This is a genomic window from Nocardiopsis sp. FR4, assembly GCF_009830945.1.
Lineage (GTDB): Bacteria > Actinomycetota > Actinomycetes > Streptosporangiales > Streptosporangiaceae > Nocardiopsis.
The window spans coordinates 1-41,383 of record NZ_VWVV01000040.1 but is presented as its reverse complement, the minus strand read 5'-3'; the positions used below and the strand labels follow the sequence as shown (position 1 = coordinate 41,383).

The 41,383-nt window shown below is 68.5% G+C and carries 32 protein-coding genes, 1 tRNA gene and 2 pseudogenes; 19 read left to right on the top strand and 16 right to left on the bottom strand.

Annotated elements, in window-relative coordinates; all coding sequences use genetic code 11:
* Positions 1-87: 87 nt before the first annotated feature.
* From FYW95_RS27875 to FYW95_RS28675, 5 genes and pseudogenes are all read right to left on the bottom strand, one after another.
* On the bottom strand, positions 88-432 hold the full coding sequence (locus FYW95_RS27875; RefSeq protein ID WP_236572315.1) for a helix-turn-helix domain-containing protein: 345 nt from the start codon (positions 430-432) through the stop codon (positions 88-90).
* Positions 433-525: 93 nt separating this feature from the next.
* Positions 526-1,077 (bottom strand): flavoprotein, encoded by a 552-nt coding sequence (locus FYW95_RS25835; protein WP_160050939.1) that lies wholly within the window; start codon positions 1,075-1,077, stop codon positions 526-528.
* A 368-nt stretch (positions 1,078-1,445) separates the two neighbouring features.
* A complete protein-coding gene (locus FYW95_RS25830) occupies positions 1,446-2,336 on the bottom strand; it encodes a phosphotransferase enzyme family protein (RefSeq protein WP_160050938.1) in 891 nt (296 codons plus the stop codon).
* On the bottom strand, positions 2,333-3,118 hold the full coding sequence (locus FYW95_RS27870) for an NsdA family TPR-like regulatory protein (RefSeq protein WP_201295044.1): 786 nt from the start codon (positions 3,116-3,118) through the stop codon (positions 2,333-2,335). The genes FYW95_RS25830 and FYW95_RS27870 overlap by 4 nt, the downstream gene beginning before the upstream one ends.
* A 303-nt stretch (positions 3,119-3,421) precedes the next feature.
* Positions 3,422-3,700: pseudogene (locus FYW95_RS28675) on the bottom strand (helix-turn-helix domain-containing protein); the annotation flags it as partial.
* Positions 3,701-3,913: 213 nt separating this feature from the next.
* Between FYW95_RS28675 and FYW95_RS25820 the strand changes: the two are divergent.
* From FYW95_RS25820 to FYW95_RS25790, 7 genes are all read left to right on the top strand, one after another.
* Complete coding sequence (locus FYW95_RS25820) at positions 3,914-4,405, top strand: roadblock/LC7 domain-containing protein (RefSeq protein ID WP_160050937.1); 492 nt, start codon at positions 3,914-3,916, stop codon at positions 4,403-4,405.
* Positions 4,402-5,202, top strand: coding sequence for a DUF742 domain-containing protein (locus FYW95_RS25815; RefSeq protein ID WP_160050936.1), 801 nt, complete (start codon positions 4,402-4,404; stop codon positions 5,200-5,202). Before FYW95_RS25820 ends, FYW95_RS25815 begins: the two co-directional genes overlap by 4 nt.
* The gene (locus FYW95_RS25810) at positions 5,199-6,521 is read left to right on the top strand and encodes a hypothetical protein (protein ID WP_160050935.1); all 1,323 of its coding nucleotides are present in this window, start codon (positions 5,199-5,201) and stop codon (positions 6,519-6,521) included. The genes FYW95_RS25815 and FYW95_RS25810 overlap by 4 nt, the downstream gene beginning before the upstream one ends.
* 31 nt (positions 6,522-6,552) lie before the next feature.
* Positions 6,553-7,257, top strand: a complete 705-nt coding sequence (locus FYW95_RS25805) for a class I SAM-dependent methyltransferase (protein ID WP_236572308.1) — start codon at positions 6,553-6,555, stop codon at positions 7,255-7,257.
* Positions 7,254-10,148, top strand: coding sequence for a type I polyketide synthase (locus tag FYW95_RS25800; protein WP_160050934.1), 2,895 nt, complete (start codon positions 7,254-7,256; stop codon positions 10,146-10,148). Before FYW95_RS25805 ends, FYW95_RS25800 begins: the two co-directional genes overlap by 4 nt.
* 77 nt (positions 10,149-10,225) lie before the next feature.
* A complete protein-coding gene (locus FYW95_RS25795; RefSeq protein WP_160050933.1) occupies positions 10,226-10,504 on the top strand; it encodes a WhiB family transcriptional regulator in 279 nt (92 codons plus the stop codon).
* A 713-nt stretch (positions 10,505-11,217) separates the two neighbouring features.
* Entirely contained in the window at positions 11,218-13,083 is a 1,866-nt protein-coding gene (locus FYW95_RS25790; protein ID WP_236572307.1) for an ABC transporter ATP-binding protein, read from the top strand.
* Between the two features lie 171 nt (positions 13,084-13,254).
* On the opposite strand, the gene FYW95_RS25785 is transcribed toward FYW95_RS25790, so the two are convergent.
* Genes FYW95_RS25785 through FYW95_RS25775 form a run of 3 tightly spaced genes read right to left on the bottom strand, consistent with a single transcriptional unit; the run spans position 13,255 to position 19,854 of the window.
* Positions 13,255-14,790 carry a class I SAM-dependent DNA methyltransferase gene (locus FYW95_RS25785; RefSeq protein ID WP_160050931.1) on the bottom strand — a complete coding sequence of 512 codons (1,536 nt, stop codon included), beginning with the start codon at positions 14,788-14,790 and terminating at the stop codon, positions 13,255-13,257.
* A 4-nt stretch (positions 14,791-14,794) separates the two neighbouring features.
* Positions 14,795-16,294, bottom strand: coding sequence for a restriction endonuclease subunit S (locus tag FYW95_RS25780; protein ID WP_160050930.1), 1,500 nt, complete (start codon positions 16,292-16,294; stop codon positions 14,795-14,797).
* A complete protein-coding gene (locus FYW95_RS25775) occupies positions 16,291-19,854 on the bottom strand; it encodes a type I restriction endonuclease subunit R (RefSeq protein WP_160050929.1) in 3,564 nt (1,187 codons plus the stop codon). Before FYW95_RS25775 ends, FYW95_RS25780 begins: the two co-directional genes overlap by 4 nt.
* A 467-nt stretch (positions 19,855-20,321) precedes the next feature.
* Between FYW95_RS25775 and FYW95_RS25770 the strand changes: the two genes are divergently transcribed.
* On the top strand, positions 20,322-22,178 hold the full coding sequence (locus FYW95_RS25770; protein ID WP_160050928.1) for a DEAD/DEAH box helicase family protein: 1,857 nt from the start codon (positions 20,322-20,324) through the stop codon (positions 22,176-22,178).
* Positions 22,175-23,530 carry a hypothetical protein gene (locus FYW95_RS25765; protein ID WP_160050927.1) on the top strand — a complete coding sequence of 452 codons (1,356 nt, stop codon included), beginning with the start codon at positions 22,175-22,177 and terminating at the stop codon, positions 23,528-23,530. Before FYW95_RS25770 ends, FYW95_RS25765 begins: the two co-directional genes overlap by 4 nt.
* 274 nt (positions 23,531-23,804) lie before the next feature.
* Here the strand turns inward: FYW95_RS25765 and FYW95_RS25760 are convergent, their stop codons facing one another.
* Both FYW95_RS25760 and FYW95_RS25755 read right to left on the bottom strand, forming a co-directional pair.
* Positions 23,805-24,560, bottom strand: a complete 756-nt coding sequence (locus FYW95_RS25760) for a DUF2637 domain-containing protein (protein ID WP_160050926.1) — start codon at positions 24,558-24,560, stop codon at positions 23,805-23,807.
* Positions 24,561-24,896: 336 nt separating this feature from the next.
* Complete coding sequence (locus tag FYW95_RS25755; protein WP_236572316.1) at positions 24,897-25,610, bottom strand: DUF2637 domain-containing protein; 714 nt, start codon at positions 25,608-25,610, stop codon at positions 24,897-24,899.
* Positions 25,611-25,815: 205 nt separating this feature from the next.
* On the opposite strand from FYW95_RS25755, the gene FYW95_RS25750 reads away from it, so the two are divergent.
* Both FYW95_RS25750 and FYW95_RS25745 read left to right on the top strand, forming a co-directional pair.
* Positions 25,816-25,895: transfer RNA gene (locus FYW95_RS25750), tRNA-Arg, on the top strand.
* A gap of 322 nt (positions 25,896-26,217) precedes the next feature.
* Positions 26,218-26,457, top strand: coding sequence for a calcium-binding protein (locus FYW95_RS25745; protein ID WP_160050924.1), 240 nt, complete (start codon positions 26,218-26,220; stop codon positions 26,455-26,457).
* 41 nt (positions 26,458-26,498) lie between these two features.
* Here the strand turns inward: FYW95_RS25745 and FYW95_RS25740 are convergent, their stop codons facing one another.
* The 3 genes from FYW95_RS25740 to FYW95_RS25730 form a co-directional block, all read right to left on the bottom strand.
* A complete protein-coding gene (locus tag FYW95_RS25740) occupies positions 26,499-27,740 on the bottom strand; it encodes a phospholipase D-like domain-containing protein (protein WP_160050923.1) in 1,242 nt (413 codons plus the stop codon).
* Between the two features lie 143 nt (positions 27,741-27,883).
* A complete protein-coding gene (locus FYW95_RS25735; protein ID WP_159944030.1) occupies positions 27,884-28,666 on the bottom strand; it encodes a class I SAM-dependent methyltransferase in 783 nt (260 codons plus the stop codon).
* Positions 28,667-28,766: 100 nt separating this feature from the next.
* Positions 28,767-29,357 carry a class I SAM-dependent methyltransferase gene (locus FYW95_RS25730; RefSeq protein WP_159944031.1) on the bottom strand — a complete coding sequence of 197 codons (591 nt, stop codon included), beginning with the start codon at positions 29,355-29,357 and terminating at the stop codon, positions 28,767-28,769.
* Between the two features lie 58 nt (positions 29,358-29,415).
* Between FYW95_RS25730 and FYW95_RS25725 the strand changes: the two genes are divergently transcribed.
* The 3 genes from FYW95_RS25725 (at position 29,416) to FYW95_RS25715 (ending at position 31,341) form a co-directional block, all read left to right on the top strand.
* Complete coding sequence (locus FYW95_RS25725; RefSeq protein ID WP_159944032.1) at positions 29,416-29,880, top strand: MerR family transcriptional regulator; 465 nt, start codon at positions 29,416-29,418, stop codon at positions 29,878-29,880.
* A 33-nt stretch (positions 29,881-29,913) separates the two neighbouring features.
* Positions 29,914-30,732, top strand: coding sequence for an HAD-IIB family hydrolase (locus FYW95_RS25720; protein ID WP_159944033.1), 819 nt, complete (start codon positions 29,914-29,916; stop codon positions 30,730-30,732).
* Positions 30,733-30,831: 99 nt separating this feature from the next.
* Positions 30,832-31,341, top strand: coding sequence for a DUF2087 domain-containing protein (locus FYW95_RS25715; protein ID WP_159944034.1), 510 nt, complete (start codon positions 30,832-30,834; stop codon positions 31,339-31,341).
* 3 nt (positions 31,342-31,344) lie between these two features.
* Here FYW95_RS25715 and FYW95_RS25710 read toward each other — a convergent pair whose 3' ends face one another.
* Positions 31,345-32,031, bottom strand: coding sequence for a GntR family transcriptional regulator (locus FYW95_RS25710; protein WP_201295042.1), 687 nt, complete (start codon positions 32,029-32,031; stop codon positions 31,345-31,347).
* Positions 32,032-32,259: 228 nt separating this feature from the next.
* On the opposite strand from FYW95_RS25710, the gene FYW95_RS25705 reads away from it, so the two are divergent.
* From FYW95_RS25705 to fdhD, 5 genes are all read left to right on the top strand, one after another.
* Positions 32,260-33,246, top strand: a complete 987-nt coding sequence (locus FYW95_RS25705; protein ID WP_159944035.1) for a 2-dehydropantoate 2-reductase — start codon at positions 32,260-32,262, stop codon at positions 33,244-33,246.
* A 148-nt stretch (positions 33,247-33,394) separates the two neighbouring features.
* The gene (locus FYW95_RS25700; RefSeq protein WP_159944050.1) at positions 33,395-35,344 is read left to right on the top strand and encodes a molybdopterin oxidoreductase family protein; all 1,950 of its coding nucleotides are present in this window, start codon (positions 33,395-33,397) and stop codon (positions 35,342-35,344) included.
* Between the two features lie 182 nt (positions 35,345-35,526).
* Complete coding sequence (locus tag FYW95_RS25695; RefSeq protein WP_159944036.1) at positions 35,527-37,575, top strand: NAD(P)H-dependent oxidoreductase subunit E; 2,049 nt, start codon at positions 35,527-35,529, stop codon at positions 37,573-37,575.
* Positions 37,572-38,522 (top strand): 2Fe-2S iron-sulfur cluster-binding protein, encoded by a 951-nt coding sequence (locus FYW95_RS25690; RefSeq protein ID WP_159944037.1) that lies wholly within the window; start codon positions 37,572-37,574, stop codon positions 38,520-38,522. Before FYW95_RS25695 ends, FYW95_RS25690 begins: the two co-directional genes overlap by 4 nt.
* A 128-nt stretch (positions 38,523-38,650) precedes the next feature.
* Entirely contained in the window at positions 38,651-39,532 is an 882-nt protein-coding gene (fdhD, locus tag FYW95_RS25685) for a formate dehydrogenase accessory sulfurtransferase FdhD (RefSeq protein WP_159944038.1), read from the top strand.
* Between the two features lie 161 nt (positions 39,533-39,693).
* Here the strand turns inward: fdhD and FYW95_RS25680 are convergent, their stop codons facing one another.
* The gene (locus FYW95_RS25680; RefSeq protein ID WP_159944039.1) at positions 39,694-41,229 is read right to left on the bottom strand and encodes an aldehyde dehydrogenase family protein; all 1,536 of its coding nucleotides are present in this window, start codon (positions 41,227-41,229) and stop codon (positions 39,694-39,696) included.
* A pseudogene (locus FYW95_RS25675) lies at positions 41,229-41,383 on the bottom strand (succinate--CoA ligase subunit alpha); the annotation flags it as partial. The pseudogene FYW95_RS25675 and the gene FYW95_RS25680, both read right to left, overlap by 1 nt.

Below are 41,383 nucleotides of genomic sequence, written 5' to 3'. Positions count from 1 at the left end.
GATCCCGGTGCAGATACGATGGCTCAAGGCCGTGCGGGCCCATTTTGACGTCACAATCATGATCGTCCCGCACGGCCGTTCGCATGCTCAGGCCGGGATGTCAGCTATCGCGCACCACGTCGTTACCAGGCGACGGATGGTCTCCGCGGCAGACCCCTGTACGTCGACACCACGTGGTTGTCCCGCCAAGGACGTATTCGCGGCCTGCTCTGGATCTCGGATGTCCTCAGCAGCGTCAAGGGCCCCGAGTCCCCGCAGGGCTTCCATGGCCTTGCGCCGATCGGTGAGCCCGCGCCCGGCCTCGGCCCGCGTGATGGTGCTCTGCGCCACCCCGCACATCCGCGCCAACGCCTCCTGCGACAGCGAACGCACCCGACGACGAAGGAAACGGACCACCGCCTGGGCATCGCGCTCCCGGACCGCGCCGATCATCTCCGGATCCTGCCACACCCACGCCGGAATGCAGCCGCACGCTCCACGACCACCATGACGAGGGCGCCCGCAGTTCCCGCAGATCATCGGCCACTACTCCGCTCGCTCGGGAAGGAGTTCCTCCACCGCGGCAAGAGCCTGCCGCCACGGGAACCGGTCAAAGGCCCCACCGCCCTGCCCCGGGGGATGCGGCACGAACGCTCCCTCTCCGAGGAGCACGCGTACGCCCTCCTGGCGCAGGGAAGTGACACTGCGTTGGAAGGGCTGGCGTCGGGTGTAGGCCGCGTTCACGAACGGGAGGACCACCACCGGCAGGCCGAGTCCGATCCCCTCGTTGAGCACGTCTAAGGCGTAGTTGTCGGCGATACCGTTGGCGAGTTTGTTAACCGTGTTGAAGCTCGCGGGAGCGACAACGACCGCGTCGGCCTTCGGAGAACGCGGCTCTCCTGGAGCGCGGTGCCGGCTTCGCACCGCACGTCCGGTGAGTTCCTCCACGGCCTGAGGATCGAAGAAGCCCAGAGCGGTGGGTGTGGCGATCACCTGGACCTGCCATCCCCGGGTCAAAGCCGGAGAGACCAACCTGTCCACGTGTTCGGCCGGTCCCGCAGCGCATACGACGACGTACAGGGTCCTGACAGCGCTCATTGGACCACCCCACCCGATTCGCCAGCTGGGTGAGTCCACGCTTGAGACGTCCGGTCGAACGCGTGCGCAGCTCCTCGGTAAGATTGTGCACCGCGGGCCGCTCGTCGAACTCTTCGAGCGCCAGGTTCTCCACCACCGCCAGTTCGGTGCAGGTCTCGCGCAGTCCGCGTGTCGCGTTCACGGACCGCAGCCCTCGCCTCCGAGGCTCGCCGCCCCCAGGCCGGGATACAGCCACACACTCCACATCCATTGTGGCGAGTGCGTCCGTGGTTAGTGCAGGTCATCGGCTGCTACTCCGTTACTTCGGTGGCGTGCTCCTCGGAGGGCTGGTCGTCTGGATGGCACCGGTTCGTTCGACCGCTGCCTTCTCACGTATCCGGTGTCCAGGGCCAGGGCCTGTTACCACGGCGTCCTCGCAAGCAGTCGATGCGTAGCTGTGCCTGGTCCCGCATCGACGGTCTGGCTGCGTGCTGAGCAAAGTAGAGCGTCATCCGCAGTTCTCGGATGTCACGCATCACCGTGAATCCGGGCCATCGGACCACGTCATATCCGCCGTAGGACTCGACGAACCGGGTGTAGTCCGCTTGGTCGAGCCACGTCACTGTGCTGGTCTTCATGGCTGTGGAGACCAGGTCCCACTCCGGAGGACCGACCGAGCAGCGTTCAAGGTCCAGTAGGACCGCTGTCCCGTCGGTGCAGCGTGCGACGTTTCCGGTCCACGCATCACCGTGGACCACGCTCTGCGGCTGCCCTTCAGGCAGTCGGTCCCATGCCTGTTCGAGATGGTCTAGCCGGCAGCTGAGCCAGTTCAGGTCTTCCGTGGAGAAGAAACCCGACGCGTCCGCGATGCGATCGCGTAGACGGACGAACGGGTCCAGTGTTCCCAGCTCCAGGTGCTCAGGGAGTGGAAGCGAGTGCAGGCGTCGAAGCAGGCGGGCGACATCGGTCACGGTGCCGGGAGTGTGCTCGGGCAACAACTCCCAGAAGGTGACCGCGCGGTCTTCGACCAGTATCGGTTGCTCGACGGACAGGGGGCGTACAGCCGGGACACCTGCGCTGGCCAACCACCGGGCCACGTCCACCTCACGCTGGGCAGCCTTGACTTGTCCTGGCCTTGAAATGCGCACGATGGTGTCGGCGAATTGGAAGATCGCGTTCTCCCCAAGCCGTACCGGGCGGGCTTGATTTGCCTCAAAGGAGAGCTGTGCCGCCTTCAGCGCTGGAGAGAGGAGGTGTTCGTAGAAGGTTCCAGTCGTCATACCTGTCCTTGTGTGGCGCTCGCCGTGTACTCGCTGAGCTCGTGTGCCTGATGGCGGGCAGCCGTGGTGCTCAGCTCACGCAGGTCATCCTGGGCGCGCTTGGACTGCACCTGCCCCATGTCCTCCAAGGCGGCGAGAGCGGTGGTCTGGGCCTGGTCGGGGTCGCTGAACCGCATCTGGAGGGAGGCCAGTTTGATCCCGGATATTGCCCGGGATCTCCGATAAGCATCCGTGTGGCCGTTCACAGCCGTCGCGAGCCGGCTCTCCGCTTCCTCGGCAGGGCCTGCTCCGACCACTGCCAGATCCCACAGGGCGTGTCCCGTGTCGCCGTGGTGCTGGGCCTCGTCGTAATAGGCCATCCACGGAGGAGGGGCGACACCAGTCGTACGGGAGAAGGCTTCGTCAGCGGCACCGATCGCCGCCAGGCATGCCTGCGTGTCCTGAAGTTTGGCGTACGCTCGCGCTCTGGCGGTGTGCAGCATGGCCTGCTCGGGAGCGGAAAGGCGATCGGCCCGGACCAAACCCAGTTCAGCGAAGGTGAGTCCTTCTTCTGGGCGTTGGCACCAGATTTCCTGCCGGGCCCGGTTGGAGAGGATCTTGGCGCGCAGTCGCCAGTCGTCTGCTTCCTCCGCGGCCTGGGCCGCGAATGCGAACATCCTTCGGGCGTCACTGTGCGCGTAGGCATCGAATGCCATGAACCCGCTGACCATGGACAACTGAGCCACTGCTGAGAAAGTGGCGGCACGTAACTGCACGGGAATCGAACGGTCAAGAAGTTCCACAGCCCACCGCAGGTGAGCCGTCACTGCGGCCCGAACCCCCGCTCCTCCGTAACCGTGGTCCCAACTGGCGAAAACGGTCGCTGCTTGGTGAACCTGGTCCAGATCAGCGGGGCTGACAGCGGACGGCATGGTCTGTACGTCACCGGCAAGTCCCAGTAGAGGCGCTGCTGCCACGCTTGTTCCGGCTGTACGAAGGAAATGTCGTCTCTCCACGTCCTCCAGCTTCGCCGGAACCACGCCTGGTTGGCCACTGCGGACAGCCTCCGGGGGAGTGAGGGGCCGCACCTTCTCTGTTCTGTCGAGAGGCGCTCCGAGCCCTTGGAGGGCTTCTATGGCCTTGCGCCGGTCGGTGAGTCCTCGCCCCGACTCGGCTCGGGTGATGGTGCTCTGCGCGACTCCGCACATCCGCGCCAGCGCCTCCTGTGACAGTGAACGCACCCGGCGCCGGAGGAATCGCACCACCCTCTGGGCATCGCGTTCGCGGACCGCATCGACCACTTCCGGGTCCTGCCACACCCACGCCGGAATGCAGTCACACGCTCCACGGCCGTCGTGGCGCGGGCGTCCGCAGTTCCCACACATCGGAGCCTCCTCCGTCACCTGGGGGTGTAACGAGACGACCTCACAGTAGCGGTGAATCCGGCCTCTGTTCAGTCCCTTCTGAATCTGTCCAGTTGGATCCAAGGAGGTTTGCCCTCGTCATGTTCTGTGAATCGAACAGCACGCATAATTCGAACACCGTGCTTAACCGCACTCGCATAGGTTTGTCCGCTGAACACCACAACACTGCCGTGCATGAGCACAACAGCAATAGAGCCGGAGCTTCGGCCTCCCCAGCGCAGGACCGATGCTGCGGCTTTCCCTGATTCTGCGCCCCACATCCACGCTCTGGTCCAGGTACTGGCCCAGCTGGTGAACGACAACGGAGCACAGGCCGGTGTGGTCTTCGGGCGCGACGGTCTGTACCTGGCCCGGGCTGGAATGGACCAGGTCCGCGCGGAGCGGACTGCCGCGGCCCTCAGTTCCCTTCGACAGCTCGCTTCGGGGATCGCACGGCAGCAGAGGCGCGGGACTGTGGAGACCGTACTGGTGCGCTACCAGCACGGCGCCGTCGTCGTCACGCCGATCACGGATGGCGCCGCAGCGGCGCTCGTGGTGGGGGAAGCGGTGTCGGTTCAGGAGGCGGCCCGTGCCCTGTCCCTGTTCGCAGAAGCCGCCGAAGGGCTTCTACCGCCGCCGCAGAGTCCGTTCGTGAGCCGAACCGCCGAAACGGGAGCGCGGGTATGACCTCGGTCGCCCCCACCCCGTTGACGGTTCGCCCCCGTACCCGGATCCTCATGGACACCCTGGTGCAGGCCACTCCGTCGGTACCGGCTTCCTATCGCCCGGACCTTCCCGAGTTGGCCGCCTCGGTGTGGCGGTATTGCCGTGGCTCGGGTTACCCGGTGACAGTCGCCGAAATCGCGGCACGGCTGGGGGTCTCCCCCGCTCTGGCCGGGGTCGTGGTCTGTGACCTGGCCCAGCTGGACCTGGTCCGTGTCGTGCGCTTTCCGGCTCTGGCCGCGCGGCTGCGTTCATGGGCCTGCGGCGGGCGTGTGGATCCTCCCGTTCCCCAGGTGGCCAAGCTCCTCGTCGTGGGAGGCCCCGACGGTGACGTGCGCAGGTGCCTGGAACATCTTGCCGACACCGGCATCCTCTCCCTGCACGAATCGCCCCGCGTGGACCTGGCGGTGAACCGCATCACGCAGGACCTGCACCTGGTGGGGTTCGGCGTGGTGGTGCACGCGCAAGCGCAGGTGTGGGCCGACCTGTGCCGCGATGCCTTCGGCGCTCTGGTGGTCGCCGATCCCACCACGCCGGAGCACACCGCAGACCTGGTCAAGGCCCTACGGGAGTTCGGCGTCGCGCTGGTGGTCGTGGTCCCGGTGCGCGAGGACGCCGAGTTCTCCCCGGAACAGATCCGTGCCACGGCGGGCCTGACCGAGGACGTTCCGGTGGTGGCAGCCGACCTGGACTCGCCCACCTCCAGCGCCGGAGGGCTGATGGACCTGTGCACCTACCTGCAGAGCGGAGGCCAGCGATGAGGCAACCCCGTGCGGTGGTGTTCGGCTCCGGGCATTCGGGGATGACCCTGGCCACCGGACTGCTGGCGGACGGGTGGCGCGTGGATGTGTTCACCCGCCACTCCACACCCGAACTCCTGGGCGGCCCCGCCGGACTCACCCAGATCACCCTGCCGTCGGTACGCGCCGCCGAGCGCTCCCTGGGTCTGGACCTGTGGGCCACCACCGCCCCCGAAGCCCGCAGCCTGCGCATGGCGATGGTCCCCGACCATCAGGAGCCGTGGAGCTTCACCGCCACGTTGGACGCCGCGGCCACCGCCGTCGACCACCGGTTGAAGACGGCGTACTGGCTCCAGCGCTTCGAGTCTCTGGGCGGCGGAGTCCACGTCAAGACCTGCACCGTCGCCGACGTGGCCTCATTCGCCTCATCGGGAATGTATGACCTGGTCGTCGCCGCCCCCGGGGTGGACAGCGACCTGGGCCGCCTCTTCGCCCCGGATCAGCTCCGCATCGGTGGCGCCACCGACCGTGTGGCGGTGCAGGCGCACCTGGACGGCTTCGCCCGCGCCCCCGAGGACACCGACATCCAGGTGACCACCCACCCTCACGGTGAGATCCTGATCTACCCGGTCCTCGCCCACGACGTGCTCAGCCCCGCCCAGGTCCGCGAGCTGTCCGGCAAGGACGACGCCCAGATCGACGTCGCTCCGTACTGGGCCACCTGCGTGCAGGTGCTGGCGCGCCCGGGCAGCACCCTGGACCCCGATCCCGCCGTGAACGCCACCTCGGGGCCCACAACGAAGGCCGGTCTTCCCTCCCGGCACGGCCAGCACGCCCAGGCCGCGTGGAACCACGTGCTGTCGCACCTGGCCGTGCTCGCCCCGGAGCTGGCCGAGCAGTGCGCCAAGGCCAACGTGATCCCCCACTCAGAGCTGGTGCGTCAGATCCGCCCCCAGGTACGCCACCCCGTCACCGTCCTCGACGGTGTACCGGTACTGGGTATCGGGGACGCCACGGTGACGGTCGAACACGCCTCCGGGCAGGGCGCCGGAGCCTCCACCCTGGTCGCCACCACCGTCCGCGACCAGATCCGGCAACAGCGTCACGTCAACGGGCCCTTGGACCGCGACTTCCTCACCGGTGCCTGGGAGGCGTACTGGGCCCGCCACGGCCAGTACACCAGCGGCTTCGGCGAGTTCGTCACCGGTTACTGGAATGGCGCCCTGTCGGAGGCCCTGCTGAAGGCCTTCGCCGAGGCCGTGGCCACTCCCGAAGGCGCCAACGCCTGGGCCGCCGGACTCGACGACCCCGCGCGCATGGCCCACTTCCTCGCGCGCTGAACCTCTCCCCCCGCACGAAGGGTCTTCTGCCGTGCCTGAGCACACCTCACCACCGCAATCCATCCCCAACCCGAAGCTGTACAGCCCTCGCAACCTCGCCCGCTACAACAAGCTCGTCATCGAGTTCTCACACACATGGGCGTGGAAGTTGGACAACGACGCCCTCCTGGACCTGTACCTGCGGCATGTCTCCGATCGCCATCTGGAGATCGGCCCGGCCGACGCTCACTTCCTGGACCGGACACCGGCCCCCGCGCTCGCTCACCAGTGGCACGTGGACGTACTCGACCTCAACCAGGCCGCGTTGGACATGGCCGTGGGAAAGCTCGCCGGTCGAGCCCAGGTCAGCCCGCACCGGCACGACATTCTCGTGAAACCCTGGCCGCTCACGGGCCGCTCCGTCGATTCGATCGCGTGCGGCAACGTGCTGCACTGCGTCCCGGGAGCTGGGTTCCGCGCCAAAGCGGTGGCCTTCTCCGAGATGGCCCGGGTCCTGTCCGACGACGGTGTGGCCTGGGGGTATACGCTGCTGGGCTCCCAGGATCCGGTGATCCGTCCCAATCTGCTGGCCCGTGGACTCATGTGGGTCTACAACCGCCCCAAGGCCAACACGTTCCACAACCGGGGCGACTTCTACGCCGACCTACAGGACGTGCTCGGCCTGTGCTTCTCCCAGGTGAAGGTGCACGTGATGGGGTGCGCGGCGGTGTGGGTGGTGCGGGGGCCGCGCCGATGACGACCACATCCACCGGCCGTGACCCGGTCGCGATCATCGGCATGGGCTGTCGCCTTCCCGGTGGCATCACCACTCCCGCCCAGCTGTGGCAGGCCCTGCTCCAGGGCCGGAACTGCGTCACCCGTATCCCCGAACAGCGGTGGAAGGCCATGGTCGGGCGGTTGCACCCAGACCAGGTGCCCGCCGAGCCGTTCCCCGCCGGGGTCGTGGACATCGACGCCTTCGACGCCGCCTTCTTCGGCATTCCCCCGGACGAGGCCGTGGAGATGGACCCCCAACAGAAGCTGCTGCTGGAAACCGTCTACGAAGCCCTCGCCAACGCCTCCCTGCGCCCCTCCCTCCTCGCGGGAACGCGCACCGGGGTCTACGTCGGGGCGGCCAGCACCGACCAGGCCGCGATCAACTTCGGTGCCGGGCACCGGGCCGGGGTCTACACCTCCTCCGGTGCGGGCATGGCGATCCTGGCCAACCGGATCTCCTACCTGCTGGACCTGTCCGGGCCCTCGTTGAGCATCGACACCGCGTGCTCCTCCTCGCTGACCGCGTTACACCAGGCTGTGCGCGCCCTGCGCTCGGGCGAGGTGGACCTGGCCCTGGTGGCCGGGGCGAACGTACTCACCGCACCGGTGATCACCTCCTCCTTCGTGGAGGCTGGAGTGCTCTCCCCCACCGGGCGGTGCGCTCCCTTCGACCAGGACGCGAACGGGTACGTGCGCTCAGAAGGCACGGTCGTGCTCGTGTTGAGGCGTGCCCTGGACGCGCACGAGGGCGGGCACCGGGTGTGGGCCCATGTGGCTGGCACCGCCATCGGCCATGGCGGGCACTCCACACACCTGCTCGCGCCCCGGATCGAGCGTCAGGCGGCGGTGATCCGTCAGGCGTTGGCCGACGCCGCTCTGAGCCCGGGCCAGGTGGGATGGGTCCAGGCCCATGGCACCGGTACCCGGGCTGGGGATCGGATCGAGGCCACCGCCCTCGCCCACGCCCTCCCACACCGACTTCCGATACCGGTGGGGTCGGTCAAGGGCAACCTCGGCCACCTCGAAGGCGCGGCCGGGGCGCTCGGGGTGATGGTTGCCGCGCTGGCCGTACACCACGGCACGGTTCCGCCCACCCTGCACCACCGCACCCTGCGCAAGGGCCTGGAGAAGCTGGTGCGCGTGCCCACCCATGTCGAGGAGTGGCCGAACACCGAGGAAGGTCACCCCAGGGTCGCCGGGGTGTCCTCGTTCGGGTTCGGCGGGGCCAACACCCACGCCCTCATCACCAGCGCTCCCACACCCGGGCGGCCCGCAGTGGAGGATCCGGTGCCTCTCCCCGAAACCGTGATGATCTCGGCGCACACCGGGCACGCGCTCACTGACGCCGCAGGTCGTCTGGCTGAACGCGTCCGCACCGGGGGGTCGGTGGGGGTGGTCGCGGACACCGCTCTCAGACACGGTGGCCACCACCGGTACCGGGCCGCGGTGGTCGCCCCCGACCTGGAAACCCTGGCCCAAGGACTGGGCAGCGTCCAGGGCCACACGCCGCATCCGGCCGTGATCGGTCCCGGCGTGGGTCCCGATTCCTGGCCGTGGGTGGTGTTCGTCTACACCGGGCACGGCGGCCACCAGCCCGACGCCGGGGCCGACCTGATGCGCCTGCCCGCCTTCGCCGATCCCGTCCAGCAGGCACGTGAGGCTCTCAGCGAGCACACCGGCTACCCGGTGTGGAGGCCGGGACAGGAGATCACCTCCTTCGCCGATGCCCAGCACTGCACGTTCCTCACTCAGGTCGGGCTCACGCACCTGCTGGCCCAGCGCGGCATCATCCCTGATGCCGTGCTGGGGCACTCAGTGGGTGAGATAGCCGCCGCCTCCACCGCGAGCGCCCTGCCCCTGGGGGAGGCAGCGCGGGTACTCGCCCACCGCAGCCGCCTGCTGAGCGGGCTCTCCCACGAGGGTGGGCTGTTGGCCGTCCGCGCGGGGGTCGACAGAACCACGGACTTGCTGGCCCCCTACGCCGGAAGCCTGTCCATCGCCTCCTACAGCGCGCCGCAGGTGCAGGTCGTGGCCGGACCCCACGCGGAACTGCTCCACCTGCACACCGCCCTCGACGCCGAGGGGATCTGGTCCCGGCCGGTGGCCAACGCCATCCCCGCCCACTCCCCCGCCGTCGACCCGCTCGTCCCCGAACTCGAAGACGCTCTGCATGGCTTGCGCACCACGGCTCCCCGCCTTCCCCTTCTCTCCACCGCCTACCCCGACGACGATGCGATGGGGCCACGGTTGTGGAGCCCGGCGTACTGGGCCGACCAAGCACGGCACCCAGTGCGCTTCACCGACGCTCTGCGCACCGCCGTCTCCAGTTCTCGCAGGAAGCCGGTGGTGTTCGTGGAAATCGGGCCCCGGGCGCTACTGGTGGAACACATCGTCCACACCCTCGGCGAAGACCACCCCGCGCTGGCCGCCACCACCGACCCGACCACCTTCGCCCGGACCATGGGTGAGCTGTACACCTCAGGTATTACCCCACTGGGCCCCATCCACCGCGCCCACCCCGACGTGGTCATTCCGCCCGGATGGGACCACACCGGCGCTGCCCCCACGCCGACCACCAGGACCGAGGAGGATCCCACGCCTCCCCCGGAGGGAGTGGCCGCTCACCTGAGCGAGGAGATCACTCGGCTGCTCCACCTGCCCGATGGTGTGGACATGTCCGCCTCCTGGGCCGAGCTGGGCATGGAGAGCTACCAGCTGCTTCAGCTCACCTCGCGGCTGCGCCGCGTTCGGGCCTGGAAGAGCGTGGACATCCGACTCTTCCTGCCCGAGCGGCGCATGTTCGACGTCGCCGCGGACCTTCAGGCCCTGCTCCAGACCCCACCGGAGGGGCGGTCGGCCGTTCTCCCCTGACCCCGGACCGACCACCCCGGGGTGTCCTCGCCCCCGCTGGGCCCGGGCGAGGACACCCCACTTTTCCAGGGACCGCCATGTCTGTTATCGACTACGCCCGCGCTGCGTGCCGCAGCACCAGCATCGACCCCGACGCCCTCTACGTCACCGGTAAAGCCCAACACGAGGTCACCCCGCTGTGCCGAAGTTGTCGGGTGCGCATCGCCTGCCTGAGTGAAGCGTTGGAGAACCGGATCGAGTTCGGCATCTGGGGTGGCATGACCGAACGCCAGCGCCGTGCTCTGCTGCGGCGCCACCCCCATGACTGGGACCTGGTGATCACCACCGGTCCGCTCACCACGACAGGAAAACGATGACCACCACTTCCCTCACACCGCCAGCTCTAACGCCACGACGCGCCCGCACCCTGCTCGCCGCAATCGTGCTCGTGGCCTACGCGCCCTCCTACATCCCCGTGCTGGCCCCGCAGGTCCCCCATGGGCCTGCAAGCGCTCCGACACCAACCACGTGAGCGGAGAACCCGGAGGGCTGAACCCACTACGCCCACAACCTCACCCTGGCCCTGATCCAGCTGTGTCCTGGCCACCCGGGTGGTGGGAACGAACATCCGCGACAGCCCGGGGCTGTTTTCCCGTCCGAGCGCGTTGCCGGTCACACCATCCGGCTGCGACCGTACCCGGGCGCGAAACCCCCTGCACGGTGAGCCATGACTTGAGGTCCGCAGGAGCGGGGTTTCGGCCCCTTGTCCGACAGGCGCAGGCACCTCCTCCGCCGGGTTTGTGCCGGGCCCGTTTCCCGCACCGATCCGGACACCACCCATCAACGCGATTTTCCCCCAGACCGCCCGGTCGCGCCTGCCCGCGAGGCCGGTGCCCGAGGCCGCCCGCGGGGAGAGCCGACCCGGATTGGGCCCCACCACAACCCTCACCCAGCGTTCAAATCCGTGGCGGACCGTCACCACCAGCAGGCAGGATCACCACCGCACCCCACCCTGTCGATGAGGAGTTCGATGCGTCGTTTCCGCAAACGCCCACCCGCCCCCACCACCGCGGCCCCAGCCGAACCGCAGATGAAACCCACCCGCTACTACCCCTGGGTCGACCAGCTCCAACGCCTGACGGTGTGGGTGATCCTGACCCGGCTGCCCCGGATGATCCTCCGCGTCCTGAAACTGGCCTGGCAGGCCAGCCGCATCGACACCCTCGCTACCCTGATCCTGAACGTCGCGGCCGGCGTAGCCGGTGCGATCAGCCTGATCGCCATCGCCCGCGTGCTGGAGTCCCTGCTGGCCCAAGGCCCCACCCCCGAACGGTTGCAAGCGGCCCTGCCCTCCCTGCTCGCGCTCGCCGCCCTGCTCACCCTGCGCGGAGCCCTGACCCTGGGGGCGGGGTGGGCGCAGGCACGGCTGGGCCCCCAGGTGGAGCGGGCCATGGAGATCGAGCTGTTCTCCCTGACCGCCCGCACCCGCCTGGAGTCCTACGACGACTCCGACTACAACGACGCCCTGGCCCGCGGGCGTGACCGGGGCATCTACGAGTCCTCGTCCCTGATCGCCAACGCCATCGACGTGCTCAGCGGCCTCATCGGGTTGCTGGCCGTGGCCGGGGTGCTGACCGTCCTGCACCCCGTCCTCGCCCCCCTGCTGGTGGTGGCGGTGCTGCCCACCGGGTGGGCGGCGATGCGGGCCGCGCGCATCCGCTACACCAGGCTGCGGGAGCTGACCACCACCGACCGCCACCGCTACGTGGTCGGCACCCTGCTCGCCGACCGCACCTCGGCCGCCGAGCTGCGCGCCTACAACATGGCCCCCGGGCTGCTGCGCGAGTACACCAGTATCGCCGACCAGGTGCGCGCGGTGATGCTGGACGTGGCCCGCCGCCAGACCCTGGTGCGCGGCACCGGCGAAGCCGTGGGAGCACTCGCCCTCCTCGGCGTCTACGCCGCCCTGGTACTGCTGCTGATGAGCGGGCAGATGCCGTTGGCCATCGCGGGGGCCGCGTTCGTGGCCATCCGGCAGGGCACCGGCGCCCTGGACCGGCTCACCCACGCCCTCACCAGCACCTACTCGTCCGGGTTGTACGTCGATGACGTGTACCAGGTGTGCGAACAGACCCGCCGCAACCTGCCCCGCCCGGGCCGGTGCGACCTGCCCGGCCCGCTACAGGCCCTGGCCGCCACCAACCTGCACTTCTCCTACCCCAACCAGGAACGCGAGGCCCTGAGCGGGGTGGACATCACCCTGCACCAGGGGGAGGTGGTGGCGTTGGTGGGCGAAAACGGCTCCGGCAAGTCCACGCTGGCCAAACTCATCGCGGGCCTGTACACCCCCGCCCAGGGACGCATCACCTGGAACGGCCAAGACCTCGCCGAGATCCGCATCGAACAGGTCCGGGACCGCATCGGGCTGATCAGCCAGGACTACACCCAATGGCCCTTCCCGGCCCTGCGCAACGTCACCATGGGCGGCCCCGACGAGGCCGTGGACCGCCAGCGACTGGAACGCGCCCTGGCACTCAGCGGCGCCGACGAGGTCATCGCCTCCCTGGACCAGGGCCTGGACACCGTGCTCGACAAACGCTTCGAGGGCGGCGCCGACCTGTCCGGGGGACAAAAACAGCGCATCGCCGCCGCTCGGGGCCTGTACCGGCGCGCGGACCTGGTCATCGCTGACGAGCCCACCGCCGCCTTGGACGCCCGCGCCGAGAAACGCCTGTTCGACACGTTGCAGGCCGCCGCCCAGGACGCCACCGTGCTACTCATCACCCACCGCCTGGCATCGGTACGCCAGGCCGATCGCATCTACGTGCTCCAGGAGGGCCGGGTCGCCGAGCACGGCACCCACGAGCAACTCATGGCCCAGGAAGGCCTGTACGCCGAACTGTTCAGCATCCAGGCCAACGCCTACCACGGGCTGACCACCCCAGAGGCGGGCTGACACCTCTTGGCGGAGCACCCTCGTGTTCTCATCCAAAAGCCAGTACACGAGGGTGCCCCACCGCCAGGCCCCCTTGGAGGTCACACACTCTCGGAGTCGTGGGAATCCGGGTCCGAAAAACGCAGGACACCGGCAGGCACCACCGCCATCGCGCATCGTCAGACTGCGGTGTCAGTCCGCGGGAAGCTCCTGTTCCTTCACCCCGCCGAGAGATTCGGCGATGGCCGCGAACTCGGTGAAGGCAGCCTGCAAGTCCTCCACGAGCTCGGCGGCGATGACCTCCGGCGGTGCCAGGGAGTCGGCGTCATCCAACCCGGGGTCGCGCATCCAGGTGATGTCCAGGTTGACCTTGTCGCGGGCCAAGAGCTCTTCGAGAGTGAATGCCTTGAACCGCTCCGTCTCAGCCCGGTTCGCGCGGTCCTCTCCCGGCTTGTAGCACGCAACGAAGTCGTCCAGGTGGGCTCGGGTCAGCGGGTTCTGCTTGAGGGTGAAGCGCTGTCCGGTGCGGAAGTCGTAGACCCACAGCTTTTCGGTCCACGGCTGGTTCGGCCTTGCTGGCTTCTTCTCGAAGAAGAGCACGTTCGCCATCACACCGCCCGCGTAGAAGATCCCCTTGGGCAGGCGCAGCATCGTGTGCAGGTCGAACTGCTGGAGCAGCCTCCTACGGATGGTCTCGCCCGCGCCGCCCTCGAAGAGCACGTTGTCAGGCACTACCACTGCGGCCCGGCCGTGGATTTCCAGCAGTGAGGCGATGTGCTGGAGGAAGTTGAGCTGCTTGTTGGTGGTGGTGACCCAGAAGTCCTGGCGGTTGTAGGAGATCTCCTCTCGGTTCGCCTTGCCATCGTCCCCGAAGACGGTGATGGAGGACTTGCGTCCGAACGGAGGGTTGGCCAGGACCAGGGAGGCGCGCTTGGCAGGGGGTTGTGCCAGGGAGTCCCCCACCGTGATGAGCTGGGGACCGCTGTGCTTGCCGATTCCGTGCAAGAGCAGGTTCATCGCGGCCAGGCGTGCGGTGCCGTCGACGAGCTCGTTGCCCCAGATGCCACCGCGCTGAATGTGCTTGCGCTGCTCAGGGGTGAGGGGAGTGGTCTCAGCTTGCTTCTGGATGTAGGCGTGGGCGGCGAGCAGGAAGCCACCGGTGCCGACGGACGGGTCGGTGATGGTGTCGTCGGGGGTCGGCTGGACGCAATCCACCATGGCGTCGATGAGCGGCCGAGGCGTGAAGTACTGCCCGGCGCCGGTCTTGGTGTCCTCCGCGCCGGCCTCAAGGAGGGCCTCGTAGGCGTCCCCGTTGACGTCGACGCCCTGGAGTGACCAGTTCTCCTTGTCGATGTAGTCCTGGATGAGGCGCTTGAGCTTGGCCGGGTCCTGGATCTTGTTCTGTGCCTTGCGGAAGATCAGGCCGAGGGTGCCGGGCTGGTTGCCGAGGTCTTCGAGCAGGTGACGGTAGGCGATCTCCAGTTCGTCGCCGTCGTTGTTGATCAGTTCCTGCCAGCCGCGATTCTTCCAGACAGGCCCGTCGGGGAGGATGCGCTCCGGGTTGAGGCGGCGGTTCTCCCGTTCGTGCGCCATCTTCAGGAAGAGCAGGAAGGTGAGTTGTTCGACGTAGTCAATGGTGGAGACGCCGTCATCGCGCATCACGTTGCGGAAGTTGATGAGCTTGCGGACGAGCCGCTGTGTCTCGGGGGCGCGGGCAGGATCGGTCACAGCTTCAGAACTCCAAGGCGGTCTGCTCACCGGCGTGCACCGGCTGAGGATCTTCGGGGGCGCGTACGTCAGCGGCGGAGGCCAACCGCGTAGAGGTTTTGATGGTAGATCGCCGCGCACGCTTGGGCTTGGGGACGGAGGCCCGCTCACTCCAGGCCCGTTCCAGCAAAGCAGCGGCGGCCTCGTCGGAAGGGTCCTGCGGAACGAGCTTTCCAGTGAACGCCGTGTTCAGGAGTGCTTTCCTGAGAGCAGTCGCCTTGGCTCTGGCTGACGCCAGTTGTTCGGCGGTCCTGTCGAACACCGCCATAGCATTTTCGAGCTTCTTGACGAGCTCAGCCTGTTCCTCCTCCGGGGGGACGGGGACAGGTAGGAGCCTGATCTTGGACAGGCTGATCGAGGCCAGGTTCACGCTCTGCTTGCCGTTGGCTTGGCACCAGCGTTGACCGAACTCGTTCGCATGCCAGGACAGCAGCTTCGGGTGGATCACCCCATCCCGTACTCGTGCTCTGAAGACATGGTTCTGATGGATGCACCCGGGGATCTGCCCCTCCCAGATCCAACCGCGTCCCAGTTTGTCGCGGTCACCTCCCTCGTTGAGGAGAACGTCTCCGGGCAGGAGCTCCAGCTGCGAAGCCTTCTCCGGGGGGACCCGAATTGTATTGACCTGGGTGAGGTCGAGTACACCCTTCTGGACGTTCGCCACCCGGAGGTAGGGGACTTCGGCGCAGTCAGGGTCACTCTGCTTCCGAGCGTCCTTCGTCACGCCGCCGACCACGTCGGCGATCTCCTGGAGGCGCTTCCACTCCCAGCCAGCGGGCAGGTTGGGGATCATGCCGTCATCAACAGCAGCGGGAGTGAGCTGCGCGGAAGTCTCAGCACCACCTCTACCTCGCCCCAAGCAGGTGTTCTCCACGAAGCGAGCGCGTAGGTGCACCAACCGTACTTGCGCTTGGGCCAGCTGCCGGTCAGCCATGTCCAACCGCGAAAGCTCAGTCTCCAAGGCACCAATAACCCGCCGCTGCTCAGCAAGCGGAGGAACGGGAAAAGAAATATCCATAAGGCGGGTGGTTTGAACCGAAGCAACGGTCGTCCCTGATTTACGACAGGAACGGAGAACGAACTGCTCCATCCAGCGAAGCCCCCAGGCAAGCCAACGAGCATCCACCGCCTCGTTCGGATGAATCGCTTTCATATCCTGGTTGAGCGTTACTTCTCCCACTGTCAGTGCAACAGGGAAACGCCTCTCAAGGACACCGGAGCGGACCACGAAAGCTACTGAATTCTCCGGCACCAAGCGCACAGGAGAAGATTCCAAAGCCTTCTGCGTAATCGTGTCCTGGACCTTGATCAGGACTTCTTGCCCCATGTCCTTCGGGGAAACCCAAGGTATGGTCCCGTTCTCCCAGAACTCAGGCTTAGCTTTGGAAGGCGTCGCGCCTCCATACCACTGGCCTAGCTCAGCCAGCCTGGCGGCCGTCCAGCCTGCAGGCAGGTCTTCGGTCACGCGCCCAGCTCCCGTCCCAGTTCATCCAACAATGCTTCCGCCCGATCCTGGCCGAAGGTGACGACGAATCCGTCCACGCCTCCGCGCTCCAGGAACGGGGGCTCGTCTAGGTGCTCGGGCTCGAAGGCGATGCTGGTGGAGATCACGTCGACGATTCTGCGAAGCCACCAGCCTTGTTCTTCGGTGAACTCAGCTCCGGCCTGCTCTTGGCGGGCGATCCATGCCGCGAAGCGCTCCTCGACCAGGCTGCGGTACGGCTTGACCTCGTCGTCCAGTCCCAGCTCGTATCGGAGGATACCGATCAGGTCGACCACTCCACGCGTGGTTCCGGGAAGGTTCGCGGCCTTGCCCATCTGCACGTAGGCGTTGTACAACCCCTCCGGGGTCCAGTTGTACTGCGGCCGGGAGATGGTCGCCGCCAGGGACTTGAGGTTGCGATACACCTCACGCGGTTCCCCGCCCTCGCGGAAGGCCAGCTCGAAGGGAGCGATCTTGTCCTGGTTGGCCTCCATCCACTCCCGGAAGGAGCCCACCCGGCGCGTGGCCAACTCCTCCGAGGAGATACCCGTGGCCTCGATCACCTGGTCGCGGCTGCCCTCGTCGTAAACGATGTCGTGGGCACGGCGGATATCCATCAAGAGGACACGCAGTTCCGGGTTGGCCGCCAGCGGCTTCCACGCGTCCATCAGCAGCTCACGCGGCCCATCATCCCCGTGCAGCCGCCGCGCCTTCTCCTGCTCATCGGGGTCCACCGCCCGCACCAGCCCACCAACGATCTCCCTCAGCGGCTGGCCCGCCACCTGCTCGATCTGGACCCGCTCACCGTCCCCGATCTGGGCGTTGAGCCGCGACAGGCGCCCGGCCAGCGTGGCGGTCTCGTCCTCGGTCAACGACATGGCCGCGGTCTTGTCCATCAGCCGCTTGAGGCTGATCTGCTTCTCGCTCGCCCGAACCAGCGGCTTGGCGTCCACGCGCGGGGAGTCGGTGACCCCGACCGCATCCACGATCACGAACCGGGTCTTGGCCACGGCGTCCGGGGTGACGGCCTGGAACTCGGTGGGGTCGACGGTGCGCGCGCCGCGGCCCTTCATCTGTTCGAAGTAGGCCCAGCTCTTGACGTCGCGCATGAAGAACACGCACTCCAGCGGGCGCACGTCGGTGCCGGTGGCGATCATGTCGACGGTCACGGCGATGCGCAGCTCAGGGCTGTTGCGGAAGGCCTGGATGAGCTGGTCGGGGTTCTTGGCGGCATGGGTGATCTTGACGCAGAAGTCGTCGCCGCGCCCGAACACCAGGCGGGCGAGGCGCACGATGTCCTCGGCGTGGTTGTCGTCGCGGGCGAAGATGAGCGTCTTGGGCACCTCGGTGCGCGGCTTGCCCTGCGCCTCGTCTCCCCCGGGGGGGAACACCTGCGTGAACAGGTTGTCGCGGAAGGTGGTCAGCACGGTGCGGATCTGGTCCTCGGCGATCACCGACTTGCCCAGGTCGGAGGACTTGTAGTCGTAGTCATCCTCCAGCTCCTGGTAGCGCTGGCGGCGGGTCTTGCGGTCCTTGACCGGCACCACGGTCTCCGCGGGGATGGACCCGCCCTGCTCCCCCAGTTCGGTGCGGATGCGGAATACGTCGAAGTCGACGTTGACGCCGTCGGCGACAGCCTGTTCGTAGGTGTACTCGCTGACCAGGTTCTGGTGGAAGAACCCGAAGGTCTGGGCGACCGGGGTCGCGGTCAGGCCGATCAGGTGCGCGTCGAAGTACTCCAGTACCGCGCGCCACTTGCCGTAGATGGAGCGGTGGCACTCGTCCACCACGATGAAGTCGAAGGCCTCCGGGGGCAGGTCGGGGTTGTAGGCGACCTCGGCCGGGCCGTCGATGAGGTCGTAGCGGTCCAGAGCGGAGTCGTCGGTCTCCGCTGCGGGGACCTCGCGTCCGGTCAGGGCCATCCACAGCCGCTGGATGGTGGAGATGACGACCTTGGAGGAGTCGAACATCTGCGCGCCCGAGAGCTGGTCCACCCCGTACAGCTCGGTGAACTTGCGGCCGTCGTCCGGCGGCCGGTAGTTGGAGAACTCGGTGCGCGCCTGTCTGCCGAGGTTGTTGCGGTCCACCAGGAACAAGATCCGCTTGGCGCGGGCGTGTTTGATGAGCCGGTAGCTCTCGGCGACGACGGTGTAGGTCTTACCGGCTCCGGTGGCCATCTGGATCAGGGCGCGCGGGTCGTCCTTGGCCAGGGAGGCCTCCAGACCTTTGATGGCGCGTTCTTGGGCCGGGCGCAGGGGCCCGTTGTCCAGGAAGGTGCTGGGCAGACGGCGCAGGCGAGCGCGCAACGTGGGCGCCTGGTGGTCCTCCTCGGCTTCGGTGATCCACCGTGCCAGGGTGGCGGGCTGGTGGATGGCGAACAGGCGGCGCGAGCGCGCGTCAGGGTCCAGGTCGTTGAAGAAGCGGGTCTCGTTGCCGTCGCACACGTACTGGAAGGGCAGGGTGGCCCGCCAGGCTGAGAGCATCTGGCTGTTGGTCAGCCCGCTGGCGTAGCGGGCGGCTTGGGCCTGGGCGGCGGTCAGGTCGGCGCCCTCGCGCTTGGCCTCGATGACACCGGCCAGGCGGTGGTCAACGTAGAGCAAGTAGTCGGCTCGGCCGACCGCGGTGGAGACCTCTCGCACCGCCACCCCCTGGGCCGCGGTCAGGTTCATCATGTTGACGTCCTGCACCTGCCAGCCGGCCTGGGTCAGCAGCTGGTCGATCTCAGCCCGTACCTGGGCCTCGTTCATGGGCGGGCGGGCGGCGCGCTGGGCGCGCTCGATGAACGCATCGCGCTGGGAAGGGCTGGCCTTGGCGAAGCCGGGGTGGGTGAGGCCGACGCGCAACTGCTCCAGCTCGTCGGCCTGAGCGGTGATGTACTCCCGCAGGGCATCGGAGTCGCGACGGGCCTGTTCGAGCTCGCGCTCGGCCTGCTCGCGGGCCAGCCGTTCGCGCTCCAAGCGGTCGGCGTTACCGTCATAGCGCTCGCGCGCCTGGGCGAGACGCCGCTCGTACTCGGTCAGGGTAGCGCGCAGCTTGGCCAGTTCGCGCTCGTCGGTAGCGGAGCCGGGGACCGGGCCAGTGGTGCCGGGTTGGGGAGCGAGGAAGACCCGGTGGGTGGCATCCCGGGTGATGGAGCGGTGAAGCCAGTCAGCGAGGCGGAAGCAGTTCTCAACCGCGGCCAGGGCGGAGCGGGCGCGACGGTAGTGGTCGTGCGCGGCCTTGTTACCGAGGCTGCGCACGGCCTCGAACCAGTTCTTGACCTCGGGAACGAGCACGCCCGAGCGGTACAGGGCGTTGATCCGGTCGACCTGCCGGTTCCCGTCCACCCGGCAGCTGGTCAGGCGCACGAGTAGCCGGGTGAGGAGCTCACCGAACAGGCGCGCCTTGTACATGGCGGCGTTGGGGTCGGTGTAGACGTAGGACTCGGCCTGGGCTCCCAGGAGCACCAGCTCGTGGTCGTGCTCCAGGAGGAAGCCGAAGTTGGGGGTGCGCTCGGCGATCTGCTTGATGCGCCGCTCGTCATCGGGGGTCAGCGAGGACACTGATGCAGCTCCAAACCACGCTCGGGGGTGAGCAAAGCCTTACAGGCTACACTCTCATTTACTTCCAAGCAAGAGAGCCAGGTGTCCTGCCTACCTAACTTTTCGGAGGCCGCGTGAGACAGAAAGCGGAACTTTGGCCCCATATAGACAGAAATGAGGACACAAGGTCTTCAAGGTCGGAGATGCGACCGTTGCCCGAACAGCGGCATCCACCTAGCGCGCGAAGGCTCCCGTTGGACGGCCAGCCTCAACCAACCTCAGCTACCAGCCGATAGGCAAGTTTCCGCAGCTCAACAAGGCCTTCCTCGAAGACGCCCTGGCCCTGACTCACTCCAAGAAGAGAAGTCTCTGCCGCTCCGGTTTGGAAGACAGCATGGTTTTTGTCGGTCCTTGCAGCTAACGTCAGGCCCATGACGGGAGTCTCTCCGGACCCACAGAAGCGGCGTAGGTTCAACAGCAGGGAGCGAGTGGCCCTGTTTCTGGCTGCCGATGGACAGTGCGCAGCATGCGGTCGCCAGCTCCAGCCAGGATGGCACAGCGACCACGTTGAGGCATGGTCTCACGGAGGCGTCACGGATGTGGTCAATGGACAGGCTCTCTGCCCCCAATGCAACCTGAAGAAGGGATCAGGCTCCATGGCTGATGCTTTTGACTTGCGTGATTGGCAGCAAGAAGCCAGGGAGCGCTACCACAGCCGCAATGGCGGTACTGAACAAAATTTCCTGGTTGTAGCTACGCCTGGTGCCGGAAAAACAACGTTCGCACTAACCATCGCCGAAGACCTAATTTCTCAAGGCACAATCGAACAGATCGTGGTTGTCGCACCAACGGCCCATCTTCGGATTCAGTGGTCACAGGCCTCCAGCAAAAGAGGAATACAACTCGATCATCGTTTTGTGAATGCAAACGGTGTAATCGGGAAAGATTTCGATGGTGTTGCCGTCACCTACCAGGCAGTTGCCTCAGAGCCTATGCTTTGGAGGAAACTGTGCTCAATGAAGCGCACCCTGGTCGTTTTCGATGAGATCCATCATGCCGGCGAGGGAGATGGACAAAAATGGGGACCAGCGCTCAAGCAAGCTTTTGAAGTAGCCAGGCGACGCCTCCTTCTTTCAGGAACCCCCTTCCGCACAGATGGATCTGCAATCCCTTTCGTGGAATACGAAGAAGGGCGCGCAGTTCCGGGGTATAACTATGATTACGGCATGGCCCTCACCGATGGAGGTGTGGTTCGGCCTGCTGTATTCCCAGCCATGGATGGCGAATCACAATGGCGCCGCTCTGGTGAGATCGCAGTGACCTCCTTAGCTCTTGCCGATACTGATGAAAAGACAGTTCCTCCAGCTCTCAAAGCCGCACTTGATCCCAATGGTCAGTGGATTCCCTCTGTTCTCCGCGAGGCGGACGCTGCGCTGACGCAAGCACGGATCGATACCCCAGATGCAGGCGGACTCATAGTTGCATTCGATCAGAGTGCTGCTCGCTCATATGCGCAAATTCTTCAGAATATAACAGGAGAAGAGCCTGCCGTCGCAGTCTCTGACGAGCCCGAAGCATCCCGAATCATCAAGGGTTTCGCAGATAGCGAAAGACGCTGGATCGTTGCCGTGCAGATGGTAGCTGAGGGAGTGGACATCCCCAGATTGGCCGTGGGAGTCTACGCTTCTCGAATTCGCACACAGATGTTCTTTATCCAGGTTGCGGGACGCTTCGTACGTTTGCGCGGGGAGGATGACGAGACCACGGCACGTCTTTTCATTCCGTCCATTCAGCCACTGCTGTCTTACGCCCAGGATATCGAGAAGACAGTGGATGCGGTCCTCGCCAGCGAGGAGAAGCGTGTACGCGAAATCCAAGAAAATGGTGACGGTGAGACTGAAGAGCCGCTATCTCTATTCCCGACTTTTGAGACAGTCGGTTCTTCTCAAGCGGTACATCACACAACCATCGCAAGCGGCGAATCCATCACCCCAGAAGAGATGAATTATGCCCAGAGCGTGATGAACAGAGCAGGATCAGCTCCCCGAGGAACTACTCCTGAATATGTCGCCCTAATCCTCAGAGCCGTCGGAGCCACCACTACCGTCCCTTCACAAAATCCTGTTGTTGAAACAGAGAAGACTCCGCTGGCGGATCAGAAGCATGATGTTAGGCGCCTACTTCGACGTAAGGTCGGCCGCTACGCCGTAGTGGCAAACAAGCCTCACGAGCACATCCACGCAGAGCTCAACAGACACTTCCGCGACACTGCTAAGACTGCCACCTTGGAAAATCTATTGCAGCGCGTCGCTCTTATCGATCGATGGCTGGAGGAGCAAAAATGAGCAACCCTGATGGCAACGCAGTCTTGATCAACTCTCTCAGCTCATCACTTCGGTCTACACTCAATGGGCTTGACACCGCACCTAACCTTATTCGTAGGGTTTTGAAAGAGGGCTCGTGGCAGAGTTTCACGACACCCCGTGGCGAACAGATCAAACATACGACATTCGAATCATTTATTACAACGGCCCCGACGGCTGGCCTTGGAAAGAGCCTCAGTGAAATCGTTCGCGTTATCGGGGATGACAAAGAAATTCTAGCTTTGCTCGCCGAAGAGCTTGGTACTACCACTGAATCCCTACTGAAAACCGGTAGACCTACTGGGCCAAACAGTCCGATCGAGCTGGATGCACGGGATTTTGGCTCTTACGCCCGTTCAGGTGGTTGGATATTCGGCCTCATGGTCGCACGCAGCGTTAAGCCAGGGAGTGGAAACGGTCACCAAAGTGATCTATCCAAGAATATTCCTGCAACCGACCTAAAGGTGTCCGCTAACCGATTTGCTCTACTATCAGGGACTACCGCAGCTCGGGTCATGCGTTTTTACCGCGCTTGGGAAAGGGCAGCAGAGGCTGGCCTTGTTCCTGAAGCCGCTTCTCTGAACCCGGGACAAGAAGTTGATCTTCCTGCCTCAGAAGAATGGGCTGAATACTTCACAAAGTACGAACAGTCCACCGGAAGGCGTGAGGGTATCGCCCAACAAGCGGAAGCAGCTGGAACTAGCTATACAGAAGCTATGAAGGTTGCCAAGAACCCTGCTGCCATGCGCACCGCTATCCTTGGCGACTCTAAAACTGCAGAAGCAGCGCATCGAGCACTCATGGACCGCATGGAAGATGACACCGATCTCCAGGCAACACTCGCTCACGCAATCGCCAAAACCCCTGAGCTACGTAATGCTGTCTCCGCAGAAAGCAAGAAAGCAGAGCGAATCGACTACATACGCAGGGTAGCGATTGAAGGTACAGTAAAGACACCCGCAGGAGAGACGCTAGAAATACCTCCGGCCCTCAGGTCTACAGCACAAGAGCATCTCTCCAGCTTTGAGACGAAAGAGGAGTATATTCCTGCGGAATCTACTATAGAAGCTTACGAGGCTGTAAAAAAGCTTGTCAGCGAATCAATCGAAGCTGACCCAGACCTTTCCCTAAGAGAGCGTCGAGCAAAATTGTACGGGCGCCTCCAGAGGGCTGCCAAGGTATTCGAGGATTTCAATCCCGATGACTTGTCCTCTTTGAACGAGCCAGACATCGTAGAGGTACTTCACAAACTTCATCAGGCCATCTCGGCCTGCCTTGAGAGCGCAAGCAGAGGTGCATCCCATACCCCCCTTCATGTTGTTAACGATATGTAAGTTAAAATTCAGAAAATCGCTACGTTGATGATCTATTATTAACACATGCAGCCACATCTGGAGCTGCTGCATTTTATTTTTTCCCGTACTCAGATTTCGAAAATACGGGACATATAAGATCCCCACCACGCCCAACACAAGGAAACCCTTTGTTTTCCGCGTGTTGACCTAGGTTTCCGGAAAGCTCCTGAGCCGATAATTAGAAGCGCTCAGGACAGCACGCCACCCTAACGTGAACAGCGTAGCCTTAACGCAGGTGATCAAGGTCCCGCACCTACCTTGACACGGTAGAAGTCACCGCAGGTGGTGGATCGAGACGTCCCTGCTGTCCCCACTGCTTGATCAACCGTCCCCAGCGCTCCTTCCGACCGAAGTGATCCGCGATCTGCCCACCGGTCGGCAACGAACCATCTGGTTGTCGATTCTCCAGCGCCCATTCCCAGGCGTCCCGCTGCAGCTTGGGAGGGAGCCGCCCCTCCTTCTCCTCGTCTGGCTCAACCGGCGCGGCCTCGGCACTCTTTTCTGCCCTGACGACGTGCAGATGCCGCCCTTCTTGCTGCTCTACCGAAGAAGTCTCCACCTCCTTGACCACGCCTTCTGCCTCATCTTCAGCGGGCGTACGCTCTGCGTCAGCACTGCGTACGCTCCGCGCCACCGTGCGAAACTCCCTCATCAGCAGCTCATAGGCGCCGATCAGCGCGAACGAGGGCCAGGCGTGGATGATCCGCGACCACACCGTGGGGTCGGCCACCGCGACGTTGGCCGCCAGCGAGGCACCGGAACCGATGATCAGCAGGGTCCAGGGCAGCAGCCCGCCCTTGCGGCCGTTGCGGGCGTCGCTGAGCAGCGTCATGGAGGAGGCGACGATCATGCCGTCGACCGAGAGCGGGAACAGGGCCGCGCGCCACTCGGGTTCACCGTGGCGCAGGGCGAGTTCGTACATGTGCGAGTAGGACACCACGGCCGCGATCACGGCCAGCATCAGCACGGCGGCGATGGTCGTCCAGCGGGACCAGCGGGAAGAATCCATTCCAGCTCACCGCACGTCCAGGGGCAGGTCGGCGCTCAGAACCAGAGGGCTCGAACCGTGTGGGGGAATGGTTCGAGTCCCCCCTCCGTCTCGAACTCCCACCCCCACCAACTGAGGACTCGGCCTCCTCCTACTGCACCCCTACGGCCAACGGCAACCGGCGGTAACGCATCATTGCCTGTTCCGACACCATGGTGCATTCGGCGGCAAGGACAGCTCTTCGTGCTCAGCAGCACATGGAGCCAGGCCAGCGAGGAGGCATGTTCGTCTGGGGAACTGCTCAGTACTTGGGTGTGGGAGTTCCAGGGTATGCCGTGGCCCCTTACCCGGGGCCCATCAAGCATCCATGAGCAAGCTTCCCGCCTTACTGTTCCTCGGGCTGCTCCCAACGAGATCAGGGTGAGCGCCCTGGTGTTGCCCCTGCTGCTTGACCAACCGGCCCCAGCGTTCCTTGCGACCGAAGCGTGCCGCGATCTCCTTTCCGCTAGGGAGCTCGCCCGTCTCTCGCTGCCGGTCCAGAGCCCATCGCCATGCCCGGGCCTGGAACGGTGACAGGGTCGGCTTCGCCATCGCCCCGGTGTCCCTGCCATGCACGACTTGGAAGTCCGTGGCCTTTGACGCGTCCGAAGTGGTGGGGTCCTGAGTTTCTCGGGTCTTCGCCCCGGAGGTCGGCTCTGGGGCTTGTTCATCGGCTGTGTGAGCCCTGCGTACGCTCCGCGCGGTCGCACGGAACTCGCGCATGAGTAGCTCATAAGCACCGATCAGCGCGAAGCTCGGCCAGGCGTGAATGATCCTGGACCACATCGTGGGGTCGGCCACCGCGACGTTGGCCGCCAAGGACGCGGCCGACCCGATGATCAACAGCGCCCAGGGCAGCAGCCCGCCCTTACGGCCGTGACGGGCATCGCTGAGCAGCGTCATGGACGCACCGACGATCATGCCGTCCACGGAGAGGGGGAACAAGGCAGCTCGCCACTCGGGTTCGCCGTGGTGCAGGGCGAGTTCGTACATGTGCGAGTAAGACACCACGGCCGCGATCACGGCCAGCATCAGCACGGCGGCGATGGTGGTCCACTTGGACCATCGAGAGGACTTCATTCCCGGCCACCACCCTCCCGGAACGGAAGCGGCCGGAGAGCTTCCCGAGCAGAGGCCTCACCCCTCGCGGGTCGTGTTCGGCCCTTGCCTGGTCTCAGTTCTGGTCTCAGTTCGCCCTCGATCGCGGGGGTACGGGGAAGTACGCCACCGCAGGTCAGGACCGTGGTGAACGCCCGCGAACCGCACTCGCCCGCTCTCCTAAAGCGGGTGTCGCAGGTTCGAATCCTGCCGGGGCCGCCCTGCTGACCTGGGGTTTCTCCTGCGGGAGGAACCCCAGGCCTATTTCCTGGCCCCAGTTCTGGCCCTGATCCCCGGGCCACCGCGGCGATCCGGACCCCGACACCCGGACCCTCCCGCGATGCCCGCCGGGCCTCCTCCGCGTCCCGGGGCCGCGGGCGACGCCGGTCCGGGTGCCTGACCCGCGTGCGCAGCGCGACGGGTCCGGACCGGTTCCGCCCTCTCCCACCGTGTCGCCATGACAACGCGCGGAAGTCGTCCGATCATGGACCCCGAGCACACGGGGCGCAGGGGCACCCGGGACGGAGACGGGGGAGGTTGGATGACGCGCGCGGAGGGCTCCCGCGACGAGCGGTCCGAGCCGTGCGAGGGGTCCGGGCAGGAGGACGGGGCACCCGTCCGGCAGAGGGGAGGGTCGCCGTCCGCGATCGCCGGAGCGCTCCACCGTACGCCGCACCCCGGCCCCCAGCACTGGGGCGGGCCCCGGCCGCGCAAGGTGGAGCCGGACCCGTTCTTCCCCAACCGTCTGGGCCCGCCGCCGCCCCGGCGCCACCGGGCCTGAACCGGTCGCGCGGCCGTCGGATCCGGGGACCGGCCGCGCGCTCAGAGGAACGGCCGCCAGGGCGCCAGCACGGACTCGCCGAACTTGGCGGCGAGCGGTCGACCGCTCCACTCCTCCCAGGTCAGCTCCCGGCAGTTGGCGAGGTCGTTGACGAAGACCTCCTCCAGGTGCTTGGCCACGCCCTCGTCGAAGATCTCGATGTTGACCTCGTAGTTGCCAGTCAGGCTGAGCCGGTCCACGTTGGCGGTGCCGATCGTGGACCAGCGCCCGTCCACGGTCGCCGTCTTGGCGTGCACCATGGCGTTCTGGTACAGCCACAGCCGCACCCCGCCGCGCAGCAGCACCGAGTACTGGCTGCGGGAGATCCAGTCGGCGATGACGTGGTTGGACTCCTCCGGCACGAGGATGTTGACCTCCACCCCCCGCTCCACGGCGTCCGCCAGCGCCTTCTGGAACTCGCGGTCGGGCATGAAGTAGGCCTGGGTGAACAGCACCCGCTCCTTGGCCCGGTCGATGGCCTCCAGGAACATGGCCCGGATGGGGTAGATCAGCTGCTCGGGCACGTTGCGGTGCACCCGGAAGTGGGCGTCCCAGTCGGGGGCGCCCAGGCCGGTCAGCTCGGGCTGGCGCGAGGAGCGGTTCATGTTCCAGAAGTCGCTGAAGGCGTTCTCCAGCTCCCACACCCCCGGACCGGTCACCCGCAGGTGGGTGTCACGCCAGTCGGTGGCGTACAGCGACCCCACGTTGTACCCGCCGACGAACCCCACCTCGCCGTCGACGGTGAGGATCTTGCGGTGGTCGCGGCCGGACTTGCGGATGTTCAGCAGCAGCACGCCGGGCCGGAACGCCGGGTAGCGCAGCACGTGGACGTTGGACGGGAAGCGGAAGAAGGACCGGGGCACCACGAGGTTGGCGAAGCCGTCGTAGATGACGTACACCTCGACGCCCCGGTCGGCGGCCGCGATCAGGGCCTTCTTGAACCGCTGGCCCACCCGGTCGTTCTTGACGATGTAGGACTCGAAGAGTACGCGGCGGCGGGCCCCGCTGATCGCGAAGAGCATGTCCTCGAAGACGTCCTCGCCGTAGGTGTACACGGTGGCGGTGGTTCCCGAGTCGCCCACCGGCAGCTCCACCGGCGCCGTACGGGGGAAGACCGCCCGGCGCGGGCGAACCTTCCGGCGCCAGTGGTTGATGCCCATGAGCGTGGCCGCGACCGCGACCTGGGTGCTCACCAGCCCCACGAGACCCCACTTGATCATCGACATGAGGGTGGAGCGTCGCACAGTCGCCTCCCGAGCAGGACGTCCGCGGTGCCGGAGGCCCCGTCCACGTCAGGCCGCGGCACAGGGTGGACATCAACCGTATCCCGGTACCCGTACGGAACGTCGGCACACCTGCCTGTGTCACCGCCCGCGGCACGGGCCCCTCAGCGCCGGCGCAGCACCAGCAGTTCCGTGGTGGGGCTCTCCCGGAGGCCCCGGACCAGGCGGCGCTCCAGCGGGTAGAGGGCGGCGCCCGCCAGCCAGCCGGTCGGCGCGGTCAGGGTGGCCGCCCGCAGCAGGCCGCCCCAGGCCTTGCGCCAGGGCGCGGGCGCGTCCACCTGGGCGTTCATCAGCACGAGCATGGGGACGCGGCGGACGAGGTCGAACCCGGCCCGGTCGGCGGTGCGCGCGATCCGCTCCAGGGTCCGGTTGACCTGGTGCTCACCGCGCTGCTCCGGGCGCTGGAGGCAGTTCTCGGAGACCACCAGGGACCCGCCGGGGCGCAGCACCCGGGCGAACTCCCCGAAGGCGCGCTCGTACCGCGCGTCGTCGGTGATGTGGAACAGGACGTCCACGCAGGAGACCGCGTCGAAGGAGTCGGTGTCGAAGGCGTCGAGGTCGGCGGCGTCCTGGCGGACGAACCGGTGGTCGGGGAACCTGCCGCGCAGGCGCCGCACGGCCGCGTCGGTCATGTCGCAGCCGGTGATGTCGCCGACGCCCGTGCGCGCCCACAGGCCGACGTAGAAGCCGGTGCCGCTGCCCACGTCCAGGACGCTGGCCCGGCCCGGCTCCAGCCGGGAGACCTCGCGCAGGAACACCTCCTCGCGCACGCGGTACATCCACGTGTTGAAGGGGCGGCCCAGGGCCCGGTAGCCGACCCCGCTCTCGGTCCAGTCACCGTCGAGCCGGCGCTCCCAGAAGTCTCGGAGTTCGCTGTGCGTAGCCATGGCACCACTGTCACACCACCTGCGGGCAAAGTCCCGTCGAAGCGCCGTCGAGGCGCCGAAGGACGCGGAAGGGCCGGAGGCCGGGGCCTCCGGCCCCCGCTCAGGCGCCCCGGTGGGCGGTCACCCGTTCGAGGAACCCCAGCGCGGTCCGGTCGTGGTGGTCGATCGTGAAGCCCGCCTCCACGGCCACGCTCCGGGGCAGGCGCCGGGGCCGCTCCTTGCGCGCCTCCCGCCGGGAGAGGGGCCAGCGGGTGTACTCGACGTGGTCCACCAGCAGCAGGAGCCCGCCGGGGCGGAGCACCCGGTGCATCTCGGACAGGGCCCGGTACTGGTCGGGGATGGTGCACAGGGCCAGCGCGCACAGGACGGTGTCGAACTCCCCGTCGCCGAAGGGCAGGTCCTGGGCGTCGCCCTCTCGCAGGTCGACCTCCCGGCCCAGCCCGGCGGCGCGCGCCCGGGCCCGCGCCAGCATGCCGGGGCTCAGGTCCACCCCGACCACCTCCACGTCCTCCGGGTAGTGGGGCAGGTCCTGTCCGGTGCCCACGGCGACCTCCAGGACACGCCCGCGGGCCTGCCGGCACAGCCGGGCCCGGGTGCCTCCCAGGAGCAGCCGCTGGACCCGCTCCCCCCGGTCGTAGCGCCGCGACATCTGGTCCCACTGGCCGCGCACGCGTTCGGTCTCCTCGTCCATGGCGTTGCTCCTCGCTCCGTTCCTTGACCGGAGCTCCAGTCTGGAAGTTAATGTCCACATGAGGTCAAGCGAGGCGGAACTGTCCATCGGGGAACTGGCCGAGACCTTCGGCCTGGCCCCGCACGTCCTGCGGCACTGGGAGTCGGTCGGGGTGCTGGAGCCGTCCCGGCGCTCGGGGGGCCAGCGCCGGTACACACCGGACCACCGCCTGCGGGTGGCGCTGGTGCTCCGCGCGCAGGCGGCCGGGTTCAGCCTGGCCCAGATCCGCGAGCTCATCGACGCCCCGGACTGCGAGGCCCAGCGCGGCCGGGTGGCCGAGCACCTGGCCCGGCTGGACGAGCGCATGGAACAGCTGCGCACCGCCCGCGAGATGGTCGCGCACGTCATGGCCTGCGAGGCCGACCACCTCCTGGAGTGCCCGAAGATGCGGGCGATCCTGGAGGAGGGCGTGGCCGCCCCGGGCTCGGCCGAGCCCGGGGGCCGCGTCCCCCTCGCCCTGGGCGCGCCCGGCCGGACCGGGTGAAAGCGCTTCAGTTCGCCACCGTCGGCAGACATAATGCGCACTATGGTCTTTCCCCTGGTTATCGCGACCGACCTCGACGGAACTCTCCTGGGAGCCGACGGCCTGCTCTCCGAACGCAACCGGCGGGCGCTGACCGCCGCGGCGGAGGCGGGCGTCAGGGTGGTGGTCGCCACCGCCCGCCCGCCCCGGACCACCCAACACATCGCCGAACAGCTCCCCTGCGCCGCCGTGGTCTGCGGCAACGGGGCCCTCGCCCACGCCCCCGACGCCGACCCGCTGGTGCGGGACATCGACCTGGAGACCAGCGCCATCGTGGTCGAGAGGCTGCGCACCGCCCTGTCCGGCCTCGGCTTCGGAGTCGAGACCGGGACCGACTTCTTCCACGACGCCGACTACCTCCTGGAACCGTGGGTGCCGAGTGAGTGGGTGCGCGAGGTCCTGGAGACCACCGAGGCGCTGCTCGCCCGGGCCACCCCGATCACCAAACTGCTCGTACGCGCCCAGGACACCCCGGTGGACCGCCTGCACGAGGCCGCGGTGGAGGCGGTCGGGCCGCTGGCGGAGGTCACGTACTCGGGCCGGTCCAGCCTGCTGGAGCTCAGCGCGCCGGGGGTCAACAAGGGCAGCACGCTCGCCATGGTCTGCGACCGGTGGGGCGTGCGCGCCGAGGAGGTCGTGGCCTTCGGCGACATGCCCAACGACCTGTCCGCTTTGACCTGGGCCGGTGCGGGGTACGCCATGGCCAGCGGGCACCCGGACCTGCTCGACCCGTCGCTGGGGCTGCGGGTGGCCCCGGCCAGCAACGACGACGGGGTGGCCCGGGTGGTCGAGCGCCTGCTCGCCGAGGGCTGACCGAGCGCTGGTCCGGGGCGGAAAACCGCTGGAAGCTAACGTGCGACCCCCCTAGGGTCCTGGGAGCGCGCGAACACACCGGACCACGAGGAGGACACCGTGCCCCATCCCGCCCAGATCGTCTCGGCCCTGGCCGACCCGGACCGGCTCGCGCTCTACGCCCGCGTGGTCGCGGCGGGCCCCGGGGGGCTGCCCCGCGAGCGGGCCGGATCCGGCGAGGGCGGTGGCGCCGGGGCCCGCAAGAGCCTGGCCCGGCTGGTGCGGGCGGGGCTGGTGCGCGAGGAGGGCGACCGCGTGGTGAGTGTGCCGGAGGTGTACGCCGCGGCGCTGGAGGAGCACAGGCCCGCGGTGCGGGATCCGGCCGACGCGCTGTTCCGCGACGGCCGGCTGAGCAGCCTGCCGGTCAGGCAGGAGCTGCGGGAGCGGGTGTTCGCCCGGATCACCGAGCGCTTCTTCGCCCCCGGCATGAAGTACACGGAGAAGCAGGTCAACGCGGCTCTGCGCTCGTGTTACGACGACCCGTCCTCGATGCGCCGCCACCTGGTGGACGAGGGCTACCTGACCCGCGACGCCGAGGGGAGCGAGTACCGGGTGGCCGAACGCGGTTAGCGGTCAGTCCGCCGCCGCGCCGTCCACCTGTTCGTGGTAGGTGCGCCGGGTGCGCTCGGTGTGCTCGCTCATGAGCCTCAGCGCCTCCTCCGGGCTCCGGGCCTCGATGGCGTCGACGAGCTGCTGGTGCTCGTCCCAGGAGGCGGAGCCCCGGATGCGGGCGACGGGGGCGTAGTACCAGCGGACCCGGCGGTCGACCTGTGCGGCCAGTTCGGCGAGCACCCGGTTGCCCGAGGCCTCGGTGACCGCGCGGTGGAAGTCGGCGTTGGCCTGGACCACGGACTCGGTGTCGCCCCGCTCCGCCGCGACGCGCCCCGCGGCGACGCGGTCGCGCAGCAGGGCGATCTGCTCCTCCGAGGCGTTGTCGGCGGCCAGGCGGGCCGACTCGGTCTCCAGCAGCGCGCGGACCGCCAGCAGCTGGTCGGCCTCACTCTCGGTGGGCGTGTGCACGAAGGCCCCGTAGCCGGGCCGCAGGTCCACCCAGCCCTCGTTGCTGAGCCGCTGCATGGCCTCGCGCACCGGCTGGCGCGAGACGCCCAGCTGCTGGGCGAGCTCGGTCTCGACCAGGTGCTGTCCGGGAGAGAGGGCCCGGGTGGTGATGAGGTCGAGGATGGCCTCGTACACGGCTTCGCGCAGCGGTACCGGACGCTGGATACGCCCTGCGACGGTACTCAGCCCCTGTGCGGACATAGGGAGTCTCCAGGATCCAGGGAAGGTGCTCTTTGTAGACAGTGTACAAACTCCGACGGCGGTGCACGCCGCCGCGGCCCGGTCGGAGACCCGCCGCGCCGACGAGGGAAGAAGCGAAGAAGTTTCCGAAGCGCCGGGGTCGGGCGTTCCTTCTCCCTTCAGCCGAGTGTGGGGAGGCGACGACTAAAGAATACTGTATACAGTATGGAAAGAGAAGGGAGCCTCTCCATGAGAATCGCCGTTCTGGGCGCCGGCGCGATCGGCGCCTACGCGGGCGCCGCACTGCACCGCGGCGGGGCCGACGTCCACCTCATCGCCCGCGGCGAGCACCTGCGGGCCATGCGCGAGCACGGCGTCAGGGTGCTCAGCCCCCGCGGCGACTTCACCGCGCACCCCCACGCCACGGACGATCCGGCCGAGGTGGGTCCCGTGGACGCCGTCCTGCTCGGCCTCAAGGCCCAGCACTACGCCGGGTGCGGCCCGCTGCTGCGCCCCCTGCTGGGCCCCGACACGGCGGTCGTGGCCGCCCAGAACGGCATCCCGTGGTGGTACTTCCACGGGGTGGACGGCCCGCTGGCGGGCAGGCGGATCGAGAGCGTGGACCCGGGCGGCGCGGTGAGCCGCACGATCCCGGTGGAGCGCGCGGTGGGGTGCGTGGTCTACGCGGCCACCGAGATCGCCGCGCCGGGGGTGGTCCGCCACATCGAGGGCACCCGCTTCTCCATCGGCGAACCCGACCGCTCGGACTCCGCGCGCTGCCGCGCCCTGTCGGCGGCGATGGAGGCCGGAGGGCTCAAGTGCCCGGTCGAGGCGGACCTGCGCGAGGACATCTGGGTCAAGCTGATGGGCAACATCGTCTTCAACCCGCTCAGCGCGCTGACCCGCTCCACGATGGCGCAGATCTGCCGCGACCGCTCCGCCCGGGACCTGGCCCGCACCATGATGGACGAGACCCTGGCGGTGGCGGCCGCGCTGGGGGTGCGCCCGAGCGTCTCGGTCGACCGGCGCCTGGCGGGCGCCGAGCGCGCCGGGGACCACCGCACCTCCACCCTGCACGACCTGGAGCGGGGCCGTCCCATGGAACTGGACGTCATCCTGTCCGCGGTGGTGGAGCTGGCCGACCTGACCGGGGTCGCGGTCCCGGCCCTGCGCACGGTGGACGCCGTGGCGGGGCTGCTGAACCAGCGGGTGTCCGAGCCGGTCGCCGTCTCCTGAGCCCTCCTCCCGTCATCCCCGGCCCTCCCCGCCCTTGACCACCGCCCCCGTCGCCGAAAATACTGTATGCAGTATCCTCCTCCGGATGCGCGGCACGAACCCTCCTCCGACGACCACCACGAAGGCCACGACGACCATGCGAGGCCACATGCGATCCGACGACTCCTCCACCCTCTACGACCGCCTGACCCAGCCGCTCGTGCGCGAGCACGGAGAGCTGCGCCCGGCCACCTGGCCGGAGGCCCTGGACCGCGCCGCGGCCGGGTTCCGGCAGGGCGTGGAGCGCCACGGGCCGAACTCCTTCGGCATGCTCTCCTGCGCCCGGGCCACCAACGAGATGAACTTCATGGCGCAGAAGTTCACCCGCGCCGTGATCGGCACCAACAACGTCGACTCGTGCAACCGCACCTGCCACGCGCCGAGCGTCGCGGGGCTGGCGGCCGCCTTCGGCTCCGGCGGCGGCACCTCCTCCTACGCGGAGATCGAGGACACCGACCTCATCGTGATCTGGGGCGGCAACCCGCGCTTCGCCCACCCGATCTTCTTCCAGCACGTGCTCAAGGGGGTCCGCCGGGGCGCCCGGCTCTTCGTGGTGGACCCCCGGCGCACCTCGACCGCCGAGTGGGCCGACCGCTGGCTCGGGCTCAACGTGGGCACCGACATCCCGCTGGCGCACGCCGTAGGACGGGAGATCCTGCACGCGGGCCTGGCCAACGAGACCTTCGTCGAGCGCGCCACCACCGGGCTGGAGGAGTACCGCGCGCTGGTCGAGCCGTGGACGCTCACGGCGGCCGAGGCGGAGACCGGCGTTCCGGCGGAGGCCATCCGCGAACTCGCGCACTCCTACGCCCGCGCGGAGCGCGCCCAGCTCTGCTGGACCCTGGGCATCACCGAGCACCACAACGCCACCGACAACGTGCGCGCGCTGATCAACCTGGCGCTGCTGACCGGCCACGTGGGGCGGCACGGCTCCGGACTCAACCCGCTGCGCGGACAGAACAACGTGCAGGGCGGCGGGGACATGGGCGCCATCCCGGACCGGCTGGCCGGTTTCCAGGACCTCCTGGACCCGGGGGTGCGCGCCAGGTTCGAGGAGGCGTGGGGGCGGCCGATCCAGGGCTCCAGGGGCAGGAACCTGACCCAGATGTTCGAGGCCATGGAGACCGGCGAGATCCGGACGCTGTACGTGATCGGAGAGAACCCGGTCCAGTCCGAGCCCGAGACGCACAAGACCACGAGCCGGCTGCGCGCCCTGGACCACCTGGTGGTGCAGGACATCTTCCTCACCCGCACCGCCGAACTCGCCGACGTCGTACTCCCGGCGAGCGCCTCCTGGTGCGAGTCGGACGGCACCTTCACCAACAGCGAGCGCCGGGTCCAGCTGGTCCGCAAGGCCCTGGATCCGCCCGAGGGCGCCCGGGACGACATCGAGATCATGTGCGAACTGGCGACCCGCCTGGGCCACGACTGGGAGCGGCCCTCCGCGGAGCGGATCTGGGACGAGGTGCGCTCGCTGTCCCCCATGCACCGGGGCATGAGCTACGCCCGCCTGGCCGAGCACAGCGGAATCCAGTGGCCCTGCTACTCGGAGGACACCCTGGAGCCGAGCTACCTGCACGCGCGGCTGTGGTCCACCGACCCGGGGGAGCGCGGTGAGCCCGCGCCCTTCGGCATCGTCGGCCACTCGCCGCCGGTGGACCTGCTGGACGAGGACTTCCCGTTCCGGCTGACCACCGGGCGCCGCCTGGACGACTACAACACCGGCGTGCAGACCAGCGGCTTCTCCTCGCCGCTGCGCCGGGGCGAACTGCTGGACCTGTCCCCGGAGGACGCGGTCAAGCTGGGGGTGCGGGACGGGGAGACCGTGCGGGTGACCTCGCGCCGGGGCTCGGTCCTGGTGCCGGTCTCGGTCACCGACGCGATGCGGCCCGGGCTGGTGTTCATGACCTTCCACTTCCCCGACCAGGTGGACACGCAGCTGCTGACCATCGACGCGACCGACCCGATCGCCGGGACGGCCGAGTACAAGGCCGCCGCGGTTCGGATCGAGCGGGTGGAGCACGCGGAGGAGGCGCGCGCGACCGCCGCGGCCTCCTGAGCCGGGAGGGCCGCGGCGGGCCGTCTCCCCAGCCCCTGTGGAGACGGCCCGCCGCGGGTCCGCCACGGACCCGGACCTGTGCGGGATCGCCCGCGGGGGTTGTCAACCGGACAACCACATCCTACTGTCTTCTGTATACAGAATCCTGTGATCTGGCTTACATGTGATTGGGGTGAGCGGGCGTGGACCTGCGCTTCCTGGACGAGGCTCCCACCGCCGTGGAACGCGACGCCGTCGACGCCGTCCTGGGTCCGCCCGAGTCCGGGTGGGACGGCGGCATCCGCCAGGACGCCGACCTGCGCTACGCCCGGGGCGGACACGCCTCGCGGGAGCGGCGCGACCTGCTCCTGCCCGCGCTGCACGCCGTCAACGACCGGGTGGGCTGGATCAGCCGGGGCGCGCTCGACTACGTCTGCCGCAGGCTGACCGTCCCTCCCGCCGAGGCCTACGCCGTCGCCTCCTTCTACGCGATGTTCGCGCTGCACGAGCGGCCCCGCCGGGTGGTGCACCTGTGCACGGACATCGCCTGCGCGGCCGCGGGCTCGGGCGCGCTGCGCGACCGCCTGGCCGCGCGGCTCGGCCCGCCCGGCGGCGGGCACGGCCCCTCCCGGGGCGCTGAGGCACCGGACGCGGCCGTCACCTGGCACGAGAGCCCCTGCCTGGGCCTGTGCGAGCGCGCGCCCGCCGCGCTCGCGCTCCAGGCCGGCGACCCGGCGCGGTACGCGGTGGCCGCGCCCGCCGTCGCCGAGGACGTCGACGCGCTCACCGGGGGCGGCCCCGGGACGGCCCCGGGACCCGCCGGGAGCGGCAACGGCCACCACCCGGGCCCGCGCACCACCTACGCCTCCGCGCCCCTGCCGGGCAACCGGCCCGAGCCGGCCCCCGCCTCCGCCGTGCCCGACGCGGGCTCCCCCGACCACGTCCTGCTGCGCAGGATCGGCCGGGTCGACCCGCTCAGCCTGGACGACTACCGGGCGGCGGGGGGCTACGCCGCCCTGCGGGAGGCCCTGCGGATCGGCCCCGCCGGGGTCCTGCGCGAGGTGAACGAGTCCGGGCTGGTCGGCCGCGGCGGCGCGGCCTTCCCCACCGGACGCAAGTGGAGCGCCACCGCCCAGCAGCCCGACACCCCGCACTACCTGGTGTGCAACGCCGACGAGAGCGAGCCGGGCACCTTCAAGGACCGGGTGCTGATGGAGGGGGACCCCTTCTCCCTCGTCGAGGCCATGACCATCGCCGGGTTCGCGATCGGGGCCCGGACCGGCTACCTCTACATCCGGGGCGAGTACCCGCGCGCGCTGCGGCACCTGGAGAACGCCCTGGCCCTGGCCCGCGAGCGCGGGCTCCTGGGGACCGGCATCATGGGCTCGGGCCTGGACTTCGACATCGAGATCCGGCGCGGCGCGGGCGCCTACATCTGCGGCGAGGAGACCGCCATCTTCGGCTCCATCGAGGGCCAGCGCGGCGAGCCGCGCACCAAGCCGCCCTTCCCCGTGGAGAAGGGCCTGTTCGGCAAGCCGACCGTGGTGAACAACGTGGAGACCCTGGTCAACGTGCTGCCGATCCTGCTGATGGGCGGTCCGGCGTACGCGTCGGTGGGCACCCGGGACTCGACCGGACCCAAGCTGTTCTGCCTCTCCGGCGGCGTGCGCAGGCCCGGTCTGTACGAGCTGCCCTTCGGGGCCACCCTGCGGGACCTGGTGGAGGCGGCCGGGGGCGTGCCCGGGGGCCGGTCGATCCGCGCGGTGCTCCTCGGCGGGGCCGCCGGGACGTTCGTGCGCGGCGACGAACTGGACATCCCCCTCACCTTCGAGGGGGCCAGGGCCGCGGGCGCCTCCCTCGGGTCGGGTGTGGTCCTGGTCCTGGACGACACCGCCGACCTGCTCGCCACGCTGGTACGCGTGGCCGCCTTCTTCCGGGACGAGTCCTGCGGCCAGTGCGTGCCGTGCCGCGTCGGCACGGTGCGCCAGGAGGAGGCGCTGCTGCGGCTGCGCTCGGGCGCCTCCTCCCCCGACCGCGAACTCCCCCTGCTGCGCGAGGTCGGCCGGGCCATGCGCGACGCCTCGATCTGCGGCCTGGGCCAGACCGCCTGGAACGCCGTGGAGTCGGCGATCGACCGGCTCGGCCTGTTCGCCGAGCCGCCCTCCGCGCCGGGGGGACCCCGCGCGACCGTCGAAGACACCCACCAGACCGCCGCGCCGGAGAGCGGGGCGGCGACCGAGGAGGCCTCATGACCGAGCCCGTGCTCCTGGCCCCGCCCAGGCGGCTGATCGACGCGACCATCGACGGAGAGCCGGTCCGCGTGCCGGAGGGCACCACCGTCCTGGAGGCCTGCGCCGGGGCGGGGACCGAGATCCCCACGCTCTGCTACGGCGACACGCTCACGCCGCGCAACGCCTGCCGGGTGTGCGTGGTGGAGGTGGAGGGCGCGCGCACGCTCGCCCCCGCCTGCTCGCGCAAGCTGGAGCCGGGCATGAGCGTGGCCACCGACTCCGAGCGGGTACGGCACAGCCGCAGGATGGTGCTCGAACTCCTCGGCTCCTCGGTGGACCTGTCGACCACGCCCGGGGTCGCGGAGTGGAACGAGCGCTACGGGGCGGATCCGGACCGGTTCGGCCCCCGCGCCGAACCCGCCGCCCTGGGCGTGCGCGACGCCCGCCGGGCGGGGGAGCACGAGCCCGGCGACGGCACCGAGGCCGAGACCGTCGAGCAGCCCGCCAAGGTGGACAACGACCTCTACGTGCGCGACTACTCCAAGTGCATCATGTGCTACAAGTGCGTCGACGCCTGCGGCGACCAGTGGCAGAACACCTTCGCCATCGGGGTGGCGGGCCGCGGCTTCGACGCGCGGATCTCCACCGAGCACGACGTGTCCCTGCCCGACTCCGCCTGCGTGTACTGCGGGAACTGCGTGGAGGTCTGCCCGACGGGGGCGCTGTCGTTCGCCACGGAGTTCGAGATGCGCCGGGAGGGTACGTGGGACGAGGGAAGGCAGACCGAGACGACCACGGTGTGCACCTACTGCGGGGTGGGCTGCAACCTGACCCTGCACGTCCAGGACAACCGGATCGTGAAGGTCACGTCCCCGCACGACAACCCGGTGACCCACGGCAACCTGTGCATCAAGGGCCGGTTCGGCTTCCAGCACGTGCAGCGGCGCGGGGAGGGCGAGCGGAGATGAGGGGCCCTCGGTGAGGGGCGGCGCGGAGGACGGGCTCGGCGGACCGGATTCGCTGATCCTCCCCCCTCGACGCGGAGCGGGCGGAGGAGTAGACCAGAGGAAGCGGACAAGCGGAAGGCGGTCAGGGGATGGGGAGGGTCACGGCCCGGGAGAAGGTCCTGCGGATCAGGGAGGGCACCGCGAGCGAGCGCGTGGACACGCTGGTGGTGGAGGAGCCCCTGGAGATCCGGCTCGACGGGGCCGCGCTCACCGTCACCATGCGCACGCCCGGCAACGACTTCGACCTCGCCGCGGGGTTCCTGGTCGGCGAGGGCGTGGTGGGCCGGGAGCGGGACGTGGTGGCGATCCGCTACTGCGCGGGGGCCACGGAGGACGGTTCCAACACCTACAACGTGCTCGACGTGTCGCTGGCCCCGGGCGTCCCCCGCCCGGACACGTCCCTGGAGCGCAACTTCTACACCTCCTCCTCCTGCGGACTGTGCGGCAAGGCCAGCCTGGACGCGGTCCGCACCCAGGCCCGCTGGCCGGTGGACGGGGACGGCCCGCGCGTGGGCGCGGACGTGCTGGCCGTGCTGCCCGACCGGCTGCGCGAGGCCCAGCGGGTGTTCGACCGCACCGGCGGCCTGCACGCCGCCGGACTGTTCACCCCCGGGGGCGAGCTGCTCGCCCTGCGCGAGGACGTGGGCAGGCACAACGCCGTGGACAAGCTGATCGGTTGGGCGCTGCGCTCGGACCGGCTGCCGCTGCGGGAGACCGTGCTGATGGTGTCGGGACGCGCCTCCTTCGAACTGGTGCAGAAGGCGTGGATGGCGGGCGTTCCGATGATGGCGGCGGTCTCCGCGCCCTCCTCGCTCGCCGTCGACCTCGCCGCGGAGGCGGGGATGACGCTCGTCGGATTCCTGCGCGGCACCTCCATGAACGTCTACGCCGGAAGGCACCGAGTACTCCCGGAGAAGGCGTTGATCGCGCCTTCGGCGGCCCCGGGGGCGCTCAGCCCTCCGAACCGGTAGACGCGGGCCCGGTCGGCGCGTACCAGCCCCCCGCGTCGACCGGGCCCGATACCGGACCCCGGGGCCTCCGCCGTGGCGGAGGCCCCGTTCCCTTCGTCCGGGGCCGCCCCGGAGGAGTTCGCGCGCCTCCCCGCCCCGGCGGGGAGGCGGTACCGCGGACCTCAGCGGCCCTCGGGGTGCAGCGTGTAGCGGGGGAAGTTGCCGGGCAGCCGTTCCCCGGCGGGGCCGCGGGTGACCGCGTGGACCAGGAGTTCGCCGCCGACGAAGGCCCCGCGCCAGGAGTCGCCCCAGCCGCCGAACAGCTCGTCGCGGTCACCGCGTGAGCGCGGCCGGTTGACGCCGACCTTGAACGCCCGCACGCCCGTGGCGAGGCGGGCGGCGGTGTCGGTGTCGTCGCAGGACAGCGTGGCCACCAGTGCGCCGTTGCTGGCGTTCATGGCCGCCAGCAGCTCGGCCTCGGTGTCCACCAGGACGATCGTGTCGACCGGGCCGAAGGGCTCGGCGTGGAACAGCGGTGAGGAGCGCGGCGGCTCCAGCAGGGCCACCGGTGCCGCGTAGGCGTCGGTGTTCTGGCCGGGGAGCAGCCGGGCCTCGGCGAGGGAGCCCCGGTACAGCGGCACCGCGCCGCCCGCGACGGCCTCGTCCACGCGGTCGGTGAGCTCCTTGGCCTTGGCCGCGTTGATCAGCGGACCGAAGTCGAGTTCGGGCAGGTCGTCGCCGGGTGCGTCGACGACCAGCGGGTGCCCGAAGCGCACCTGGGCCACGGCGGCCAGGTAGGCGCCCAGGAAGGCGTCGAAGCGGGACCGCTGCACCACGAACCGCGGGTAGGCCGTGCAGCGCTGTTTGGCGTAGTCGAAGGTCCTGCGGATCTGTCCGGTCAGGGTGTCCCAGTCGTCGAACTCCCACACCCCCCAGCAGTTGAGGCCCTCCTGCTCCAGGACGTGGGGTCGGTTGAGGTCGGCGAGGTCGGCCGCGACCCGGCCGCCGGTGTCGCGTCCGCCGACGAAGGACACGCAGCCGATCTCCGGGCCGCGGACCAGCGCCGGGGACAGGTCCCGGCCGCCGCCGCTGACGAGGGTGAACGGCAGTCCCTCGCGGACCGCCAGGGCCACGGCGAGGGTGAGGCACACCAGCCCGCCGTCGGTGGGGGTCTTGGCGACCACCCCGTTGCCCGCCAGGGCCTGCACGCACATCGCGTGCGCGAGGACGCTCATCGGGTAGTTCCAGCTCGCGATGTTGCTGACCGGGCCGTCGAGGGCGACCCGCCCGTCCAGCATCCGGTCGATCTCGTCGAGGTACCACCGCACGCCGGAGACGGCCCGGTCGACGTCCTGGCAGGCCAGCCGCCAGGGCTTGCCGATCTCCCAGACCAGGGCCAGGGCCAGGGTGTCGCGGTGCTCGGCCCAGGCGTCGACCGCGGCGCGGACCCGGGTCCGGCGCTCCTCCAACGGGACACGGCTCCACTCGCGGTGCCCGGCCGCGGCCACGGCCACGGCGCGGGCCGCCGTGGGGCCGTCGAGCATGGGCGGGCCCGCGATCTCCGAGCCGTCCACGGGCGAGTGCGCGAGGCGGGGCCGGCCGTCGGCGCGCCACCGGCCGCCCCAGTGGTTGTGGACCCGGTCGGCGCCGAAGGCCTCGGGGGCGGTCTCACGGCAGCGGGTGTAGAGGGTGGACCACTCGGTTCCGGGCTTGATCATCACTCCGCCTCCAGGAGGTCGCGGACGAGCTGGGCGGTTTCGCTGGGGGTCTTGCCGACCTTGACGCCGACGGCCTCCAGAGCCTCCTTCTTCGCGGCGGCCGTGCCCGAGGAACCCGACACGATCGCGCCCGCGTGCCCCATCGTCTTGCCCT

Excerpts from the sequence above, each read along its gene's own strand:
- FYW95_RS27875 (WP_236572315.1), bottom strand. The coding sequence starts at position 432 with ATGATCGGCGCGGTCCGGGAGCGCGATGCCCAGGCGGTGGTCCGTTTC.
- FYW95_RS25835 (WP_160050939.1), bottom strand. The coding sequence starts at position 1,077 with ATGAGCGCTGTCAGGACCCTGTACGTCGTCGTATGCGCTGCGGGACCG.
- FYW95_RS25830 (WP_160050938.1), bottom strand. The coding sequence starts at position 2,336 with ATGACGACTGGAACCTTCTACGAACACCTCCTCTCTCCAGCGCTGAAG.
- FYW95_RS25820 (WP_160050937.1), top strand. The coding sequence starts at position 3,914 with ATGAGCACAACAGCAATAGAGCCGGAGCTTCGGCCTCCCCAGCGCAGG.
- FYW95_RS25815 (WP_160050936.1), top strand. The coding sequence starts at position 4,402 with ATGACCTCGGTCGCCCCCACCCCGTTGACGGTTCGCCCCCGTACCCGG.
- FYW95_RS25810 (WP_160050935.1), top strand. The coding sequence starts at position 5,199 with ATGAGGCAACCCCGTGCGGTGGTGTTCGGCTCCGGGCATTCGGGGATG.
- FYW95_RS25800 (WP_160050934.1), top strand. The coding sequence starts at position 7,254 with ATGACGACCACATCCACCGGCCGTGACCCGGTCGCGATCATCGGCATG.
- FYW95_RS25795 (WP_160050933.1), top strand. The coding sequence starts at position 10,226 with ATGTCTGTTATCGACTACGCCCGCGCTGCGTGCCGCAGCACCAGCATC.
- FYW95_RS25790 (WP_236572307.1), top strand. The coding sequence starts at position 11,218 with ATGAAACCCACCCGCTACTACCCCTGGGTCGACCAGCTCCAACGCCTG.
- FYW95_RS25765 (WP_160050927.1), top strand. The coding sequence starts at position 22,175 with ATGAGCAACCCTGATGGCAACGCAGTCTTGATCAACTCTCTCAGCTCA.
- FYW95_RS25760 (WP_160050926.1), bottom strand. The coding sequence starts at position 24,560 with ATGGATTCTTCCCGCTGGTCCCGCTGGACGACCATCGCCGCCGTGCTG.
- FYW95_RS25755 (WP_236572316.1), bottom strand. The coding sequence starts at position 25,610 with ATGCTGGCCGTGATCGCGGCCGTGGTGTCTTACTCGCACATGTACGAA.
- FYW95_RS25745 (WP_160050924.1), top strand. The coding sequence starts at position 26,218 with ATGACGCGCGCGGAGGGCTCCCGCGACGAGCGGTCCGAGCCGTGCGAG.
- FYW95_RS25735 (WP_159944030.1), bottom strand. The coding sequence starts at position 28,666 with ATGGCTACGCACAGCGAACTCCGAGACTTCTGGGAGCGCCGGCTCGAC.
- FYW95_RS25730 (WP_159944031.1), bottom strand. The coding sequence starts at position 29,357 with ATGGACGAGGAGACCGAACGCGTGCGCGGCCAGTGGGACCAGATGTCG.
- FYW95_RS25725 (WP_159944032.1), top strand. The coding sequence starts at position 29,416 with ATGAGGTCAAGCGAGGCGGAACTGTCCATCGGGGAACTGGCCGAGACC.
- FYW95_RS25720 (WP_159944033.1), top strand. The coding sequence starts at position 29,914 with ATGCGCACTATGGTCTTTCCCCTGGTTATCGCGACCGACCTCGACGGA.
- FYW95_RS25710 (WP_201295042.1), bottom strand. The coding sequence starts at position 32,031 with ATGTCCGCACAGGGGCTGAGTACCGTCGCAGGGCGTATCCAGCGTCCG.
- FYW95_RS25705 (WP_159944035.1), top strand. The coding sequence starts at position 32,260 with ATGAGAATCGCCGTTCTGGGCGCCGGCGCGATCGGCGCCTACGCGGGC.
- FYW95_RS25700 (WP_159944050.1), top strand. The coding sequence starts at position 33,395 with ATGCGATCCGACGACTCCTCCACCCTCTACGACCGCCTGACCCAGCCG.
- FYW95_RS25690 (WP_159944037.1), top strand. The coding sequence starts at position 37,572 with ATGACCGAGCCCGTGCTCCTGGCCCCGCCCAGGCGGCTGATCGACGCG.
- fdhD (WP_159944038.1), top strand. The coding sequence starts at position 38,651 with ATGGGGAGGGTCACGGCCCGGGAGAAGGTCCTGCGGATCAGGGAGGGC.
- FYW95_RS25680 (WP_159944039.1), bottom strand. The coding sequence starts at position 41,229 with ATGATCAAGCCCGGAACCGAGTGGTCCACCCTCTACACCCGCTGCCGT.